Source organism: Trinickia dabaoshanensis (genome assembly GCF_002879885.1).
Lineage (GTDB): Bacteria > Pseudomonadota > Gammaproteobacteria > Burkholderiales > Burkholderiaceae > Trinickia > Trinickia dabaoshanensis.
The window spans coordinates 1-56,240 of sequence record NZ_PNYA01000038.1; the positions used below are offsets into that span (position 1 = coordinate 1).

The 56,240-nt window shown below is 63.0% G+C and carries 56 protein-coding genes and 1 pseudogene (1 of these 57 running past the window's edge); 36 read left to right on the forward strand and 21 right to left on the reverse strand.

Annotation, left to right across the window (positions count from 1 at the left end; genetic code table 11):
• On the forward strand, window positions 1-343 hold a 343-nt coding region (locus C0Z18_RS29335; protein WP_408647156.1), incomplete at its 5' end, for an elongation factor 1-alpha C-terminal domain-related protein.
• A gap of 146 nt (window positions 344-489) precedes the next feature.
• Window positions 490-1,647, forward strand: coding sequence for a porin (locus C0Z18_RS29340; protein ID WP_102649010.1), 1,158 nt, complete (start codon window positions 490-492; stop codon window positions 1,645-1,647).
• A 91-nt stretch (window positions 1,648-1,738) separates the two neighbouring features.
• Here the strand turns inward: C0Z18_RS29340 and C0Z18_RS29345 are convergent, their stop codons facing one another.
• Both C0Z18_RS29345 and C0Z18_RS29350 read right to left on the reverse strand, forming a co-directional pair.
• Window positions 1,739-1,930, reverse strand: coding sequence for a glycine zipper 2TM domain-containing protein (locus tag C0Z18_RS29345; protein ID WP_102649011.1), 192 nt, complete (start codon window positions 1,928-1,930; stop codon window positions 1,739-1,741).
• A gap of 103 nt (window positions 1,931-2,033) precedes the next feature.
• Window positions 2,034-2,843, reverse strand: coding sequence for a helix-turn-helix domain-containing protein (locus C0Z18_RS29350; protein WP_199189577.1), 810 nt, complete (start codon window positions 2,841-2,843; stop codon window positions 2,034-2,036).
• A gap of 509 nt (window positions 2,844-3,352) precedes the next feature.
• Here C0Z18_RS29350 and C0Z18_RS29355 point away from each other — a divergent pair.
• The 6 genes from C0Z18_RS29355 to C0Z18_RS29380 are packed head-to-tail and all read left to right on the forward strand — an operon-like array spanning window position 3,353 to window position 8,514.
• Entirely contained in the window at window positions 3,353-4,060 is a 708-nt protein-coding gene (locus C0Z18_RS29355) for a c-type cytochrome (RefSeq protein WP_102649013.1), read from the forward strand.
• Window positions 4,057-5,337, forward strand: a complete 1,281-nt coding sequence (locus tag C0Z18_RS29360) for a c-type cytochrome (protein ID WP_102648958.1) — start codon at window positions 4,057-4,059, stop codon at window positions 5,335-5,337. The genes C0Z18_RS29355 and C0Z18_RS29360 overlap by 4 nt, the downstream gene beginning before the upstream one ends.
• Before the next feature lie 12 nt (window positions 5,338-5,349).
• Window positions 5,350-5,532, forward strand: a complete 183-nt coding sequence (locus C0Z18_RS29365; RefSeq protein ID WP_102648959.1) for a hypothetical protein — start codon at window positions 5,350-5,352, stop codon at window positions 5,530-5,532.
• A 9-nt stretch (window positions 5,533-5,541) separates the two neighbouring features.
• Window positions 5,542-6,114: a cupredoxin domain-containing protein gene (locus tag C0Z18_RS29370; protein ID WP_102648960.1), complete on the forward strand. Its 573-nt coding sequence runs from the start codon at window positions 5,542-5,544 to the stop codon at window positions 6,112-6,114.
• Window positions 6,104-7,729, forward strand: a complete 1,626-nt coding sequence (locus tag C0Z18_RS29375; RefSeq protein WP_102648961.1) for a b(o/a)3-type cytochrome-c oxidase subunit 1 — start codon at window positions 6,104-6,106, stop codon at window positions 7,727-7,729. Before C0Z18_RS29370 ends, C0Z18_RS29375 begins: the two co-directional genes overlap by 11 nt.
• A complete protein-coding gene (locus C0Z18_RS29380; protein WP_102648962.1) occupies window positions 7,726-8,514 on the forward strand; it encodes a c-type cytochrome in 789 nt (262 codons plus the stop codon). The genes C0Z18_RS29375 and C0Z18_RS29380 overlap by 4 nt, the downstream gene beginning before the upstream one ends.
• 328 nt (window positions 8,515-8,842) lie before the next feature.
• Here C0Z18_RS29380 and C0Z18_RS29385 read toward each other — a convergent pair whose 3' ends face one another.
• Window positions 8,843-9,793 carry an alpha/beta hydrolase gene (locus tag C0Z18_RS29385; RefSeq protein WP_102648963.1) on the reverse strand — a complete coding sequence of 317 codons (951 nt, stop codon included), beginning with the start codon at window positions 9,791-9,793 and terminating at the stop codon, window positions 8,843-8,845.
• A gap of 2 nt (window positions 9,794-9,795) precedes the next feature.
• Window positions 9,796-10,026 (reverse strand): carboxymuconolactone decarboxylase family protein, encoded by a 231-nt coding sequence (locus C0Z18_RS32820; RefSeq protein ID WP_146014125.1) that lies wholly within the window; start codon window positions 10,024-10,026, stop codon window positions 9,796-9,798.
• Window positions 10,027-10,363: 337 nt separating this feature from the next.
• Between C0Z18_RS32820 and C0Z18_RS29390 the strand changes: the two genes are divergently transcribed.
• A complete protein-coding gene (locus C0Z18_RS29390) occupies window positions 10,364-11,077 on the forward strand; it encodes a TetR/AcrR family transcriptional regulator (protein ID WP_199189578.1) in 714 nt (237 codons plus the stop codon).
• Window positions 11,078-11,592: 515 nt separating this feature from the next.
• Here the strand turns inward: C0Z18_RS29390 and C0Z18_RS29395 are convergent.
• The 5 genes from C0Z18_RS29395 to C0Z18_RS29415 are packed head-to-tail and all read right to left on the reverse strand — an operon-like array spanning window position 11,593 to window position 15,227.
• Complete coding sequence (locus C0Z18_RS29395; protein ID WP_102648964.1) at window positions 11,593-12,411, reverse strand: sulfite exporter TauE/SafE family protein; 819 nt, start codon at window positions 12,409-12,411, stop codon at window positions 11,593-11,595.
• Window positions 12,412-12,427: 16 nt separating this feature from the next.
• Window positions 12,428-14,026, reverse strand: coding sequence for a bifunctional protein tyrosine phosphatase family protein/NAD(P)/FAD-dependent oxidoreductase (locus tag C0Z18_RS29400; RefSeq protein WP_102648965.1), 1,599 nt, complete (start codon window positions 14,024-14,026; stop codon window positions 12,428-12,430).
• A gap of 16 nt (window positions 14,027-14,042) precedes the next feature.
• Window positions 14,043-14,468, reverse strand: a complete 426-nt coding sequence (locus C0Z18_RS29405; RefSeq protein WP_102648966.1) for a YeeE/YedE family protein — start codon at window positions 14,466-14,468, stop codon at window positions 14,043-14,045.
• 1 nt (window position 14,469) lies between these two features.
• Complete coding sequence (locus tag C0Z18_RS29410; RefSeq protein WP_102648967.1) at window positions 14,470-14,895, reverse strand: YeeE/YedE family protein; 426 nt, start codon at window positions 14,893-14,895, stop codon at window positions 14,470-14,472.
• Window positions 14,892-15,227: an ArsR/SmtB family transcription factor gene (locus tag C0Z18_RS29415; protein ID WP_102648968.1), complete on the reverse strand. Its 336-nt coding sequence runs from the start codon at window positions 15,225-15,227 to the stop codon at window positions 14,892-14,894. Before C0Z18_RS29415 ends, C0Z18_RS29410 begins: the two co-directional genes overlap by 4 nt.
• Before the next feature lie 91 nt (window positions 15,228-15,318).
• Here C0Z18_RS29415 and C0Z18_RS29420 point away from each other — a divergent pair, with 91 nt between their 5' ends.
• On the forward strand, window positions 15,319-16,179 hold the full coding sequence (locus C0Z18_RS29420) for an MBL fold metallo-hydrolase (protein ID WP_102648969.1): 861 nt from the start codon (window positions 15,319-15,321) through the stop codon (window positions 16,177-16,179).
• A 27-nt stretch (window positions 16,180-16,206) separates the two neighbouring features.
• Here C0Z18_RS29420 and C0Z18_RS29425 read toward each other — a convergent pair whose 3' ends face one another.
• Window positions 16,207-16,677 (reverse strand): Rrf2 family transcriptional regulator, encoded by a 471-nt coding sequence (locus C0Z18_RS29425; protein WP_102648970.1) that lies wholly within the window; start codon window positions 16,675-16,677, stop codon window positions 16,207-16,209.
• Window positions 16,678-16,864: 187 nt separating this feature from the next.
• On the opposite strand from C0Z18_RS29425, the gene hemN reads away from it, so the two are divergent.
• Complete coding sequence (hemN, locus tag C0Z18_RS29430) at window positions 16,865-18,310, forward strand: oxygen-independent coproporphyrinogen III oxidase (protein ID WP_102649014.1); 1,446 nt, start codon at window positions 16,865-16,867, stop codon at window positions 18,308-18,310.
• A 15-nt stretch (window positions 18,311-18,325) separates the two neighbouring features.
• Window positions 18,326-19,033, forward strand: a complete 708-nt coding sequence (locus C0Z18_RS29435; protein ID WP_102648971.1) for a Crp/Fnr family transcriptional regulator — start codon at window positions 18,326-18,328, stop codon at window positions 19,031-19,033.
• Here C0Z18_RS29435 and C0Z18_RS29440 read toward each other — a convergent pair.
• Together C0Z18_RS29440 and C0Z18_RS29445 are read right to left on the reverse strand one after the other, a co-directional pair.
• Window positions 19,004-20,329 (reverse strand): hypothetical protein, encoded by a 1,326-nt coding sequence (locus C0Z18_RS29440; RefSeq protein ID WP_233217538.1) that lies wholly within the window; start codon window positions 20,327-20,329, stop codon window positions 19,004-19,006. The two genes, C0Z18_RS29435 and C0Z18_RS29440, sit on opposite strands and share 30 nt — an antisense overlap.
• Window positions 20,326-20,559, reverse strand: coding sequence for a DUF2249 domain-containing protein (locus C0Z18_RS29445; RefSeq protein ID WP_102648972.1), 234 nt, complete (start codon window positions 20,557-20,559; stop codon window positions 20,326-20,328). The genes C0Z18_RS29440 and C0Z18_RS29445 overlap by 4 nt, the downstream gene beginning before the upstream one ends.
• A gap of 207 nt (window positions 20,560-20,766) precedes the next feature.
• Here C0Z18_RS29445 and C0Z18_RS29450 point away from each other — a divergent pair, with 207 nt between their 5' ends.
• The 5 genes from C0Z18_RS29450 to C0Z18_RS29470 all read left to right on the forward strand — a co-directional run bounded on the left by C0Z18_RS29450 (window position 20,767) and on the right by C0Z18_RS29470 (window position 24,927).
• Complete coding sequence (locus C0Z18_RS29450; RefSeq protein WP_102648973.1) at window positions 20,767-21,975, forward strand: NAD(P)H-dependent flavin oxidoreductase; 1,209 nt, start codon at window positions 20,767-20,769, stop codon at window positions 21,973-21,975.
• Window positions 21,976-22,029: 54 nt separating this feature from the next.
• Complete coding sequence (gene ubiU / locus C0Z18_RS29455; RefSeq protein ID WP_456300769.1) at window positions 22,030-23,025, forward strand: ubiquinone anaerobic biosynthesis protein UbiU; 996 nt, start codon at window positions 22,030-22,032, stop codon at window positions 23,023-23,025.
• A 40-nt stretch (window positions 23,026-23,065) separates the two neighbouring features.
• Window positions 23,066-23,968, forward strand: coding sequence for a ubiquinone anaerobic biosynthesis protein UbiV (gene ubiV / locus C0Z18_RS29460; protein WP_102648975.1), 903 nt, complete (start codon window positions 23,066-23,068; stop codon window positions 23,966-23,968).
• 10 nt (window positions 23,969-23,978) lie between these two features.
• On the forward strand, window positions 23,979-24,449 hold the full coding sequence (ubiT, locus tag C0Z18_RS29465; RefSeq protein WP_102648976.1) for a ubiquinone anaerobic biosynthesis accessory factor UbiT: 471 nt from the start codon (window positions 23,979-23,981) through the stop codon (window positions 24,447-24,449).
• 64 nt (window positions 24,450-24,513) lie between these two features.
• Window positions 24,514-24,927 (forward strand): putative zinc-binding protein, encoded by a 414-nt coding sequence (locus C0Z18_RS29470; protein ID WP_102648977.1) that lies wholly within the window; start codon window positions 24,514-24,516, stop codon window positions 24,925-24,927.
• Window positions 24,928-24,955: 28 nt separating this feature from the next.
• Here the strand turns inward: C0Z18_RS29470 and C0Z18_RS29475 are convergent, their stop codons facing one another.
• From C0Z18_RS29475 to C0Z18_RS29510, 8 genes and pseudogenes are all read right to left on the reverse strand, one after another.
• Window positions 24,956-25,639, reverse strand: coding sequence for an anaerobic ribonucleoside-triphosphate reductase activating protein (locus C0Z18_RS29475; RefSeq protein WP_102649016.1), 684 nt, complete (start codon window positions 25,637-25,639; stop codon window positions 24,956-24,958).
• Between the two features lie 52 nt (window positions 25,640-25,691).
• Entirely contained in the window at window positions 25,692-25,874 is a 183-nt protein-coding gene (nrdD, locus tag C0Z18_RS33800; RefSeq protein ID WP_102648978.1) for an anaerobic ribonucleoside-triphosphate reductase, read from the reverse strand.
• Window positions 25,871-27,658 (reverse strand): ribonucleoside triphosphate reductase, encoded by a 1,788-nt coding sequence (locus C0Z18_RS29485; RefSeq protein WP_102648979.1) that lies wholly within the window; start codon window positions 27,656-27,658, stop codon window positions 25,871-25,873. Before C0Z18_RS29485 ends, nrdD begins: the two co-directional genes overlap by 4 nt.
• Before the next feature lie 298 nt (window positions 27,659-27,956).
• Window positions 27,957-28,199 (reverse strand): annotated as a pseudogene (locus tag C0Z18_RS29490) (DUF2249 domain-containing protein); the annotation flags it as partial.
• A 104-nt stretch (window positions 28,200-28,303) separates the two neighbouring features.
• On the reverse strand, window positions 28,304-29,428 hold the full coding sequence (locus C0Z18_RS29495; protein ID WP_408647159.1) for a hypothetical protein: 1,125 nt from the start codon (window positions 29,426-29,428) through the stop codon (window positions 28,304-28,306).
• A 26-nt stretch (window positions 29,429-29,454) separates the two neighbouring features.
• The gene (locus C0Z18_RS29500; protein WP_199189580.1) at window positions 29,455-29,793 is read right to left on the reverse strand and encodes a metal-sulfur cluster assembly factor; all 339 of its coding nucleotides are present in this window, start codon (window positions 29,791-29,793) and stop codon (window positions 29,455-29,457) included.
• A 79-nt stretch (window positions 29,794-29,872) separates the two neighbouring features.
• Entirely contained in the window at window positions 29,873-32,176 is a 2,304-nt protein-coding gene (locus tag C0Z18_RS29505) for a nitric-oxide reductase large subunit (RefSeq protein ID WP_102648982.1), read from the reverse strand.
• Between the two features lie 265 nt (window positions 32,177-32,441).
• Window positions 32,442-32,966, reverse strand: a complete 525-nt coding sequence (locus tag C0Z18_RS29510; protein WP_146014126.1) for a hemerythrin domain-containing protein — start codon at window positions 32,964-32,966, stop codon at window positions 32,442-32,444.
• Window positions 32,967-33,225: 259 nt separating this feature from the next.
• On the opposite strand from C0Z18_RS29510, the gene C0Z18_RS29515 reads away from it, so the two are divergent.
• The 16 genes from C0Z18_RS29515 (at window position 33,226) to tssF (ending at window position 54,936) form a co-directional block, all read left to right on the forward strand.
• Window positions 33,226-33,459, forward strand: a complete 234-nt coding sequence (locus tag C0Z18_RS29515) for a DUF4258 domain-containing protein (protein ID WP_269845338.1) — start codon at window positions 33,226-33,228, stop codon at window positions 33,457-33,459.
• A gap of 2 nt (window positions 33,460-33,461) precedes the next feature.
• Complete coding sequence (locus tag C0Z18_RS29520; protein ID WP_102648985.1) at window positions 33,462-33,932, forward strand: hypothetical protein; 471 nt, start codon at window positions 33,462-33,464, stop codon at window positions 33,930-33,932.
• 224 nt (window positions 33,933-34,156) lie between these two features.
• Window positions 34,157-34,885 (forward strand): winged helix-turn-helix domain-containing protein, encoded by a 729-nt coding sequence (locus C0Z18_RS29525; RefSeq protein WP_102648986.1) that lies wholly within the window; start codon window positions 34,157-34,159, stop codon window positions 34,883-34,885.
• Window positions 34,886-34,889: 4 nt separating this feature from the next.
• A complete protein-coding gene (locus tag C0Z18_RS29530) occupies window positions 34,890-37,487 on the forward strand; it encodes an ATP-binding protein (protein WP_102648987.1) in 2,598 nt (865 codons plus the stop codon).
• Between the two features lie 204 nt (window positions 37,488-37,691).
• On the forward strand, window positions 37,692-38,960 hold the full coding sequence (locus tag C0Z18_RS29535) for an ABC transporter substrate-binding protein (protein ID WP_102648988.1): 1,269 nt from the start codon (window positions 37,692-37,694) through the stop codon (window positions 38,958-38,960).
• A gap of 72 nt (window positions 38,961-39,032) precedes the next feature.
• Window positions 39,033-40,010 carry a carbohydrate ABC transporter permease gene (locus tag C0Z18_RS29540; RefSeq protein ID WP_102648989.1) on the forward strand — a complete coding sequence of 326 codons (978 nt, stop codon included), beginning with the start codon at window positions 39,033-39,035 and terminating at the stop codon, window positions 40,008-40,010.
• Between the two features lies 1 nt (window position 40,011).
• Window positions 40,012-40,842: a carbohydrate ABC transporter permease gene (locus tag C0Z18_RS29545; RefSeq protein ID WP_102648990.1), complete on the forward strand. Its 831-nt coding sequence runs from the start codon at window positions 40,012-40,014 to the stop codon at window positions 40,840-40,842.
• Window positions 40,843-40,885: 43 nt separating this feature from the next.
• Complete coding sequence (locus C0Z18_RS29550; protein WP_102648991.1) at window positions 40,886-42,022, forward strand: ABC transporter ATP-binding protein; 1,137 nt, start codon at window positions 40,886-40,888, stop codon at window positions 42,020-42,022.
• A 98-nt stretch (window positions 42,023-42,120) separates the two neighbouring features.
• Window positions 42,121-42,930, forward strand: coding sequence for a ThuA domain-containing protein (locus C0Z18_RS29555; protein WP_102648992.1), 810 nt, complete (start codon window positions 42,121-42,123; stop codon window positions 42,928-42,930).
• Window positions 42,927-44,063: a Gfo/Idh/MocA family protein gene (locus C0Z18_RS29560; protein WP_102648993.1), complete on the forward strand. Its 1,137-nt coding sequence runs from the start codon at window positions 42,927-42,929 to the stop codon at window positions 44,061-44,063. The genes C0Z18_RS29555 and C0Z18_RS29560 overlap by 4 nt, the downstream gene beginning before the upstream one ends.
• A gap of 113 nt (window positions 44,064-44,176) precedes the next feature.
• A complete protein-coding gene (locus C0Z18_RS29565; RefSeq protein WP_102648994.1) occupies window positions 44,177-45,625 on the forward strand; it encodes a maltoporin in 1,449 nt (482 codons plus the stop codon).
• A 430-nt stretch (window positions 45,626-46,055) separates the two neighbouring features.
• Window positions 46,056-48,815 carry a type VI secretion system Vgr family protein gene (locus tag C0Z18_RS29570; RefSeq protein WP_199189585.1) on the forward strand — a complete coding sequence of 920 codons (2,760 nt, stop codon included), beginning with the start codon at window positions 46,056-46,058 and terminating at the stop codon, window positions 48,813-48,815.
• Window positions 48,816-48,840: 25 nt separating this feature from the next.
• Entirely contained in the window at window positions 48,841-51,111 is a 2,271-nt protein-coding gene (locus C0Z18_RS29575) for a T6SS effector phospholipase Tle3 domain-containing protein (protein WP_233217541.1), read from the forward strand.
• The gene (locus tag C0Z18_RS29580) at window positions 51,108-52,580 is read left to right on the forward strand and encodes a virulence factor (RefSeq protein WP_199189581.1); all 1,473 of its coding nucleotides are present in this window, start codon (window positions 51,108-51,110) and stop codon (window positions 52,578-52,580) included. The genes C0Z18_RS29575 and C0Z18_RS29580 overlap by 4 nt, the downstream gene beginning before the upstream one ends.
• 16 nt (window positions 52,581-52,596) lie before the next feature.
• A complete protein-coding gene (locus C0Z18_RS29585) occupies window positions 52,597-52,860 on the forward strand; it encodes a PAAR domain-containing protein (RefSeq protein WP_102648995.1) in 264 nt (87 codons plus the stop codon).
• Window positions 52,861-53,100: 240 nt separating this feature from the next.
• Complete coding sequence (tssF, locus tag C0Z18_RS29590; RefSeq protein ID WP_102648996.1) at window positions 53,101-54,936, forward strand: type VI secretion system baseplate subunit TssF; 1,836 nt, start codon at window positions 53,101-53,103, stop codon at window positions 54,934-54,936.
• A 39-nt stretch (window positions 54,937-54,975) separates the two neighbouring features.
• On the opposite strand, the gene C0Z18_RS29595 is transcribed toward tssF, so the two are convergent.
• Complete coding sequence (locus tag C0Z18_RS29595) at window positions 54,976-55,221, reverse strand: DUF1272 domain-containing protein (protein WP_102649021.1); 246 nt, start codon at window positions 55,219-55,221, stop codon at window positions 54,976-54,978.
• Between the two features lie 239 nt (window positions 55,222-55,460).
• Between C0Z18_RS29595 and C0Z18_RS33335 the strand changes: the two genes are divergently transcribed.
• The 3 genes in view from C0Z18_RS33335 to C0Z18_RS29605 are tightly spaced (at most 21 nt apart) and all read left to right on the forward strand, a layout consistent with a single transcriptional unit that may run on beyond the window.
• The gene (locus C0Z18_RS33335) at window positions 55,461-55,607 is read left to right on the forward strand and encodes a hypothetical protein (protein WP_199189582.1); all 147 of its coding nucleotides are present in this window, start codon (window positions 55,461-55,463) and stop codon (window positions 55,605-55,607) included.
• Window positions 55,608-55,628: 21 nt separating this feature from the next.
• A complete protein-coding gene (locus C0Z18_RS29600; protein WP_102648997.1) occupies window positions 55,629-56,147 on the forward strand; it encodes a sigma-70 family RNA polymerase sigma factor in 519 nt (172 codons plus the stop codon).
• On the forward strand, window positions 56,147-56,240 hold the start of the coding sequence (locus C0Z18_RS29605) for an anti-sigma factor family protein (protein WP_102648998.1). Its footprint extends 704 nt past the window's final position; only the first 94 of its 798 coding nucleotides appear in the window; the start codon lies at window positions 56,147-56,149; the stop codon falls past the right edge of the window. The genes C0Z18_RS29600 and C0Z18_RS29605 overlap by 1 nt, the downstream gene beginning before the upstream one ends.

The window sequence follows — 56,240 nt, forward strand, 5'->3', positions numbered from 1 at the left end:
GCAAGCGGCGCCGCAGCCGTCGAAAAAGCTCGAAGCCGATCTATGCTGGTTCGACGAAGAGCCGCTTTCGACCCAACGCAAATATTTGCTGAAGCAAACCACGAACACGGTATTCGCGCGTATCGGCGCCATTCAAGAAGTTCTCGATGTCCATACTCTGTCGACTATGAGCGACATTCGTTACCTGCGGATGAACGATATCGGGCGCGTCACCGTGACGCTGCAAAAGCCGATCGTTTGCGATACCTATGATGCACAACCGGCAACCGGCGCCTTCGTCTTAATCGACGAGGCCACGCACCATACCGTGGCGGCCGGAATGATTCGCGCGGCAGAGGAATAAATGTATTGCTGAAATTGAAATAATGAGTGTGGACATTTCGCCACGTTAAACAAAAAGTTCATAAACCGGCCAGAGAAATCGGCAAAAATTCGCCCCGGCGCTATTGGGGCCGCTACCAATTCAACAAAGACCACTCAAGAGAAATGATGAACAAACGTATTCTCGTGGCTGCCGTGCTCGGCAGCATCGGTGTTGCCGCGCATGCGCAAAGCAGCGTTACGCTTTACGGTTTGATCGACGCGGGCGTGAGCTATGTCAACCATGCGGGCGCGAACTCCAAGAGCCTGTACAAGTACGACGACGGTGCCGCACAAGGCACCCGCTGGGGCATTAAGGGCAGCGAAGATCTGGGCGGCGGCCTGAAGGCGATCTTCACGTTGGAAAACGGCTTCAACAGCGGCAACGGCACGCTGGGTCAGAACAGCCGTGAATTCGGCCGCCAAGCCTTCGTCGGTATCTCGAAGAACGGCATGGGCTCGGTGACGTTGGGCCGTCAGTACTCGCTCTCGACGGACGTGCTGTCCAACTACACGACCGGCGGTAACACGGTTGCCGGCAACTACGCCTACCACATCAACGACATCGACCAACTGACGTCGAGCCGCATCGACAACTCGATCAAGTTCACGAGCGCGAACTTCGCGGGCGTGACGTTCGGTGCGTTGTATGGCTTCTCGAACCAAGCCGGCGCGTTCGCGGGCGCACCGGGCTCTGGCGCGACGAACTCGGGCGGTTCGGCTCGCACGTACAGCTTCGGCGTGAACTATGCGACGGGCCCCATCGGCGTCGGCGCGGCGTACACGGACATCCGTTTCCCGAGCCAACAAGCCGGCGTCCCGACGACGATCGCGAACGCCCCGGTGCCCGCGAGCATCAAGGAACTGCGTACGTTCGGCCTCGGCGCGCGCTACTTGATGGGCCCGGCGGCATTCTGGGCGTCGTGGACGAACACGCGCCTCGTGCAACTGCCGGGCTCGGGCCCGTCGAACCTCGTGTTCGACGCCTATGAAGCCGGTGCCAAGTACTCGTTCACGCCCGCTTTGACGGCAGGCCTGGGCTACACGTACATGCACTTGAACGACGAAGCCTCGGGTCACTTCAACCAAGTCGACCTGAGCCTCGACTACGCGTTGAGCAAGCGCACCGACGTATACGCCCTCGGCATCTACCAAAAGGCCTCGGGCAACAACGGCACGACGGCACTGCAAGCGCAGATCGGCGACTCGCCGAGCATCTTCGGCACGTCGGGCACGGGCTCGCAGTCGCAAATCGCAGCGCGCGTGGGCATTCGTCACAAGTTCTAAAGCGTGACGCGATGAGCGGCATGCGCCGCTCATCGGGTACAACGACAAAGGGGGCGCCATCGAGCGCCCCCTTTTTTTCAATGCGAATCCGTTATTTGCTCAGTTCGTAGCCCACGACGCCGCCCGCCACCGCGCCGCCCACCGTACCGAGCGTGCTGCCGTGCGTGAGCCTGTTACCCGCGACGCCCCCGACGGCCGCGCCGCCCAGCGTGCACCCGGTCAAGAGCGCGAGCGTGGCCGCGCCCGCGACGCAAAGGAATCTTAGTCGTCCTAATCGATTCATGATCGTCTCCCATCGGCTCGACATTGCGCGTCGACGCTCGATCGAGCCCCATGTAAGGTTGCGATAAGCAAACCACGATCATGCAAGCTTCATGCCGAGCGACTTACGCGCCCCGGTGCGCGACGTCGTTCAAACCCGCGAAATCGAGGATGCGCACTTCCTTGCCGTTCACTTGAATGAGTCCTTGCTTCTGAAAGCGCGACAGCGTGCGGCTGACGGTTTCGAGCTTCAGCCCGAGGAAGCTGCCGGTTTCCTCGCGCGTCATCCGTAACACGAATGCACTTGCGGAATACGAGCGTGCCTGCCAGCGGCTCGACAAATCGAGCAAGAATGCGGCAACGCGCTCGTCGGCCGTCATCGTGCCGAGCAGCATCATCGAGTTGCTCTCGCGGACGAGTTCGGCGCTGAGCATGCGAAACACGTGATGCTGAACGGCCTTGACCTCGCGGGTCAGCAACTCGAGCAGATCGAACGGCATGACGCAGACGCTGCTGTCCTCGAGCGCGACCACATCGCTCGCGTAATGGTCGTTGGCGATACCGTCGACGCCGAGCGATTCGCCCGAGACATAAAAGCCCGTCACTTGCTCGCGCCCGTCGGCGAGCAGCGTCACTTTCTTGAACGAGCCCGTGCGGACCGCGTACAGGTTGGTGAAGACGTCGCCGAATCGGTACAACGCCTCGCCTTTCTTGACATGCCGGTAGCCGAGCACCAAGTCTTCCATCTGCTGCGAACATGCGAGCTCGTCGGGATTCACGGCGCAAACGGGTCGCAGCGAGCAACTCTTGCAGGAGGACGATGGACCGCCCAGCGCCGATCGAGGACGCGCGGCAGGCTCGGTGTGTACCTCGATGGACGCGATGCCCCGGTTGGCCGCGTTGTATTTGCTGGCCCGTTCGCTGGTCCCGAACATTCGTTTTCTCCTTTTGCATCGATAAACGCGAAACACGTCGCTGCCGGCCTCGCCCGTCGTCCGCAGACGAGAGTCATGCCGGCATCTCCGCCCGAAGCCGTAGGCGAACGCCTACATAAATCGCTCGGATGTGCGACAACGGCCGATATGGCTAGCTTCTTGTGTCTCGGCCACTTTGTCACGCATCTGCGGCGTGGCCAACGGTCGCATGGTGGAACCCGCTCGGGACGAGAACGCAGAACGCATGATCCAAATCAAGCCTAGGTGCATATCCATCTGTTGTAATTGCGCGGTTTTGGCGATCGAATCGGCGATCCCGGTTTAACGGTCTCGATTCGAGTGCGTGCTCTTGCCGCATGCCGTGCTTCCGTTTTCGTCTGTATTGATTAGAATCGACGGCACAGCAACGAAAAGATGCATTGCCGTTCCAGTCCGCACGGCTGCAAGTCGAAGGCTCGAAGCCGTGGGCGCGCCGTTTATCGTTCGTGTCCCCCGGAGACGATGACGTGATGCTTAAAAGAAAAATCGCCGCTGTGATCTTCACCGCGCTCATCGGCGTGACCGCTCGGGCGCAAGATGCGCAAACCGAACGGGCGCCCGATACCATGCAAGCCCGCGTGCTGGCTTGCGCCGCTTGCCATGGCGAGAAAGGCCAAGGCACCGACAACGACTACTTCCCACGTTTGGCGGGCAAACCGGCCGGGTATCTGTACAACCAGCTCGCCGCGTTCCGCGACGGCCGGCGCCAGTACCCCCCCATGAATTACCTGCTGGCCTACTTGCCCGATGCCTACCTGCATCGGATCGCCGAGTACTTCGCCGCCCAGCGTCCGCCTTACCCGCCCGCCGTCACCGCCGCCGTCTCGGCCCCGTTGCTTGCGCGCGGCGAGCAGCTCGCGACGCAAGGCGACCCGGCCAAGCACATTCCCGCCTGCGCGGCATGTCACGGCGCCGCGCTGACGGGCATGGAACCGGCCATCCCCGGGTTGCTCGGCCTCCATGCCGATTACATCAGCGCGCAGCTCGGCGCATGGCGCTACGGCACGCGCAAATCGCTCACGCCCGATTGCATGCACGAAGTCGCTTCGCGCTTGACGAACGACGACATCACGGCCGTTGCCGCGTGGCTCGCGGCGTCGCCGGGTGCGGCCAATCCCGCGTTCGCCCCGGCGGGAAGCTTGAAGATGCCGCTGCGTTGCGGCAGCGAACCGCAATGACGGAGTCTTTCGTGCCAGCCAACTATTCTTTTTCACGCACCCTCGCGCGCGTGGGCGCGGGTCTCGTCCTTGCCGCATCGAGCGCGCTCGCGCTCGCTCAGGGCCCCACGTCGGACATCGTCAAGCAAGGCGAGTATCTCGCGCGCGCCGGCGATTGCATCGCCTGTCATACCCAGCCCACCGGCAAGCTGTTCGCCGGCGGCCGGCCGATGCCGACGCCGTTCGGCACGCTGTACTCGCCCAACATCACGCCCGACGACGAGACGGGCATCGGCGCTTGGACGGCCGACGAGTTCTACCGGATGATGCACTCGGGCCGTTCGCGCGACGGCTCGCTGCTCTACCCGGCCATGCCCTACGGCGCCTATACGAAGGTCACACGGGCCGACTCCGATGCGATCTTCGCCTACTTGCGCTCGGTGCCGCCCGTGCATCAGCCGAACCGGCCGCACGAGCTGCGCTTCCCCTACAACAACCGCGAGTTGCTGCTCGGCTGGCGCACGCTGTACTTCCGCGAAGGCGAGTATCAACCCGAGCCCACGCGTTCGGTGGAATGGAATCGCGGGGCTTACCTCGTGCAAGGCCTCGGCCATTGCTCGATGTGCCACACGGCGATCAACGCGCTCGGCGGCAGCTCGGAGTCGAAGGCGTTCGAGGGCGGCTTGATCCCGATGCAGGATTGGTACGCGCCTTCGCTGACATCGAACAAGGAAGCGGGGCTCGGCGATTGGAGCATCGCCGATATCGCCGATCTGCTGCAAAAGGGCACATCCAAGCGCGGCGCGGTCTACGGCCCGATGGCGGAGGTCGTCTACGACAGCTTGCAATATCTGTCCGACGACGACGTCAAGGCGATGGCGGTCTATCTGAAGTCGTTGCCGCAGCACGGCGGGGAAAGCACGAACGGCAAGAGCGCCGTGACGGGCGAGGAGCGCAACCTGCTCTCGCAACTCGGCTCGAAGATTTACGCCGCGCAGTGCGCAACGTGCCACGGCAAGCATGGCGAGGGCAAGCTGCCCGACTTCCCGCCGCTCGCGAACAATCAGTCGATCCAAATGACGTCGGCCGTCAATCCGATCCGAATGGTGCTCAACGGCGGCTACGCGCCGGGCACCGCCAAGAACCCCTCGCCTTACGGCATGCCGCCGTTCGCGCAGTCGCTCTCCGACGAGGAAGTGGCCGCGGTCGTCACGTTCATCCGCACGGCGTGGGGCAATCACGGCACGCCGGTGACGGCGAAGGACGCCAACGCGCTGCGCTCCGCGCCGCTCTATTGAATCGAGGACGTCATGAATCCGAACAACGAGGCGCATGAAGGCGCCAACGATCCCGAGGCGCAGCAGATCGACGAAATCGTGCGCTCGGGGCCGGCGGGCGCGATCGCCGTGGCCGGCATCGCGACCGCGATCGTCGTGGCGCTCTGGTTCGCGTTTTATTTTCTGGTCTTTTTGCCGCGCGGCGTCATCCACTGAGCGAGCGACATGTCGAATACTCCTCCTTCTTCCGGCCACGCCGGCAGCGCCGCGGTTGCGGCCCGCGTCGAGCGCAAATGGGCAGCGGTCGTCGTCGCGATCATCTTGCTGCTCGTCGCGATGGTCGTCTTCACCGGCTTGCATTGGGCCATGATGCCGCCTTCGCGCGTTGAGACGATCGATCCCACGACGTTGCATGTATCGGGCGAATTCATCGAAAGCAATCTGGGCAGCGCGGTGGAGACCGACGGCTCGGTGACCGTGCGCATCGTCGCCCAGCAATATTCGTTCACGCCGCAATGCATCGTCGTGCCGGCGAATACGCCGATCACGTTCCGCGTGACGAGCGCCGACGTCGTGCACGGTTTTCTGATCGCCGATACGAATATCAATTCCATGGTCGAGCCGGGGTACGTCTCGACCTTCAAGACGAGTTTTCCGACGAGCGGCGAACACCTGATGCCGTGCCACGAATACTGCGGCACCGGCCACGAAGGCATGTGGGCGCACGTGAAGGTGCTCGATCGCGCCGCATTCGATACGCTCGCGGCCAACGCGCGGAGGCTTAGCTGTGCTCAATAACAAACGACTCGTACTGGCCCACTTCTGGTTCGCGTTCGCCACGTTCGGCGTCGCGCTCCTGCTCGGCGCATGGCAGATGTACGTGCGCAGCCCCATGCACGCATGGTTGCAGCAGCCCGAGCTCTATTACCGCTCGGTGACGGCGCACGGCTCGGTCATGGGCTACGTGTTTCCGACCTTGATCGCGATGGGCTTCGGCTATGCCATCAGCGAGATCTCGCTCGAGCAGCCGCTCGTGGGCAAGCGCTGGGCTTGGCTCGGATGGTGGCTCGTCGCGGTGGGCTCGGTGATGGCGGTCATTCCGGTCGCGCTCGGCCGCGCCTCGGTGCTGTACACCTTCTATCCGCCGATGGTCGGCAATGCGTTCTACTACATCGGGGTCGTGCTCGTCGTGGTGGGCTCGTGGATTTGGGTGGCGCTGATGTCGATCAATCTGCGCACCTGGAAGCGGGCGAATCCGGGCAAACCGGTGCCGCTGGCGATGTTCGCCAACGTGGCCGGATCGTATTTGTGGGCGTGGACGGCCGTGGGCGCCGCGATCGAAATTCTGTTTCAGATCCTGCCGGTCGCGCTCGGGTTGAAATCGACGATCGACGCCGGTCTCGCCCGCGTCTTCTTCTCCTGGACGCTGCACGCGATCGTCTATTTCTGGCTGATGCCCGCCTATATCGCCTACTACACGCTCGTGCCGCGCGCCGTCGGCGGCCGCTTGTACAGCGATGCCATGGCGCGCATCTCGTTCATCATGTTCCTCGTGATCGCGATGCCGATCGGGATCCACCACTTGTTCGCCGATCCGCAGGTCGGCTCGGGCTTCAAGTTCCTGCAATCGGTCTTCACGGCGCTCGTCTCCGTGCCGACGCTGCTGACCGTCTTCACGATCTGCGCATCGGTGGAAATCGCGGGACGCCTGCGCGGCGGGCGCGGCCCGTTCGGCTGGCTGCGCGTGCTGCCGTGGCACGAGCCGATGATGCTGGCCGTGGCGTTCTCGTTCGTCATGCTGGGCTTCGGCGGCGCGGGCGGGCTCATCAACATGAGCTACCAACTCGATTCGACGATCCACAACACGCAGTGGATCACGGGCCACTTCCACCTGATCTTCGGCGGCGCGATCGTGATCATGTATTTCGCGATCGCCTATGAATTGTGGCCGCAGCTCACGGGCCGCGCGCTCACGAGCGTGAAGCTCATGCGCTGGCAATTGTGGCTGTGGTTCATCGGCATGATCGTGACCACGTTCCCCTGGCATTACGCCGGGATTCTCGGCATGCCGCGGCGCATGGCCTACTTCGACTACAGCAATCCGGCGATCGCACCGGAGGCGATCACGGTCGATATGTCGGTCGTCGGCGCGGTGATTCTCGTGGTATCGGCCGTCTTGTTCTTCCTCGTGCTGGCGCGCGGTCATCGCGGGGCGCCCGGTTCGCAGCCGAAGTTCACGTTCGCCGCGGCCGTGCACCCGCCCACGACGCTGCCCGTCGCGCTCAATAGCTTCGGCCTGTGGGTCGGGCTGATGATCGCGCTGACCGTCGTCAACTATGGCTACCCGATCGCGCAATTGCTCGTGCTGAATCAAACCTCGGTACCCGCGATCTATATGGGAGGCGCGCGATGAGCAACGAACGTCTGTTCTCCCTGCGCAACCGCTGGTTCAGCATCAGCGTCGGCCTGACCGCTGGTGTCGCCATCGTTTCGATTTTGATCGGTTTCATTTGGCTGCCGTCGGTGCAGACCGACGCGCAGTTCACCGGAATCTGGAACGCGATCTGTAGCGCGGCCGGCGTCCCGCAGCAGTGGTTCGTATCGACGCCCGTCACCTCGCGCGTGAAGACGAGCGATGTCGTCGTCACGCCGACGATGTTCGCGCAGGCCGACGCGCTTTCGGTCGGCCGCGGCGCGACGCTCGCGCTACGCTGCTCGATGTGCCACGGACCGCAGGGCATCAGCCAAGCGAATTCGCCTAATCTCGCGGGCCAGTACGAAACGGTGATCTACAAGCAGCTCAAGGATTTCCAGAGCGGTGCGCGGACCAACGCGGTGATGAGCCCGATGGTGGGCACCTTGTCCGATCAGGACATGCGCGATCTCGCGGCCTATTACGCGAGTCTGCCCAAGCTCGTGGGGTACCACCCGGGCAATCAGCCGGTGCCGCCGATCGTCGCCACGGGTTCACCGATGCGTAACATCGCACCGTGCGCGTCCTGTCATGGCGCGGCCGATCACAAGGTGGGCGCGCCCTGGCTCGAAGGCGAACCGGTGGTGTACATCCGCACGCAGTTGCAGGCATTCGCGGCCGGCGATCGCCACAACGATATCGGCGAGCAGATGCGTAACGTGGCCCGGCAGATGACGCCGGCCGAGATCGACGCGGCCGCGCGGTACTACTCGAGCCAGCCTTAGACCCGCGCGTATCGATCGATAAGAACGCGACGTGCCGGAGCCGGAAAGGGCTTCGGCCGTCGCGTTTTGCTTAGGTGGGTACGCTTGCTCACCGGCGCGCTCGCAAGCCGTCAACTAAGCGCCGAAGTTTTGACCATCATGGCGATGGCGATGACGGGTGCGAACACGGCGAAGCCTTGCTGAAATCCCCCGCCCACGCCCAGCGGCCCCCGACAACGGCCCCGTCACTGCGCCCAGGAACGTCAGCGTGCGGGCGTACGGCAACACGAGCGCGAATGACGGCAGCAGCGGCGAGATGCCACCGCGACGGCAAGTTGCAGTCGCATGCTCATGCTTGCGCCGTGAGAGTCAACGAACGGCCCAACGCGCGGCCTGCAAGCTCGAACAAACGATGGGCTCCGGGTGTCACGCCCAGCATGTGGATGCAGCCATGCACCATGCCGTCCAGACGATGACACTCCGTGGCGACGCCAGCCGCGCGGAGACGAAGGGCATAGGCTTCACCCTCATCACGAAGCGGGTCGTATTCGCAAACCAGGATCGTGGCGGAAGGGAGGTTTGACAGACTTACCGCTTTGAGTGGGGACGCCCACTGCGAGTCACCATCCGCCTTGTCGTTCAGATAGGCGGACCAGCAGAACTCCATCGTACTGCGGGTCAGGAAGTAGCCCGCGGCAAACTCGCGATAGGACGTTGACGACATCGCCGAATCCAGGGGCGGATACAGCAGCAGTTGGTGCGCAATGGCCGGGCCTCCCGCGTCATCCCGCGCACGCAACGTCGCAGCGGCAGCCAGGTTGGCCCCTGAGCTATCGCCACCCGCCACCAGGCGCGTGCGGTCGATCCCCAACTCGTCCGCATGACTCACGGCCCAGCACAAGGCTGTGTAGTAGTCGTCCAGGGGAACCGGAAACTTGTTTTCGGGTGCCAGTCGATAGTCAACTGACAAGACGACACAGCCCGTGGCGTGAGCCAACGCCCTGCAAGGGTTGTCGTACAGATCGAGCGAGCATCGGAACCAACCGCCGCCATGCGCGTAGACGATGGCTGGCAAGGGCACGCAATTTGACGTGACCGGCGTATAGGCGCGAATCCGGATCGGATGGCCGTCGCTGCTCGGAACGCTATATGTTCGAACGTCGGCGATGGATTCCAGCGGGCCATGCAAGCGCCGCAATTGCACTTCGCCGGCGGTACGGAGGGCGTCCAGTGAGGCAGTGGGCCCGCCCACGGACGGAAGTTTGGCGAGAAAGCCGGCGATGAGTGGATCGAGCGCCATGCTCAGGCCCCCGGTTCAGTAGAAGCCACGGAGGCAAACACATCCTTGGCTGTTTGGATTGCCAGCAAAGCCGCCGGAATCCCGGCGGTAAAGCCGACTCGAATGAAAGTCTCAACGATGGCCCCTCGGGTGAGCCCTAAGCGCAGGGCTGCTCCGACATGCAGTCGCGATGGATCAAAGCGGCTGCCAACCGGAGGTGCCGAAGGATGTTCAGAAAATAAATTTAGGGACATGCTGCGCTCCATAAGCTGCACAGTACAGTGCATATATTATTGCACTGTACTGTGCAGTGCAATCGTCGTCAATGGGCGTCGAGTTTGAAGAAGATCGTTGCTCCAACTCCCGCGCTTCGTGTGCGTTTGGATTTGTGTGTCTTCAGCTATTCCTTGTCGCGGGTGATACGTCCTCGCTGGTGATTGCGCTAGGAGTGAACCTGCTCGACTGTGGCAGTCAGGCGCGCACTTTCCACCCAGATTCCGTAGCGCGCGCCTGAAGTAGCGCCGTAGCCGGCCAGGTAGCGCAGTCGGCCACGTACAATGGGGCGTCATCTCGATTCTGGCACCTGACATTGTGAGAAAGAACACCGTTCCGACTTCCGAAAGCGAAAGTGAAAGCGCATCCTCCACGCCAGCAAGTAAGACCGCCACGTCCATCCGCCGTGCCACACGCCGGCCGCGCGGTGCAGCGTCGACTAAGCGCGACCAGATACTGGATGCCGCGACGCGTGTCTTTCTTCAGCATGGCTACGAAGGGACCAGCATGGACCGTGTTGCCGTTGAATCGGGCGCCGCACGCCGCACGCTGTACAACCAGTTCGAGAGCAAGGAAGACCTGTTCGAAGCCATGACGGCGCGCATCTGGGCGAGCTTCCCAGTGTTCGATATCACGCGCGACGAAGAGTCGCTGCGCGACCCCAGAGTCGGCTTGACCCGACTTGGACGCGCCGTCTCGGATTTTTGGATTCCATCAGAGGCGATAGCCTTTCTGCGCATGGTGATCGCGGAGGGACCACGTTTTCCGGCACTGACCAAAACGTTCTTCGAAAAAGGCAAGGCGCCAGCGATGGGCGCGGTGGCCGACTACCTCGAGGCGCTGGCCAAACGCAAGCTCATCACGGTCAAGAACCCGACCCTGGCCGCACGGCAATTTCTGGGGCTCATTGACGAACCGTTGCTTTGGGTACGTGTCGTTGGCCCAGAAGAGCGCTTCACGAAGCAGGAACGCGATCTTGTCGTGCAACAAGCCGTCGACATGTTCTTGAGCTTCTATCTTGCACGGGCTTAGACGTGTTGTTCGGCATCAGAAGGGGCGTGAATGTCCAAAACAGGACTTACCTGGTACCGCTTCTTAGCGGATCTGCGGGACAGCGCTCGGCGCCTTGTAGTCCATTGCGAGCCGACAGGCCGTCGCCGAACGAATCGAGCGCCCGCACGAACCAACGTTGCTCCTCGGGGATGCAACGGCTCAATCAAACTTCAGCCCACTGATGGCCTCGAGGTGCCGCAGGTTCGGAATCCACGCCGTGCCCTGATTCGGTAAGGTGCGAAGGCAGGCGCAAGATCGTGATCCACAAAAAGTGGAACACCGTTTGTGACACCTGTCGCATGAATCAAATGAACAGCAGATACGCAACGTGGCCTGGCAGATGACGCCGGCCGAGATCGACGCGGCCGCGCGGTACTACTCGAGCCAGCCTTAGACCCGCGCGTATCGATCGATAAGAACGCGACGTGCCGGAGCCGGACAGGGCTTCGGCCGTCGCGTTTTGCTTAGGTGGCTACGGTTGCGCTAGCAACCCGTCAAATCAGCGCCGAGGCTTTGACCATCATGGCGATGGCGATGACGCCGGCGAACACGGCGAAGCCTCGCTGAATATGGGCGCCGCTCAAGCGCCGCGCGACGAGGCGTCCGCTCAGCATGCCCGCGACGGCGCCGCCCGTGAACGGCAACGCGGCCGCCCACGCCATATGGCCGCTTACGCTCGATGCGACCACCCCCGACATCGACACGAGCGCGATCACGGCGAGCGACGTCGCGACGATGCCCTCCATCGGAATGTCGGAAATACGCCGTAGCGCCGGGACGATGACGAATCCCCCGCCCACGCCGAGCAATCCCGACAACAGCCCTGCTATCGCGCCCGAAAGCGTCAGCGCGCGGGCGCACGGCAACGTCCAGGCGAGCTTGCCGCGCACTTCGTCGATGCGACAAGCGGCGCCGGGGTTGCGATCGGGCCGGTTCGGCTGCCGATGCGCGCGATGCTGCAGGAGCATGCGCGCGGCGACGTACAGCAGCACGAGCGCGAACAGCAGCATGAGGGGCGCGTTGGGCACCCGGCGTGCGAGCCACAAGCCGAGCGGCGAGACGATCGCGCCGGCGCCCGCCATCAACGTGGCGGCCTTGTAGCGCACGCGCCCTTCCCGCAATGCGAGCAGCGCGCCCAGCGCGGCCGCGATGCCGACGGCCGCCAAGCCGATGGGCCCTGCCGTGGCGACATCGAGCTTGAGCCCGAACACGAGCAGCGGGACGGCGACGATGCCGCCGCCGGCGCCCGTCAAGGCGAGAATGACGCCGACGAGCGCCCCGAGCGCGGCGCTGATTAGAAATGGTTCGGTCATGGTCGGGAGCGAGTCGTCAAACCGTCGTGTTCGTGAGCCATTCGCGAGCTTTGAGCATGCCGTTCCAATAGAACCACGGCAGCAGCTTCGCCTTGAGCACCCAGCCGAGACTGCTGGGCCGAGTGGGATCGAGCGGGAACGTGGGCAAAAGCTTGCCGCCATAGCCGAACTCCGCGAGCACGACCTTGCCCCGCTCGACCGTCAGCGGGCAGGCGCCGTAGCCGTCATAGCGGCGCGGCATCGGCAGACCCGCGCGCATGGCGAGCAAGTTCTCCGCGACGACGACCGCTTGTTTGCGTGCGGCGGCGGCCGTCTTGGCGTTCGGCGCCGAGCAGACATCGCCGAGCGCGAACACGTTCGGGTAGCGCGGATGCTGCAACGTGGCGTGATCGACTTCGCACCAACCCGCGGCATCGGCGAGTTGACTGTCGCGAATGAAGTCGGGGGCGACCTGCGGGGGCACGACGTGAATCATCTCGAACGGCTTGGCGACGCGCGAGACGATGCCGTCGGCGTTCGTCACGTCGAAATGGGCCACCTTCCCGGGCCCGTCCACCGCGACGAGGTTCGAGCTGAACGCAAGGTTCGCCCTGTAGCGCGTGACGTATTTCATCAGCGGCGGCACGAACGCTGCAACGCCGAACAAGACGGCGCCGGCTGTGTTGAATTCGACGTTGATGCGATTGAGCACGCCTGAGCGTCGCCAGTGATCGCACGCGAGATACATCGCTTTTTGCGGCGCGCCCGCACACTTGATCGGCATGGCCGGTTGCGTGAACAACGCCGATCCGCTTTGCATGGAACGCACGAGTTCCCACGTGTACGGCGCCAGGTCGTAGCGATAATTCGACGTCACCCCATACTTGCCGAGCGCTTGCTCGAGGCCTTCGATGCGCTCCCAGGCGAGGCGCAGCCCCGGCGCGACGATGAGATCGCGATACGGCAGGGTCTGACCGTTATCGAGCCGCACTCGATTTTCGTCGGGCTCGATGCGCGTCACGGCGGAGCGAATCCACGTGACGCCCTTCGGCAGCACCTCGCTCATCGGGCGGCGCGTTCGGCGGGCATCGAACAGCCCGCCGCCGACGAGCGTCCAAGCCGGCTGGTAATCGTGCGTGTCGCGCGGATCGACGACGGCGATCTTCAAGCCGCTTTGCCGGCGCAGCAAGCTCGCGGTGACGGCGATGCCGGCCGACCCGCCGCCGATCACGACGATGTCGAACGAGCTGTCCCACGTGCACGCGGGCGCGACCGTCGGGGCGGCTTGCACCGGCTCGGCGGTATGGGCCAACCGATACAAGGCGGCCGACCGGTTGCCCGTGCGGCAATAGGCGAGGATTGGCTTGGGCAGCGTTTGCAAGAGGCGGCCGAATGCTTGCGCTTGCCCGGGGGCGATCCGGCCCGGTTCGACGGGAAGGAACGCGAACTCGATGCCGGCGGCCTTGGCGGCTTCGCGTATGGCTTCGGAGGTGGGCTGCCCGGGGCCGCCTTCCCCATCGGGTCGATTGCAGATCACGGAGCGGAAGCCCGCGGCGGCAATCGCGGCGAAGTCCTCGGTGGCGATTTGGCCGCTCGTCGAGAAGGTTGGATCGTGCCGCACGAATTGTGTCCCCATCTGCGATATCTCCCAATCAGGTGCGCGCGGCGGTGCGCCGCGTGAGAAACGAATGAAGCGCCATGCCCGCGAGCATCGCGAGCACGAAAAGCCAAGCCTTCGATTGGCCGCTCGATGCCGCGACGAGCGCGGGGCCCGGGCAGAAGCCCGCGAGCCCCCAGCCGATGCCGAACATCGCGCTGCCGACGATGAGCGGCCGATCGAGACCGGTTGCGCTCGGCCAGGACATCGGCGCGCCGAGCAGGCTCCGGCTTCGGCGGCGAGCGATCGCGAACGCGATGGCCCCGATGGCAACGGCACCACCCATCACGAAGGCGAGCGAAGGGTCCCACCGGCCGGTGAGATCGAGAAAGCCGAGTACTTTCGCGGGGTCGGCCATGTGCGAGACGATGAGCCCGAGACCGAACAGCAAACCGGCGGCGAGCGCGGATAGAGCGAGCATGTTAGAGGTGCTTGAGGATCAAAACGGTTAGGAATCCGAACGACATGAAGGTGGCCGTCGCAGCGAACGATCGCTTGGAGGTGCGGGAGATGCCGCACACACCGTGGCCGCTCGTGCAGCCGGATCCGTACCGGGTGCCGAAGCCGACCAGCAGCCCGGCCGCAATGAGCGTGGGGTTCGATGCGGCCACGGTAATTTCGGGCATGGGCTCGAGCGCTCGCCATAGCCAAGGCGCGGCCGCCAATCCGACGATGAAGGCCAGCGGCGAGGCGTGATCGACGGTGGCCCTATCGATCAGCCGCCCGAGCATGCCGCTGATGCCGGCGATGCGCCCGTTCAACAGCATATAAAGGGCCGCGGCGACGCCGATCATGAGCCCGCCCGCCAAGGCCGATGCGGGCGTGAAGTGCAACATATCGAGAGTCATGCGTTCTTGCCTTGGGCCTTGCCGCAAAAGAGTTCGGACAGCGTCTGCATGACGCGCACGACTTCATGGCTGGCCAGGCTGTAGTAGATGTACTTGCCCTCGCGCCGCGCGGCGACGAGCCCTTCCTCGCGCAGCACGCCGAGATGCTGCGACAGGCTCGGCTGACGCAGCCCGACGCGCGCTTCGAGTTCGCCGACGTTTTGTTCGCCGGCCGTCAATTGGCACAGCAGCATCAAGCGATCCTCGTGCGCCATCGCCTTGAGCAGAGCGCAACATTGCGCCGCGGATTCGCGCAACGCTTCCGAGTTTTGTGGACTAAGCTGGTCTTGCATCTATGTCGCACCCTGTCTAACAATATGTTGACCGACATTATATGAATGTATATATTGTAGTGCAACATCATATTTGAGCTGGAGCGTAACGATGCATCCCTGCGTAGAGCCCTTCTTCGATACCGCGACCTCGACCTTCACCTATGTCGTCCACGCCGGCGATGGAACGTCGGCCGCGATCATCGATTCGGTCTTGGATTACGACCCGAAGTCGGGCCGAACCTCGACGCAATCGGCCGACCGGGTGATCGCCTTCGTGCGCGAGCATGGTTTGCAGGTTCAGTGGGTGCTCGAAACGCATGCGCATGCCGATCACCTGTCCGCCGCGCAGTATTTGAAGGCTCGGGTCGGCGGCCAAATCGGCATCGGCGAGCAGATCCGCACCGTTCAGCACGCGTTCAAGGGCGTGTTCAACCTAGGCGCGGACGTGGCCGAGGACGGCGCGCAGTTCGACCATCTCTTTGCCGACGGCGAAGCGTTTCCGATCGGTGCGTTGGACGCGCGCGCGATTCACGTGCCCGGCCATACGCCGGCCGATATGGCCTATCAAGTGGGCGATGCGGTATTCGTCGGCGATACGCTGTTCATGCCCGACGTCGGCTCGGCGCGCTGCGATTTTCCGGGTGGCGATGCGCATCAGCTGTACCGCTCGGTGCAAAAGCTGTTATCGCTGCCCGCGGATACGCGCTTGTTCATGTGCCACGACTATCCGCCCGCATCGCGCGAGCCGCGATGCCAAACCACGGTGGAAGAAGAGCGCCGCGAAAACGTTCATCTGCACGAAGGAATATCGGAGAACGAGTTCGTCGACATGCGCCTCGCGCGCGACCGCACGCTCTCGATGCCCGTGCTCATCTTGCCCGCCGTGCAGGTGAATATCCGCGCCGGCGACATGCCGCCGCCCGAAGCGAACGGCGTGCGCTATCTGAAGATTCCGCTGAACGCGCTTTGATGCGTGCCGCGTCCGGTCCGTGCCGCGCTATTTGCGGGCGAGGCGCACGAGCGGTTGTTCGTTGACGCTAAGGCCGATCAGCCGCGACAGCTTGCCCTGCTCCGCGGCGATATCGGCCAACGTGAATTTGTCGAGCACTTCGAAATAGGCGCGCAGCGCACTGCCGAGCACGCCTCGCAAGCCGCATGCGGCCGTAATCACACAAGCGTTGCCCTCCGTATCGAAGCACTCGACCATCCGGAAATCGGGCTCCATCGTGCGCACGACGTCGCCCACCGTGATGCGCGAGGCCGGCCGGCCAAGCTTCAATCCCCCCGTCCTGCCGCGCGTCGTGCTCAAGTAGCCCGCGCGGCCCAGCGCGTGAACGATCTTGACGAGATGCCCGCGCGCGATACCGAGCGCTTCGGAAATTTCGCCGATCGTGACGAGTTCGTCCGAACGAACGGCCGCGTACATCAGCACGCGCAAACTGTAATCGGTGAAGTCCGTGAGTCGCATAGGGCACCTATAAAGTCGATCGATTGTATATCTTTTAGGCGGGTCGGTGACCGGCTCACACTGTCCCAGTGGGGCCCTGCGTACGAATCTGTTCGAAACATAGCTGACATACATCAAGTTTCCGATAAGCGGCGGCTCGATAATGATCGAGGGCCGGCGCGCAGCCGGCGCGTCCACGAGAACGAACATGTCAGCTTATACGCAGCCTAGCTGCGAGAACCCGGAAGGCGGCGCGCCCGCCGACATCGCGCGCTTGGCCGATATCGAACTGTCGGAGGCGCTGATCCGCCGCTTCGACAACGCCGGGCCGCGCTACACGTCTTACCCCACGGCCGATCGCTTCTCGCCCGAATTCGACGAAGCCGCGTACCGCGCCCACCTCGCCGAACGCGCGCAGGCGGACGCAAAGCCACCGCTCTCGGTCTACTTGCACCTGCCCTTTTGCGAGTCGCTCTGCTACTTCTGCGCGTGCAACAAGATCATCACGCGCGACCATAGCCGCTCGGCTGAATATCTCGGCTATCTATTGCGTGAAATCGCGATGGTCGCGCCCGAGATGGGCGGCGCCCGGCGCGTGTCGCAACTGCATCTCGGCGGCGGTACGCCGACCTTCTTCTCGATCGAGGAACTCGCCCGCCTGACCGACACGCTGCGCCACCATTTCGATTTCGATGCGAACGTCGAACAGGGCGTGGAGATCGATCCGCGCACGGTCACGGCCGATACGTTGTCGCGATTGGGCGCGCTCGGTTTCAATCGGACCAGCTTCGGCGTGCAGGATTTCGACCCGGCCGTGCAACAGGCCGTCAATCGGATCCAGCCGCTCGCGATGGTCGAACGCGCGCTTGCCGCGAGCCGCGATGCCGGCTTCGAATCGATCAACGTCGATCTGATCTACGGCTTGCCGCGGCAAACGGTCGCCAGCTTCGATCGCACGCTCGACGAAGTCGTGCGGCTCGCGCCCGATCGCATCGCGCTCTACAACTATGCCCATCTGCCGAGCCGCTTCAAGGCGCAGCGGCTCATCGACGCCAACGAGTTGCCGCTCGCCGAGGACCGTCTACGCATCTTCATGCGCGCGACGCATCGTCTGCTCGATGCGGGCTACGTCTATATCGGCCTCGATCATTTCGCGAAGCCCGGCGACGAATTGAGCCGCGCGCTGCGCGCAGGCAGCCTGCACCGCAACTTCCAGGGTTATACGACCAAAGCCGAATGCGATCTGGTCGGCTTCGGCGTGTCGGCCATCGGCAAGATCGGCCGCAGCTACTGTCAATCGACGCGGTCGGTGAAGACCTACTACGAGCGTCTGGACGAGGGCAAGCTACCGGTGGAGCGCGGCCTCACGCTATCGAGCGACGACATGCTTCGGCGCGACGTGGTGATGACGTTGATGTGCAGCGTGCCTTTGGACTTCCGCGCGATCGAGGCGCGGCACGGCATCGATTTTGGCCGTTACTTCGCGGCCGAGCTCCAGGCGCTCGCGCCCCTCGCCGAAGCCGGGCTCGTGCAATCGAGCGACGACGGGATTCGGATCTTGCCGAAGGGCCGCCTGTTCGTCCGTGCCGTTGCCATGACGTTCGACAAATACCTCGGGCTGCCGAGCACGGCATCGTATTCGAAACTGATCTAGACCGACGGAGTGCAGATGCAAAAGGCGAAGATTCGCGTCCAGGACTTTCTCGCCCGGATGCCGCTTTTCAACGAGCTGTCCGCGGTGGAGCTCGATCGCATCGCGCAGGGGACGACGCAGCAGCCGGTCGCGCGCAAGGAGACCGTATTCAATTGCGGCGATCCGTGCACGGGGCTGCACGCGATCGTCTACGGACAGATCAAACTCAGCGTGATTTCGCCGCTCGGCGAGGAGAAGGTCGTGCGCCTCGTCGGACCCGGCGACAGTTTCGGCGAAGCGCTGATGTTTCTCGGCAAACCCTATTTCGTCTCGGCGCAAGCCCTGGCCGATTCCCTGCTGCTGCACGTGAGCAAAGCGGCGATCCTCGACGAGTTGCGCGGTCAGCCCGATTTCGCCTGCAAGATGCTGGCGGGCATGAGCGAGCGCCTGCATGCGCTCATGCGCGACGTCGAAGCCTATTCGCTGCGCTCGGGCACGCATCGCGTCATCAGCTATCTGCTCGCGCAGCCCGGAGAGGCTCAAGCCCAAACCGATGCCGAGCAGCCGGGGATGCGCGTCCAATTGGAAGCCGGCAAGAAGATGGTGGCATCCCGCCTCAATCTGACGCCCGAACACTTTTCGCGCATCCTGCACGAACTCGGCACGCGTGGTCTCGTCGCCATCAACGGCCGTGAAATCGTCATTCCGGACCCTTCAAAGCTGCGCGCCGCTTGCGCGTACTGATACGAGTTCGCGTTTTACGCTGAGGTAAAGCCGCAGCGCCCGCGCCATGTTGACGCCGAGCCAAGCGTTCGACACGCCGAGCGCCAGCGCGGCCGGACGGGCCAGCGCATCGGGCAGCGCGCATGCGGCAAGCAATAACGCCAGCGCGCATAGATGCGCCCAGTACTGTGCCCTCGCGCGCGTATCGGGCAAGATGGCCTTGACCTTCGGCACGAGCGGCGAGCGCATATCGAGCGCAGCTTGCAGGTGATACCAAAGCAGGAACGGGACGATCTTGTAAAGCATGCCGCTGATGGCCGATTGTATGGCGCCGGCGAGCAGCATCACGCCGAGCGCGACATCGAGCGAGGGCGAGTCGATCGTTCGGCCCGCCGCCCACAACATCGCACCGCCGATGACGCTTGCCATCGACGTGCGCCAATAGAGCGTCGTCGCGTCGGCGGACTCACGTTTGCGCCCGTGCAGGAGGACGAGCGTGACGACGGCGAAGACGATGTAAGCGAAAAACGGCAGTCCGGCAAGCGAGCGTGCGATCAGCGGGCGCAGCAGGCTCGACCCTGCGATTGCCGGCGAGCCGGCTACGATTGCCGCGAACAGGATCGGTGCGAATAGGCGCGCGAGCGGGCGAGGATACGGCTCGGTAACTTGAAACATCGGAATGACCTGGTAGGCCACGCCAGCCGTTAGGAGTCCGATCCAACCTGCGAGCCCCCACGTCAAGTGCATATCGGTCAACGCCACGGCCGGCAACGCGATCGGATGAGCGAGCGAAACGGCGAGCACGGCACCGAGCGCGACGGTGCCGGTCAGCGCGGCCAGCGCTAGCCGAATCGCGCTAACGATGTCGAGGACGCCGCGGGCCCCACGCGCACCGGTACCGTTCAGACCGAGAAGGCAGGCCGCTACGAACCAAAGAACGGCCGCGCCGCAGGCCAGTGCGGCGACCGAGAATAGTTCGGGCTCCGAAGCAATGAAAGCGCTGGCGAGCGCAACAGTGCCGGCCGTGAGCAGCGCATGGATGCCCGTCGCGCTCGTTCGCGCCGAGGCGAGCCGCACGCCCGCCACGACGGGCAGTATCTGAATGAGCGCCCCCATCATGACGCTGGCGAAGACGCCGAGGGTCAACAGATGCGTGGCGGCAAGGGTGAAGGGCGACCATCTCGATTCGAACGCGGACGGCCCCGCATAGCACAGTAACGCAGCGGCCAGCAGCCCGAAGGCGGGTGCGTTCAGGAAAAAGCGCAGCGGGGCGGCGAGGGTGGGGGATGCGTCCAGCGCAAGATCGCGTCGCATCATCCGTGGCGCCAAATGTCGATTTCGTATCGGCCGCTTGCGGGCCCCCGAACTTCATACTCGAAGCCGCCGCGCGATAGCAGCGCGAAGAGCGGAACCGGCTCCCGATCGATGACCATGCGCAGATAGGCGTCGTGTGCCAGGGTACGCAAAGCCGCCAGCACACGCTCCATCGGCTCGGGCGGTTCGAGCCCGCATAATGCGAGCGTCGTTTCACAGGCCAGCGGCTTCATACGTGGTGTTTCGTCGCACCGTCAGCGGTGGCGGAAAAGAAATGGGACACGCCGGCCACGATAGCAAAGGGCAGGGCGCATGCGGGCAATGACCTCGTCGACGGTAAGCATACGACGCGCGCGAAGCGCCTTCTTGACCCAGGTTAAGGTCCGCTCGTGCGGCTCGCTCCACACTGTCGTGTACTTCGATCGTCGTGAGGTTGTCCTGTGTCAGTGCCGAAGGCTGGATTCGAACCCCTGCATATCAAGGGCAAAACGCTGTTGCCCATCGTGCAGGGCGGAATGGGGGTGGGCGTATCCGCGCATCGCTTGGCGGGCACCGTCGCCTCGCTCGGCGCGCTCGGAACGATTTCGAGCGTGGATCTGCGCCGGCATCATCCCGATCTCATGGCCAAAACGGCGCACTCGCGCGACCGCGCGCTCATCGATGCCATCAATCTCGAAGCGCTCGAGCGCGAAGTGCACGCCGCGCTCGCGCTATCGAACGGCAAAGGCGCGGTCGCTGTCAACGTCATGCGAGCCGTGTCCGCCTATGCCGACTACGTGCGTTGCGCATGCGAGGCGGGGGCCCATGCGGTTGTCGTAGGCGCCGGGTTGCCGCTCGACTTGCCGGAACTCACGAGCGAGCATCCTAACGTCGCGTTGATTCCGATTCTCTCGGATGCGCGCGGTACCGGCCTCGTCATCAAGAAATGGATGCGCAAGCACCGGCTGCCCGATGCCGTCGTCATCGAAAATCCGCGTTATGCGGCGGGGCACCTGGGCGCGCCGACGCTCGACGGTATTTCCAATCCGCACTTTGCTTTTCCCGAAGTGATCGAGGGCACGCTGGCGTTGTTCAAGGAACTCGGTCTCGAGCGCGAGAAGATTCCCATCATCGCCGCGGGGGGCATTCACACCCATGAGCAAGTTCGCGAACTGATCGGCCTCGGTGCGACGGCCGTGCAATTGGGCACGCCGTTCGCGGTGACCGAGGAGGGCGACGCGCACCCGAACTTCAAGAAGGTGCTCGTCGAGGCATGCCCCGACGATATCGTCACCTTCATGAGCGTGGCCGGTTTGCCCGCGCGTGCCGTGCGTACGCCCTGGCTGGCCGACTACCTGGACAAGGAAGCGAAGTTGCAACGCGTCGCCAAGGCGCGCAAATGCACGGTGGGGTTCGATTGCTTGCAGCAATGCGGCCTGCGCGACGGGATCGCCAAGCAAGGACAGTTCTGCATCGATCAGCGGCTCGCGTACGCGCTGGCCGGCGACGTCAAACGCGGGCTCTTCTTCCGTGGATCGGAAGCCTTGCCTTTCGGCAAGGCGATTCGCCCCGCGCGCGAGTTGATCGAGTACATGCTGACTGGAACGGTCGGCGCGCAAGGCACGGACGGCGCGAGCGATGCCACCGCGCGTTTTGATGAGGCGGCCTGAACCGGCCGCCGCGATGTCGACGATATTCGAATAATGAACGACCGCATGTCACCGATGGAACTCGTATGCCCGGCCGGCAGCTTGCCGGCGCTGAAGAGCGCCGTCGATCACGGCGCCGATTGCGTCTATCTAGGGTTTCGCGATGCAACCAACGCGCGCAATTTCGCGGGCCTGAATTTCGACGAGGCCTCGATCGCGAGCGGAATCGAGTATGCGCATGCGCGCGGCCGCAAGGTGTTTCTCGCGCTCAATACCTACCCGCAGCCGGCCGCGTGGCCGGTATGGCGCGCGGCCGTCGATCGCGCGGCCACGGCCGGCATCGACGCCGTCATCATGGCGGACCCGGGACTCATGCGTTACGCCCGCGACCGTCACCCCGATTTGCGGCTGCATTTGTCGGTGCAAGGCTCGGCGACGAACTACGAGGCGATCAACTTCTACCATGCACGCTTCGGCATTTCGCGCGCGGTGCTGCCGCGCGTGCTCTCGCTGTCGCAGGTCGAGCACGTGACCGAGCACACCCAGGTCGAACTCGAGGTATTCGGCTTCGGCAGTTTGTGCGTGATGGTGGAAGGGCGCTGCGCGTTGTCCTCGTATGTGACGGGCGAATCGCCGAATACCCATGGCGTGTGCTCGCCGGCCAAGCACGTCCGTTGGCAAAAGACGCCGCAAGGCTTGGAGTCGCGGTTGAACGGCGTGCTGATCGACCGCTACGCCGACGATGAAAACGCCGGCTATCCGACGTTGTGCAAGGGGCGTTTCGACGTCGCCGACGAAAGCTACTACGCGATCGAAGAGCCCACGAGCCTCAATACGCTCGAATTGCTGCCGCGTCTCATGGCGATGGGCGTGCGCGCGATCAAGATCGAGGGGCGGCAGCGCAGCCCGGCCTACGTCGCGCAAGTGACGCGCGTCTGGCGCGAGGCCATCGACCAGTGCCGGGCCAATGCCCAGCGCTACAGCGTGAAGCCGGCTTGGATGAGCGAGCTGGACAAAGTGGCCGAAGGGCAACAGCACACGCTCGGTGCCTATCATCGCCCATGGAAATGACGCGGCGCGGCCGCTCGAGCCGCCCGCCGGAGTGCACTCAGTGAAGATCGCATTAGGTCCGATTCATTACTACTGGTCGCGTGTCGCGACGCTGCAATTTTACGAGGCGATGAGCGCGACGAGCGCCGATATCGTTTATCTGGGCGAGACCGTTTGCGCGCGCCGCCACGAGCTGAAGCCGTCCGATTGGATGGATATCGCCGAGATGCTGACCGAGGCGGGCAAGCAAGTCGTGCTCTCGACGCAGATCCTGCTCGAATCGGGCAAAGACGTCGCAACGATGAAAGCGGTCGCCGGCAACGGCCATTATTGGGTCGAGGCGAACGACATGGGCGCGGTACATTGCACGAACGGCGGCGCCTTCGTGGCGGGGCCTTGGCTCAACGTCTACAACGAACCGACGCTGCGGGTGCTGGCCGAGGCGGGCGCAAAACGCTGGGTGATACCGCTCGAGATGGGCGCGGACGCGCTCGCGAGGATGCAAGCCGGCCGCCCGGCGGAGATGGAGACCGAGGTCTTCGCTTACGGGCGCATGCCGCTCGCGTTTTCGGCGCGATGCTTCACGGCCCGGAATCGAAATCTGCCGCGGGAAAATTGCCAATACGTCTGTCTCGATCACCCCGACGGGTTGACGCTGCGCACGCGAGAGGGCGAGCCGTTTCTCGTGCTCAACGGCGTCTCGATTCAATCGGCGCGCGTCTACAACCTCGTCGACTCGGTCGATACGCTCAAAGGATTGGGCGTGGACGTGCTGCGTTTGAGCCCGCAATCGAGCGGGATGAGCGAGATCGTCGAGATCTTCCGGGACGTCATCGACGAGCGGGCCACCGGGACGCAAGCGCTCGAGCGCATGGAGCGGCTCATGCCCGAGTCGCGGTGCGATGGCTATTGGTACGGTATGCCGGGGCTCGCGCAGCATGAGCAGACGTGGGTGGAACGATAAGGACTAATGCATGAGCCAGACTGCCTATCAAGTGCCTTCGTTGATACGGGGTGTGCTGTCGAAACTGCCCGCCTATCCGGGGTCGATATTGTTTTCGGGCGGGTTGAATCTTGCCCTCAAGCCGCACTTGCAGGCCGACACGCTGCGGCACCTGGAAAGCCGCTCTCTGCGTATCGAAGTGCGAGATGCCGGTGTCGCATTCGATTTCGTCTGCAAGGATGGCTCGTTTCGCGCGGCGAAGCACGATGGAGAGGTTGCGCTCACGATCGGCGCGAGTGCATACGATTTCGTCCAATTGGCGCGCCGCGCGCAAGATCCGGACACGCTTTTCTTCAGCCGCCGCCTCACGATGGAAGGCGATACCGAACTCGGTCTGCTCGTGAAAAATTCGCTCGACGCGATCGATTTGCCGACGCTGCTGAGCGGGCGGTTCGCGCCGCTCGCGGCCTTGCGTCGCATGCGACCGCGGCAGCAGTCGTAATTAGGGCGTCTTCGTGGCGCCGGCCCCTCGCATCGCGCGGGGCATCGATGATGGAGGTTCGATCATGAACAACGAACGTCGCGCGCTACCGCTCGTCTACTCGTGCTCGGGGTGCTCGAGCGCGGCGCAGATGGCCAACTACGTCGCCGTACGACTCGATCGGCGCGGCGCGGCCGAAATGTCGTGCATCGCCGGAGTGGGCGGCGACGTGCCCGCGCTACTGAAGCTCGCGCAATCGGGCCGCCCGATCATTGCGATCGACGGCTGTCCGCTTGCTTGCGTGAAGCACTCGCTGGGGCGGCACGAGATCGAGCCCGACGAGTACGTCCAGCTTGCGGAACATGGCGTGAAAAAGCGCTTTCATGCCGATTTCGATGTGGAGCAAGCGCAGGCGGTCGTCGGTGAGGTCGAGCAATTGGCGCACGAACTCAATGAAGCGCGGTTGAACGATGCGCAGGACGCGAGCGTCGACGCCTGACGCCGCGTAGGGACGGTCAACGGACCGGCTAACCGCGCCGTATGTCGAACGATGGAAACAATGCGCGAATCCGGTCGATGGTCGCATCGCCCGGATATCCGGCTGTGCCGACCGCATTGAGCGCCGCGTCGCGCGATCCCTGCTTCCGGAAGATTTGAAGCACGTACTTCTCGACGCCCATCGACGATAGCGTCGAAGCGAGCGATAACAGGTCTTGCTCAGGCAGCAAGCTTGGATGCGCGGTCGTCCTGCACTCGTAATCGATGCCGCTCGCGATCAACGCCTCGAGGCTGCGGCGAGCCGGCTCGCCGCTGTCGCGCACGCGCGTCACGCGCTCGTATTCATCGAACGGCGCCTTGACGTCGAACCCCACCCAATCGAGCAGCGGCAACACGCGTTCGAAGCGGCGCCGATGCGTGCCCGCGCTATGCATGCCCACTTTGAAGCCGAGCTTGCGCACGTCGCGGATCGCATCGTCGAGACCCGGATCGGATGTCGGCTCGCCGCCGCTGAAGACGATGCCGTCGATCAGCCCGACGCGACGCGAGATGAGACGCATCACGTCGGACCAAGCCACGGCACCGTTCTTCGTGCGCGGCTGCAAGTGCGTGTTGTGGCAATAGCCGCAACGCCACGGGCATCCTTGCACGAATACGACGGCCGCGAGCAGACCCGGGAAATCGGTTGCCGTAAACGGCGTCACCCCGCCGATTTTGAGGAGGCGGGGCGGTGCGACGCGTCGCTCGCCGCGCAGGCGGGCCGCTTCAGGCTGCAAGCGAGGCCTCCTCGGTAAAGTACCGGCGCTCGTGGAACTCGCCCTTTTTACCGGTATTGAACGACGAGACGGGGCGGTGATAGCCCATCACGCGCGTCCAGATCTCGCAGGGTTGGCGCTCTTCGTCGTTGAGTTCGATTGCCGTATCGAGGGGCCGGTTCATTGCATTCATGTGTGGGACTCCGTGGTGTGAAGTTGAGCGGATTTGCGCAGAAGCAGTGCCTCGTCGCATTTGGGACAAAACTCGTGGCGCCCGGGCAGATAGCCGTGCGTGGGGCAAATCGAAAACGTCGGCGTGATCGTGATATAGGGCAGCGAGAAGCGGCTCAGCGTGCGCCTGACCAGCTCGCGACACGCATGCGCGGACGAAATCGGCTCGGTCATATACAAATGGAGCACCGTGCCGCCCGTGTACTTGCGCTGCAAGTCGTCTTGATGCTCGAGCGCTTCGAACGGATCGTCGGTGAAGCCCACCGGCAATTGCGAGGAATTCGTGTAGTAAGGCATCTCGGCCGTGCCGGCCTGCAAGATACCGGAATAGCGCTTGCGGTCTTCCTTGGCGAAGCGATACGTCGTGCCCTCGGCCGGCGTTGCTTCGAGGTTGTACATATGCCCCGTTTGCTCCTGGAACGCGAGCATCCTCGCGCGAATGCGATCGAGCAGCCGAGCGGCGAACGCATGCCCCCATTCGGTCGTGAGATCGTGCTCGTCGCCCGTGAAGTTACGGATCATCTCGTTGATGCCGTTCACGCCGAGCGTCGAGAAGTGATTGCGCAGCGTGCCGAGGTAGCGCTTCGTGTAGGGGAACAGCCCGTTGTCGATGTGGTGCTGGATCACGCGGCGCTTGATCTCGAGGCTCTCCTTGCCGAGTTCGAGCAACGCGTCGACGCGCGCCATCAGTGCCGCTTCGTCGCCCGCGTGGAGGTAGCCGAGCCGCGCGCAGTTGATCGTCACGACGCCGATCGAGCCCGTTTGCTCGGCCGAGCCGAACAGGCCGTTGCCGCGTTTGAGCAATTCGCGCAGATCGAGCTGCAACCGGCAGCACATCGAGCGAATCATGTTCGGCTTCAGTTCGGAATTGATGAAGTTCTGAAAATACGGCAGCCCGTAACGCGCCGTCATTTCGAAGAGCCGAGTCGCATTGGGGCTATCCCAATCGAAATCGGGCGTGATGTTGTAGGTGGGAATCGGAAACGTGAAGGCGCGGCCTTTCGCATCGCCGGCCTGCATCACCTCGATGTAGGCCTGGTTGATCATGTCCATCTCGGCTTGCAGATCGCCGTAGCAAAAGTCCATCTCGCGGCCGCCGATGATCGGCACCTGTTCGCGCAGATCCTCGGGACAAACCCAATCGAACGTCAAATTGGTGAACGGCGTTTGCGTGCCCCAACGCGAGGGCACGTTCAGGTTGTAGATCAGTTCCTGAATGTATTGGCGCACCTCGTCGTACTCGAGCGCGTCGATGCGCACGAACGGCGCCATATATGTATCGAACGAGCTGAATGCCTGCGCCCCGGCCCACTCGTTTTGCAGCGTGCCGAGGAAGTTGACGATCTGCCCGACCGCGCTCGACATATGCTTCGGCGGCGCGGCTTCGACCTTGCCGGGCACGCCGTTCAGCCCTTGCGTCAATAGCGTGCGCAGCGACCAGCCCGCGCAGTAACCCGAGAGCATGTCCAAGTCGTGGATATGCAGATCGGCGTCGCGGTGTGCCTGGCCGATCGCGGGCGGGTAGACGTGGCTGAGCCAGTAGTTGGCGACCAGCTTGCCCGAAATGTTCAGGATGAGACCGCCGAGCGAATAGCCTTGATTGGCATTTGCATTGACGCGCCAATCGCGTCGCTCTAGGTATTCGTCGATGGCGGAAGCGACTTCGACGTGCGGGTTGACGCGCGTGGCCGGCTGCGTGTGACGGTCGGCATGACGAAGCGGGGAGCAGGACGGTCGGCCGTTCATGCGATTCCTTGGTTGGCACAAGATGTTGTGGTGATGTGAATCGTATGCACCACCTATCGTGTGGTCAACGCTGGCGACCGCTAATGTTGCATGTGCTTGATCTGCGTTAAGTTCGGCTCGGTGGGTGGGCGCCGCGGACGCGACCGATTGTCCTCGCGCCCGCGGCGCCTCAGCGCCTTGACTCGTTCAAACCGCTTTCGCTCTGTTAGCCGCTGCAACCGCAGCCGCCGCCCGAGCCGCTGCCGCAGCCAGCGGCTTGTGAGGCCTGACCCGAGGCCGCGTGTTCATCGGTCGTGAGTTGGATGCCGAAATCGATCACGACGCGCTCGGGTTGGCGTTCGACGTACTGAATCCGGACCTGGTCGCCGTAGCGGCGCTCGATCTGATGCAGCAGGGGTATCGGGTCGTGGTCGTTGACGAAGCGCATCGTCTCGCCGTGATCGAGCGTTTCGATCGCGGCGAAGATCGCCGCATGGCGGAAGCGCTTGGCGATGCCGCGCGCGTCGAGGACGTAGGTCGTATCGGGATTGCTGAGGGTCATGCGGTACTCCGTTCGATGAGGGGAAAGCGCGGTGCCGGCGGGGACCGGCCCGACGGAAATCGATTGCCGAGGTGAAGGACGATTTGAATAGCGAACGATGCGCATCACCTCCTGTTCGATACGGTGAGGCGGTCGCGCCTAGCGATCGCGGCTGACGCGACCATCGCGGCGATGAACGTCAGCAGCGCGGCCGCATTGGCGAGCGCGCCGGTGCGGCGTAGCGCGAACGTTTCGAAAAGCGACCCGCTCACGCGAACCGCAAGCGCGGCGTGAAGGGCGACGAGCGGCACATAGAGGAACGGACGGTAAGCCACGCGCACGCGCGTGAGCGCGGGCAACACGATCGGCGCATGGCCGAGCGCCATCGACATCACGAACCCGAGCGTCAGCGCGTGCAGCGCGGCGTCGTGCCACGGGTGAGCGGCGCTCCACGCACCGGCGAGTCCCAGCGCGCCGCTCGAGGCCAGCCACCCGTACCCGGAGAGCAAGCACGCGGCGATGAATCGGGGCAGGCCGCGCTGGCGCACGGTGACGCGCGCGATGTCGTAGCGCGCGAGCCAAGCCGCGAGCGCGACGAGGCACGCCGAGAACACACGTAACGCAAGGTCGGGCGAGCGCGGCGACGCAGCCACGGCGGCGAGCATGAAGGCGATGACGGCGACGAAGCCGACCCGCGCCCGCCGAGGCGTGGGGCGCATTCTCGTCAGTTCGAGCCGCTCGGCGGCGATCGTCAAGACGAGAAACGCGACCCAGCTCGGTACGGCTTGCAGCGCCGAGCCCGTGAGGAGCCAGAGCAGATCGCCGAACCACCAAGCGAATACGCCGAGCGCGAGTACGCAAAGATGCAGGGCGAATTGACGCCGCAACAGCGTGAACGCGCTAGCGCAGGCGAGCGTCGCGGCGCCGAGTAAAAGGGCTTGCGTGAGCGCGGGCGGTGCGCCGGCCAGCAAGAGCGCACCGCCCATTGCCGCCCCTATGGGGGCGAGCAGATGCTGGCCGCCGCCCAGTGCGACGGCGCGTTCGAGGCTCACCACCGCGCCGAAGAACACCGGCAGCATCAGTACGCCATGCCAAGCTGCTTTCGAGAGTGCGTGGTTCGGAACGGCAAAACCGAAACGCGCGAGACCGGCGAAGACACCACAAACAAACGTCCCCATGATCGCCGCGGCAAAAACGAGCCGGACGATCGCAAGGACTCGACGGCGCCTAGGCGAAGCCGCGCCGGGCACCGCCGATGCCGCGTGCCGCGAATCGTTCAATCGTCGCTCCATCCCAGCGCCTCCCGGGCGGCGTCGCTCATCATGGCGGGCTCCCAAGGCGGCTCCCAGACGAGATCGATGTCCACGCTCGTGCCGATCGCGAGCGAGGCGTCGATGACGGCGTGCACGTCGTCGAGAATCGACTGGCCCATCGGGCACGCCGGCGAAGTCATCGTCAGCGCGATGCGCCAGCCATCGCTTTTCGATTCGACGTCGTAGACGAGACCGAGATCGACGATATTGACGCCGATCTCGGGATCGATGACTTGCAGCAGTGCCGTGCGGATCTGCTCCTGCGTCATCGCTGCATTTGAAGCGGTCGATAAGGCTGGCATGACGTTCCTCCATGAAGGTGCGGTACGAATGCGGCGGTCCGGCCAATCCGCGCGGCCGCCGCTTGGATCTCCTGCGAAGTCAGACTCGGCGAGCGGCGATCTGCTGCGTGGCGGGTTGGGCCGCCACCTCGGCCGGACGCGCGGGCTCCACGCGGCGCAACAAGCGCAGCGCGAACCAGCCCAGGTAAAGCACGCCTACCGCGAAGATCAAATCGCCGGGCACGCGTACCCATACGAGGGCATGCATGATCGGGGCATGGATCACTTCGGGCGAGCGCGCATACCAAAGTCCCTTGCTCACGCTGGCCCACGCTTCATAGATGCCGGAGGGCAGGATCGAGAGGAAGACCATCATGAACAGCCCGACGTTGAGCATCCAGAACGCGGGCTTGAGCAGTTCGTCGTCCCATGCCGCGCGCGGCGAGAGACCGCGCAGGCAGAACAGCATGAGCCCGATGCCGAGCATGCCGTACACGCCGAACAGCGCCGCGTGGCCGTGGGCGGGCGTCATGTTGAGCCCTTGCACGTAGTACAGCGAAATCGGGGGATTGATCGAGAACCCGAGCAGACCGGCGCCGACGGTGTTCCACACGCCCACGGCGACGAAGCACAGGATCGCCCACTTATAGGTTTGCACCCACGGCGCGGCTTTCGTCTTTTGATACGTTTGCCATCCTTCGAGCCCGATCAGCGCGAGCGGCACGACTTCGAACGCGGAGAACACGGCACCCACCGCGATCACGGCCGTCGAAGCGCCGGTGAAGTACAAGTGATGCAGCGTGCCCAGGATGCCGCCGAACAAGAACACGATCGTTTCCAGCACGATGGCGCGGTTGGCGGTTTCGATGCGGATCAGACCGAGGCGCGAGAAGATCAGTGCGATCACGGCGGTAGCGAACACTTCGAAGAAGCCTTCGACCCATAGGTGCACGAGCCACCATCGCCAGTACTCGATCATCGAGTAGTGCGTGTGTTGACCCCAGGCAAGCGACGTCGAATAAAAAGCCCCGATGCAGGCAGCCGAGAGGAACACCATGCCGATGAGGCCACGGCCGTTCGTCTTGGGATCCTTGAGTGCCGGCATCAGTCCACGGCCCATCAATACCAGCCAGAACAGCAAGCCGATGAACAGCAGGATTTGCCAGACACGGCCCATGCTCGTATAAGCGAGGCCTTGATTGCCGATCCAGAAAGCGAAGTTGGTGCCGCGATGCTGGAGCGTGCCGAGCCAACCGCAGACGGTCGAGCCCACGACGATGAACAGCAGCGCGTAAAAGAGCACGTCCACGCCGAGCTTTTGGAACTTCGGCTCACGGCCGGAGAGCAAGGGCGAAATGTAGAGTCCCGTCGCTAGCCAAGCCGTGGCGATCCAGAGCACGCCCAGTTGTGTATGAATCGTGCGGCTCACTACCCACGGCAGGATTTCGGCAAGCGGCAGCCCGAAGAAGCTGTGACCCTCCACCGCGTAGTGCGCGGTGATCGCGCCCATGCCGACTTGCGTCAGCAAGAGACCGATGACGACGTAGAAGTACTTCTTCGTCGCCCGCATCGACGGCGTCGGCTTTACATTGAACAGCGGATCTTCAGCGGGGGCGGCGACATGATGCCCGCCGTCGTCGTGCACGCTGTGGTACCAAATCATGCCGGCGATACCGCCGAGCAAGAGGATCACGCTTACGATCGACCACATGCCGTTGGCGACCGTCGGCTCGTTGTCGACGAGCGGCTCGTGCGGCCAGTTGTTCGTGTAGGTGATGCCGGTTTGGCCGGGGCGATCGGTCGTGGCCGACCAAGCCGACCAGAAGAAGAACGAGGCCAGCGCGACGCGATCGTCGGCGCTCTTGACCGAGCCGGAGTTCATCGCGTATTGATCGCGTAGATGATCGAGCGCGTGATCGCTGCCGAACAGGGCTTCATAGTGCGAGGCGATGTCGCGCGCGGCGTTGGCTCGCGCATCGGTCAGCGTAATGCGGCCGCTCGCGGCGTCGTATCGATTGGCCCGCATCTCGCGCTTCAGGCGTGCATCGAGCATGCCTTGTTGATCGGGCGTGAGCGCCGCATAAGGTTTGCTAAATTGCTGATTCGCCCAGTTTTCGCGCAGTTGCAGCGCTTCGCGATGGAGCCAGTCGGCCGACCAATCGGGGGCGACGTAGCTCCCGTGTCCCCATACCGTTCCGAGTTGCTGGCCGCCGGCCGCCAGCCAGACTTGTTGTCCGCGCTTGATCTGATCGCCCGTGAACAGCGTCTGTCCGCTCTCGTCGACGACCGCGCTCGGAATGGGCGGAGCGGCCAGATAGATTTCCTTGCCGAGCCACAGCAAGGCGGCGAACGATAGCAGGCAGACCAGCCCCAGCCATCTCCATAAGCGTCGTGTCGATTGCATATCCTCTCTCCTAGAGGGGTGAATTGCGGCGGCCTTCATGGTTCTCGGTGAACCGCCCGTGTCTGCTAAAACATACATTTAAGATGCATGTTAACGGCGATGATATGTTTCGGTATTGATCTATGTAAAGGTGAGGATGTTCGGGACGTTCCGTTTCGGCTTCTTTAAACATCGATTGGAGATCGATGTTTAAAGGCGCATCCGGGTGCTTCGCGCCATTTCGCCGCAGGGGCTTGAAGCGGGTCTTAGCCAGTGGCGCCGGACGTTAGCCGGCTGCTTGAATGGCGCGGCGTCCGCGCATCCCTTCGGCAAGCGAAATGATCCGGGTAGCCGGCAGCCGCAGGATCGAACAGTAAACCTCGCGCTCTTCCCAATCCGCGTAGGCGGGGTAGCGCACGGCGAACGCCCCGAGCGTATTGGGGCGTTTGGGCGCGCGGCGCGCTTGGATCGACTCGAGCCATGGGCGCACGGTTCTCCACATGCGGGTCAGCGCGTCGTGCTCGGCATCGAGCGCGTCGAGCGATCGCGTGATTTGGGGATCGCGCAGGCGCCGCAACGCGGGGAACAAGTCGCCTCGCTCATCGGCGTGGTGCAGCGGCACTTCGTGCTCGAAGTAGTCGAGGATGCCGTGCGCGGTGGTTCGTGCCGACTCGTCCAATCCGTAATGAATGAGGTGAATGTCGAGGCGCAACATGCGCTCCGATAAACGGCGGATGTCGGCGTGGCATCCGAGCAAGCGTTGCATTGCTTCGGCGAGGCCGGGATGGTCGGAAAGGCTGGGCAGTTGCATGCGCGGTACCCGCAGGAGGAATGCTCCAGCATTTTGGCAGTCGCGCGGGCGCTTTCCGCTGATGTAAATCAAGGGATTTAAAAGGCGTCGAATCGGTGTACGGCCGTCTCCGTTGCACGGCCTAATAGACGCCACCCCATGATCGAGGTACACTCTAGCCTATCAAAATGATAGGTGAGTGTGAATCATTCATCCTTCCAAGCGTCAACTCGAAAAGCATGTCCGCTCTTGCGCGCAGGTCACCTCGAATATCGTCTTCGTGCACCACGCCCGCGAGCGAATGCGGCAGCGCAAAATCAACGACCCTATGGTGCTCGAAACGCTGCGCAAGGGCGTGCTCGACCGAGAACCGGAGCCGGACATGAGGGCCGACGGCCTGCGTTGCGTGATGGAGCGTTATGTTGCCGGCGTTCACGTCGGAGTGGTCGTGTTGGTCGAACATCCCGCGCCGGAATTGACCGTGATCACCGTTATCGACATCAAGAAAGGGTGAACATGTACCACTACACAGACGGCGGTCTCAAAAACGTGTGGTTGGTCAACGGCTACAGAATCCACAAGACTCCCTATGGCGAGGGCGTGTCGATCGAGGACCTAGACGGCCTTTGCGCAGCAATTTGTCTTGCACTGGCGAAGAAGTGTTCGCCGTTGAGCGGCGCGGAGTTTCGTTATATTCGCAGCGCCGGCATGAAGCAATCGCAAGCGGGCTTGGCAAAGTTGCTTGGCAACAATGAGCAGGCCGTAGCCCGGTGGGAAAAATCCGGAAAGGTCCCTCGCTGGGCGGACAAGCTCGTTCGCCTTCTTTATCTCGCTCATGCGGACGGCGACGCACCCATAGCCTCGGCCATCGAGCGGATCAACGCGATCGAGCGCGCGGCGAGAACGAAAATAGTGTTGCGCTCCGCCAAGTCGGGCTGGGCCTCGAAGCTCGAATGCGAGGATGTGCGCGAGCGCTCGCTCACCTGACTAGCTGTCAGTTCCCACCCACCCTCGGTACAAACCCTGGGAAGCCGCGGCTCGCGCCCTTCCGTGCGGGCGTTGGCGTGGATCGGCCGGCCGCGGCGCGTCATCGGCCTATTGCCTCGATGCGGCGAGCGCATTAATAATCGCGCTCGCACGAGCGACGCCCGGTCGCGGCGGTCGGAATCGCCGCCGCGCGGCAGCGGCGCTCGGCATCGAGGAGGCGAGGCATGACAGACAAGCACCGAATCTTGGTTTTGGACGACGATCCGCAAGTGCGCGAATGGCTGCACAAAGTGCTGGAGGAAGCCGGGTTCGACGTATCGACGGCCGATACCGCCGCATGCATGCGCAGTTGCCTGGCGGCGGCGCCGCACGCGCTCGTGATCCTCGACCTGAAGCTGCGCGGGGAGGACGGCCTGACCATCGCGCGCGATTTACGCCGCCAATCGAGCGTGCCGATCATCATGATGAGCGGTCTCGGCGATGAGACCGACCGCGTACTCGGGCTCGAGACGGCCGCCGACGACTTCGTGACGAAACCGTTTTCGGGGCGTGAGTTGCTCGCGCGCGTGCGCGCGCAATTGCGGCGTACGACCGAACTGTCGATGCCGCGCCCGGCGAACGGCGCGGCGGGCGGCGGCCCGCGCTTCGGCTTCGATGGCTGGCTGCTCGATATGTCCTCGCGCACGCTCACCCATCACGGCGAACCATGCGCCCTCACGCAAGGCGAATTCGCCTTGCTGGCCGCGATGGTCCAACAGCCGTCGCGCGTCTGGTCGCGCGACCAACTGCTCGAACATACGCGCGGCTTCGATATCGATGTGTACGATCGCACGATCGACGTCCTGATTCTGCGGCTGCGGCGCAAGATCGAGCCGAACCCCGCGCAACCTCAGTACATCCGCACACAGCGCGGCGCCGGCTATATGTTCGCCGCGCAAGTCGTGCGGGCCTGACGCCATGCGCCCGCCCTTGGCTCGGCTCGCGCCGCCGAGCGTGCGCGCCAAGCTGGTCGCGACGTTCTTGCTCCTGTTCGCGATCACGCTTGCCGTGGTCGTCGTCGGCGTGCGCGGCATGCAGGCCAATCAAAAAGCGCTCGACGAATACGAAGCCAACGTCGTTCCCGAAATCGCGCGCGCGCTCGAATTGTCCGATAAGGTCGCACAGCTCGCGGCGGTGGCCCCCAGCACGACGATGACGGCATCGCCCGACCTCTTGCATAGCGATACGGATCTGCTGCGCGGGCTCTTGGCCGATATCCGGCGCTTGGCGCCGGACCCGCGCGGCAAATCCGGTGCCGACCTCGAAGTGCTCGATGACCTCGACGCGATCGACGAAGACTTGCCCCGGCTGCTCGCCGTGTCGGGCCGCCAACGCCAACTCGCCGACGAACTCACGAAGTTGCGCGCCACCGCGGACCGCATCGGCGACAGCATCGCGCGGCGCAAACAGATCGTGGCGCAAGGCGCGCCGACCTTGATCGAGGTGTGGGCGCGCACGACCGGCGCGCTGCAGGCAGCCGATTCCGCCGAGCTCGGCAGCGCCGAAAGCGACAACGAAGCGCTGTGGCTGCAGGTGCGCGCGCGCGGCGAAGACAAGCGCGAGCCGGAACTGGCCGCGGCACTGGAGCGGATCGACGGCGGCGAGCGCAGCGTGTTCGACGTGCGCCGCGAGTTCTTGGCCAGCGAAGCGCAGACGAATTACCTCGTTACGCTATTGCGCGGCCACGCGGATCACCTGAGCGGAAAATCGGCGCGCTACGTCGAGCGCTTACGGCAATTCGCGCACGAGCGCAGCGAAAAAGTGCGGCGCGTCGCCGTATCGAGCCAATCGGGGCTGCTGTTGCTGGCGGTCGCCGGCGTCGCCGTGGCGTTGGCAGGCGTGGCCTACGTCAACCGGATCTTGCGCAAATTGCAAGCGATGACGCGCGTGATGGCGCGGCTCGCCGCCGGGGATGCGTCGGGGCAAATACCGTCGACGCATCGTCCCGATGAAATCGGCGAACTCGCGCGCGCATTCGAGGTGTTTCGCACGAACTTGCACGAGAACGAGCGATTGACGCAAGGGCTCGAGGCGCAGCGGCGCTTGCAGGCGTCGGTGTTTAACACGATGAACGACGGCGTCTCGGTTCACGATGCGCGCGGCTGCTTGATTGCATGGAATCCCACCTTCGCCAAGCTGCTCGGGTTCGCGCACGATGCGCCGAGGAAAGGAATGACGCTCGCCGAGTTGCGCCACGCGATCGCCGCGCCGGCGCGCTGGCGGCAAGTCTCGCGGCAAACGGCAACCCACAGCGCCGACGGCGTGCGCATCGCCGCTTCGGCCGAGCTGCATATCCGAGGGCGCTTGATGCTCGAGTTTCACTGCCAGCCCTTGCCCGACGGCGGCTGGGTAGCGGTGTGCCGCGATTTGACGAGCCGCCGCGCCGTCGAAGCCGAGCTCATGCACGCACAAAAAATGGACGTCCTCGGCCAACTGACGGGCGGCGTCGCGCATGACTTCAACAACTTCCTCGTGGCCATACTCGGCAATCTCGAGTTGCTGCTGCCGCGCTTGAACGATAGCGGGGCCGAGCACGTGATGGCCGACCGGGCGCGGCGAGCGGCCGAGCGCGCGTCCCGCCTCACACGCCGGCTGCTGGCGTTCGCGCGGCGCCAGCCGTTGCAGGCGGAGCGGATCGCGGTCGATACCATGCTCGCCGAGATGCTCGATCTCATCGAGTACTCGGCGGGGCTGCGCACCGAAGTGGCGCTCGCCCAATCGGAAGCGGCGAGTTGGGTCGAAGTCGATCGCGGCCAACTCGAAAACGCGATCCTGAACTTGACCTTGAACAGCGTCGCGGCGATGCCCGAAGGCGGCAGGCTGACGCTATCTGTGCGCCGCGACGACGCGCTGCCGACGATGAACGCCCAGCACTCCGTCGTGTTGAGCGTCGCCGATACGGGATGCGGTATCGCGCCGATGTTGCTCGATAAAGTCGTCGAGCCGTTCTTTACGACGAAAGCCGCCGGCGAGGGCAGCGGCCTCGGCTTGAGCAGCGTCTACGGCTTCGTGCGTCAAAGCGGCGGCGACTTGCGCATCCAAAGCGTGGTGGGCCGCGGCACGACGGTCGAGCTATGGCTGCCGGCCAGCGAGGGCCCGCCGGCGAAGGCCGCGCGTGCCGACGCCACGCGGCGCGCAAGCGGCTGTCACGACGCGGCCCGTCAAGGTATGCGCGTGCTCGTCGTCGAAGACGATCCCGAAGTGCGCGATACGACGCTGACCCAATTCCAGGCCCTCGGCGCCGAGGCGCAGGCGGTCGCGACGGTGGACGAAGCGCTGTCGTGGCTCGATCTGCACGGCATCGTGACGCTCGTGCTGTCCGACATCTCGCTCGGCGCGAGCGGAAGCGGTATCGATCTCGCCGCCCGCATCGCCGCGCGCTGGCCTGCCCAACGTATCGCACTGACCTCGGGTTTGCCGCCGGAGGTCCATCAAAGCCATCCCGACTGGCGGCCCGATCTGCCGTTCGTTCCCAAGCCCTTCGATCTCGCGGCGCTCGCCGCGCTGCTGCCCTGAGCGGGGGCGATGCCGCCATCGTTGCGCAATTGTTTCGATTGTTAATGGCGCGCATGGTTTTCGCAATTTTCGATTAACGCGGCTCGTGTCTCATACGCATGACGGCGAAGCGGCAATGCGAAGATGCGGCGCCCGGCAGCCGGCGGCGCGGCCCTGTCAACGCGCCGCAGCCTATACCCATTCGAAAAATACAGGAGACACTCGATGTTCAAGTTCAGGGCAGGCGCGGTGGCCATCGCCGCGGCGCTCGCGGCCGGCAGCGCCGGTGCGGCAACGTTGCGGCTCGTGTGCGGTTCGAGCGGGATCGATCAAAATAGCTGCGAAAGCGCCGCCAAGGCATGGGCGCAAAAGACCGGCAATCAGGTCGAATTCGTCAGCGTGCCCAACAATTCGAGCGAAGCGCTCGCGCTGTACGAACAATTGCTCAGCAGCGGCTCCGATAAGCTGGACGTCTTGCAGATCGATACGGTGTGGCCGGGAATCTTGGCCAACCAGCTCGTCGATCTGAAGCCCTACCTCAAGGACCGCGTTGCCGATTATTTCCCCAGCGCGATCGCCAACGATACGGTGGGCGGCAAGCTCGTCGCCGTGCCTTGGTACATCGACACGGGGATGCTGTACTACCGCAAGGATCTGCTCGAGAAGTACCACATGAAGGTCCCGGCCACGTGGGAGGAACTGGCCGCGACGGCCCGCAAGATCCAAGACGCCGAACGCGCGGCGGGCGACGAAAAAATGTGGGGCTACGTATGGCAAGGCCGAGCCTACGAGGGGCTGACCTGCGATGCGCTCGAATGGGTGAGCAGCTACAACGGCGGCGGCATCATCGACGCCCAAGGCCACGTGACCATCGATAATCCGGGCGCGGCCAAGGCGTTGGAGACGGCCTCGAAGTGGGTGGGCACGATCACGCCCAAGGCCGTGCTGAACTACGGCGAAGAAGAAGCGCGCGGCGTGTTCCAGTCGGGCGATGCCGTGTTCATGCGCAATTGGCCGTATGTCTGGTCGATCGCGAACAAGGACGGCAGCCCTGTCAAAGGCAAGATCGGGGTCGCGCCGCTGCCCAAGGGCGGCACCGACGGCCAGCAGGCGGCCGCGCTAGGTGGTTGGCACCTGGCGGTCTCGCGCTATTCGCCCAATCCCAAACTCGCTGCCGATCTCGTGCTGTATCTGTCGAGCGCGGAAGTCGAGAAGCAGCGCGCGGTCGATGCGTCGTTCAATCCGACGATTCCGGCGCTCTACAAGGACAAGGACGTCCTCAAGGCGAACCCGTTCATGGCCGACATGCTGCCCACCTTCAGCACGGCCGTCGCGCGCCCGTCCACGATTGCCGGGACCAAGTACAACCAGGTCAGCAATCAGTTTTGGAATGCCGCGCACGACGTGCTTTCGGGCTCGGCGAGCGCCTCGGGCGCCCTTGCCCGGCTGGCTGCTTCGCTGCAACGGCTCGCGCCGGCCGGCGATTGGCATTGAACGCCGGCCCGCGAGTCGGCGGGCCGAATCGAGACACGCAGGGCTCAGGACGCGAGAACGTGAGCAGCATCGATGGAGACGATCGACGTGAGAAGCGGAACGCTGACGCTTAGGACTCCTACCTACTCGAAAGAGAAGGCAAGCGCGGGTACGCGCGAAAGTGCGCTGACCCGCGCGCGCCGCCGCCAAGCATGGCTCATGATGCTGCCGGCGCTCGCGGCCTTGACAGCGGTGGCCGGCTGGCCGTTGGCGCGTACCGCCTGGTTCAGCTTGACCGACGCGCAATTGTCCGACCTCGCGCATTGGCATTTCGTCGGGCTTGCGAACTACATCGGCCCGGCGGGCGTGCTGCGCGATCCCGATTGGTGGCATGCCTGCGCGACGACGGTCATGTTCGCGCTCATGTCGGTGTCGCTGGAGACCCTGGCCGGACTGGCGGTGGCCTTGTTGCTCGATACGCCCTCGCGAATCCGCACCGTGCTGCGCGCCGCCGTGCTCGTGCCGTGGGCGATTCCGACGGTGGTATCCGCGAAGATCTGGAGCTGGATGCTCAACGACCAGTTCGGCATCGTCAACGCGATGCTTCAGTCGGCCGGCTTTATCCACGCGCCGCTTGCGTTCACCGCCGACGCCCGGCTCGTGTTTCCGACGATCGTGCTCGTCGATGTGTGGAAAACCACGCCGTTCATGGCGCTGCTGATGCTCGCCGCGCTGCAAACCGTGCCGCGCGATTGCTACGAAGCCGCGCGTATCGACGGCGTGCCGCGCGCGCGCGTCTTCGCCCGTGTGACGCTGCCGCTGATCTGGCCCGGCGTGCTCGTTGCGATGGTGTTTCGTTCGCTCGATGCGCTGCGCGTGTTCGATCTCATTTACGTGATGACCTCGAACAGCCGCGCGACCAAGAGCATGTCGGTGTACGTGCGTGAACAGTTGATCGATTTTCAGCAGGTGGGTTTCGGGTCCGCGGCGGCCGTGCTGCTGTTCCTCGCCATCGTCCTGTTCACGGTCGGCTACATGGCGCTGAACCGCAACCGCATGCAAGGCAACTGACATGAAAAAGCATCCGCTTGAGCGTGCGTCGTACGCGGTCCTCTCGGCGCTCGTACTCATCGTCGCGCTGTTTCCGTTCGTCTACATGATCAGCACGTCGCTCAAGCATGGCGATGCGCTTTACGACACGTCGCTGCTCGTGGCGCATCCCGCGCTCGACAACTACCGTCAATTGTTTCGGGACCAGCCGTTCGGCGCCTATCTGCTGAATTCGGCCGTCGTCGCGGGGGGCACCGTCGCGCTTTCGATCCTGGTGTCGGTGCCGGCGGCCTATGCGCTCGGGCGTGTGTCGTTCAAGGGGCGCGGGGTATTGCTGATGTGCATCCTCGGCGTATCGATGTTTCCGCAAGTGGCGATCCTCTCGGGCCTGTTCGAACTCGTTCGCGCGATGGGGCTATACGACCACCTGGCCGCGCTTGCGCTGTCCGATCTCGTCTTTACGCTGCCGTTCACGATTTGGGTGCTCGTGACGTTCATGCGCGAATTGCCGCGCGAGCTCGAGGAAGCAGCGCTCGTCGACGGCGTAGGTGTCATGACGATGATCTTCCGCGTGTTCATGCCGCTGCTGCGGCCGGCGCTGGCCGCCACCGCGCTGCTGGCGTTCGTCGCAGCGTGGAACGAGTTTCTGTTCGCGCTGACGTTCACGATTTCATCGAGCGAACGCACCGTGCCCGTGGCAATCACGATGGTGAGCGGCGCCAGCAGCTTCGAATTGCCGTGGGGCGCCATCATGGCCGCCTCCGTCATCGTGACCGTGCCGCTCGTGGCGCTCGTGCTCGTATTTCAACGTCATATCGTGTCCGGGCTGACCGCCGGTGCGATCAAGGGATGAGCGCGAGCCCATCGACGATAGAACCGATAGCTGGAGAGAACGAATGAGCCGTATCGAACTAACGGGTTTGCGCAAGAACTTCGGTACGACGCCGGTGCTGGCCGACGTCGATTTGGATATCGCCCCGGGGGAGTTTTGTGTGTTCATCGGGCCGTCCGGCTGCGGCAAATCCACCTTGCTCAGGCTCGTCGCCGGATTGGAAGAGCCGAGCGCGGGCGACATCCTGATCGAAGGCCGGCGCGTGAACGAACTGGCGCCGGCGCAGCGCGATATCGCGATGGTGTTCCAAAGTTATGCGCTGTATCCGCACATGACCGTCTACGAAAACATGGCGTTCGGCTTGCGCCACCTGCGTCTGCCGAAAGGCGAGGTCGATCGGCGGGTGCAAGTCGCATCGTCATCGCTGCGCCTAACGGAGTTGCTCGAGCGCAAGCCCGCGGCGCTTTCGGGCGGCCAGCGGCAACGCGTCGCCATCGGCCGGGCGATCGTGCGCAAGCCCAAAGTGTTCCTGTTCGACGAGCCGCTTTCGAATCTCGATGCCTCGCTGCGCGTCAAAACGCGCGTCGAAATCGCGCGCCTGCATCGCGAACTCGGGCAGGTCAGCATGATCTACGTGACCCACGATCAGGTCGAAGCGATGACGCTGGCCGACAAGATCGTGCTGTTGCGCCCGCTCGAAGGCCGTACCGGTGTCGCGAGCATCGCGCAAGTGGGAACGCCGCTCGAGCTGTACCACCGGCCCGCCAACTCGTTCGTGGCCGGGTTCATCGGCTCGCCGTCGATGAACTTCGTGAGCGCGGCGGCGGCCGGGACCGCCGCGGGCGAGGTGCGGGCGGTCGCCGGCGAGACGGTGCTGCGCGCGGCCGTATCGGGAGAGGGATTGATCGCGGGGACGCCCGTGACCCTCGGCATTCGGCCCGAGCACGTGCGTGTCGGCAGCGGCCCGATGACGGGCCAGGTCACGCACGTCGAGCGCATGGGCGAGCACACCTATGTCTACCTCGATACGTCGCTCGGCGCGCAACCGATCGTCGCCAAGACGGCGCCGTCCGTCGTCGGCATCGGCGAGCGTCTTCGTTTCGATCTTCCGGCCGATGCGCTGCACCTGTTCCATGCGGACGGACACGCGGCGCAGCGCATCGCGCTCGAACCCGACGAACGGTGGCTCGCGACGGCTTAGGCTGAACGATCAAAGACACGGCGACACCCATTTCACGCGGCCTCGGGCGCATGGCCGCACCCTCTTTTAGCGCCTCAATTGTCCATGAAAGGTTAGGAATGCTAAACAACAAACTTTCGGTGATCGTTTGGAACGAGTTCGAGCACGAACGCGAGAATCCGGGCGTCCGGGCGATTTATCCCGACGGGCTGCATACCGTCATCGCCAGCGCGTTGGCCGAGACCCCGGCCCTAGTGCACGGCGCGCTGCCGCTCGAAATCGGCACGGCAACGCTCGACCAGCCCGAGCACGGCCTGTCCGAAGAACGCTTGGCGTCGTGCGACGTGCTGATTTGGTGGGGACATAGGGCCCATCAGAAAGTGTCGGACGAGGTCGTCGAGCGCGTACAGCGGCGCGTGCTCGAAGGGATGGGGCTGATCGTCTTGCATTCGGGACACTTCTCCAAGATATTCCGCCGCTTGCTCGGGACGAACTGCTCGCTCAAGTGGCGCGAGGCCGCCGAGAAAGAACGGCTGTGGGTGGTCGAGCCGTCGCATCCGATCGCGGCCGGCCTAGGCGAGTACTTCGAATTGCAGCACGAAGAGATGTACGGGGAGCGCTTCGATATTCCGCAGCCCGACAGCACCGTTTTCATCTCCTGGTTCGAGGGCGGCGAGGTATTCCGCTCCGGTTGCTGCTGGGAGCGCGGACATGGCCGCATCTTCTACTTCCGTCCGGGACACGAGGCTTACCCGACATATCACGACCGCAACGTGCAACGCGTGATCGCCAATGCCGTGCAGTGGGCCGCCCCGCGCGTGAACATCGTCGACCGCTGCCCTGAATCGGCGCCCCTCGAGAAGTTGAGCGAGCGCAGCAAGACCTTCGCGAGAGTCGGCATCGCGCAACGCAATGGAGAGAACGTATGAACGACGACTACAAAGTCGAGCTCCCTCAACTCGACGCCGTGCTCAGAGGCCGCCGCTTGCGCGTCGGCGTGATCGGCCTCGGGATTGGCCGCAAGCATATCGAGGGTTGGCGCGAGCACCCGGACGTGGACGTCGTGGCCATGGCCGATCCCGATACGAAACGTCTGGCCGAGCGTGGCGAGGCGTTCGGCATCGCCGCGCGATACACGAGCGCGCAAGAGATGTTGGCGGCGGAAAAGCTCGACGTGGTGAGCGTCTGCACGCCGAACAAATTTCATCGCGACTTGACGATCGCGGCATTCGAAGCCGGTTGCCACGTGTTGTGCGAAAAGCCCATGGCCATGAACGCCGAGGAAGGGCGCGAGATGTTGCGCGCGGCCGATCGCGCCGGCAAGCGCCTGATGATCAATTTCTCGTATCGCTTCAGCGCGCAGTCGCGCGCATTGAAGGCGCAGGTCGATGCGGGCCTATTCGGCGACTTCTATTTCGGACGCACCGTTTGGCATAGAAGGCGCGGTCTTCCCGGATTCGGCGGGTGGTTTGGAACCAAAGCGCTGGCGGGTGGCGGACCGCTCATCGATCTCGGCGTACACCGGCTCGATTTGGCGCTTTGGTTGATGGGTTATCCGAAGCCCGTTTGGGTGTTGGGCAGTACCTACGATCCGATCGGACGCGAGTTGGCGGCGCGCACGGGTAAGACGTTCGACGTCGAAGATTTGGCGGCCACGCTGATCAAGTTCGACAACGGCGCAACGCTCGTGCTCGAAGCTTCGTGGGCAACGAACATCCAAGAGGCCGAACTGATGGAAACGCGTTTGCTCGGCACACGCGCGGGTCTTTTGCAGAAGAACTTGAACGAAGGCTACACGTTCGACGCGCAGGTCTTCATGGAACAGAACGGTGCGCAATTCGACATGCGTGTGAGTCCGGCATCGACGGCGCATTCGGCGATGTACGACTACGCCGAGGCGATTCTGACCGATCGGCCTCATCCGGCACCCGGTGAAGAGGGGCTCATCGTCATGGAGATTTTGGACGCCATTTACGCCAGCGCGGCGGCCGGCGAGCCGATCCGTCTCGATGGGCAGAAGAAGGCGGCAGTGCCGGTGGCGGATCTCGACATGGCGGGCTGAGGAGCGCCGGCAGGGGCGGCGTGCGGCGCGCCGTCCCTCGATATCACCTATACGCCGCGAGAAAAACGCGCTGCGCGGGCACGCAGCTCGATAACGATATTTGGAGACATTCGATGACCGAACGAAAGGGCGGCGCGCGCCATGTTGCCGCGCACCGATTGACTCGCCTGGCGCTCGCGGCGATCTGCGCGACTTCGTCCTCGGCGCTGTACGCGGCAACCGAGGACACCGCCGTGCAATCGGCGCAAGCCGTGACGGTTGCGGCGGACGGCACCGCGGTGGCAGCCGCGGGCAATGGCCCGGTGGGGATCAGCAAGGCGACCGGCGTGGTGCCGGCCGATACCAGCGCGGCGAATGCGGCGCCATCGACGCCATCGACCGCTTGGAATCAACTGACGCCGTGGACGCAATTTCACGGTTATCTGCGCGCAGGCGTAGGCACGAGCGAAGGCCACAATCAAGCGTGCTTCCAATTGCCGGGCGCGCAGAGCAAGTATCGTCTCGGCAACGAATGTCAGATCTATAGCGAACTCGAGATAGACCAAAAGCTGTATCAGTTTTCGAACGGCATGCAGCTTTCGGCCGTGGGTATGGCGAGTCTCGTGAACGACGTGGGCTATACGCCGACCTTCCACGGCGACCACGGCGCCATCCGTCTACCGGAATCGTACGTGCAACTGACGAACTTGCCGGGGCTCGGCGATATGCGTGTGTGGATGGGGCGCATCTACTATCGACGCAACGACGTTCATATCAACGATTTCTTCTATTGGAACCCGAGCGGACTCGGTGCGGGCGTGGAGAACATTCCGATCGGCCATGGCCTCAAGCTGAGCTACGCGCTGTTCCGCGAGGACTACATCGATCAACCGAACTACGCGACGCGGCACGACTTGCAGTTGTCGGGCGTGCATCCGAACCCGGGTGGCGAGCTGCAATTCGGTTTGTCGTACATCCCTTCGCGCGGCCCGATCTATGGCAGCAATGGCCAAGACACGCATAGCGGCTGGTCGTTCACGGTGCAGCATATTCAAACGAACCTGCTGGGCGGGAAGAACAAGCTCGCGTTCCAATACGGTCAGGGACCGGGGACGGGTTTGAGCTACACGGGCACGCTGACGAACGATAACCAATACAAGAGCTTTCGAGTGCTCGATGCATTCGATTGGCAAGCGACACGCGATTTCGGCGGGCAGGTGCTGGGATTGTACGAACGCGACATCGCGCCGGCGGGTGGATCTTTGACTTGGGTGTCGATGGGTATTCGTCCCGTCTATGCGATCACGCAGCACATCAAGATTCAAGGCGACTTGGGTCACGACCGCGTGACACCCGACAACGGACCCACGCGGACGCTGCTCAAGGCTAGTGTCGCGCTGACCCTGGCGATGGACCGTTCGTTCTGGTCGCGGCCGGAACTGCGGGTGTTCTATACCTATGCACACTGGAACCAAGCCGCTCAAAACGCGGCGGCGCCGGGCGATCCTCTGTCGAACACCGGGATCTTCGGCTCGTCGCGCACGGGGTCGACGGTGGGGGCGCAGGTGGAGTGGTGGTGGTGAGGTGATTTCGATTTGATTCGAGGTGTGGTGCCCGGCTCGAAGGGATGGAGCCGGGTTTTTGCCGTTTTTATGCCGAATGTTGGATCGAGTGAATTAAAAAATTTCGAGATAATCGCGATGCATAGACGGATCAATATAGATAATTTAAAGATCCGATGTTGTAGTGACCGAGTGTTGTAGGGCTTGAGGCTTTCGATGGGATCCAATAAAGACGGTGCCTGCAATACCGCTCGGGAGATATTGCTGATGCTAATCGGCTTATAGGAATATTTCCCGATTCCGTATTATTTGACACATTCTTTCGCTACTGCTAGTTTCCGCTTTCCGAATTGAAAGGCCGACTCTGGTGCTCGGTGTACGTTCCGACGTACGTGTGCGTGGGCTGCCGGTCAAAGCGCGTGGTGACGCGCCTTCAGCGAGAGAACGAGTGGTGAACTATCCGAGCTTGGCGCGCGCGTCGGCGGGGCCGTTGCCGTCGCAAAGGAACCGTGCCGTCCGTCTTAAGTGGAGTGTTCAGCAGCAAGAACTGGAGCACTTGCTTCTACCGCAGCGCGTCGACGTTCGCGAGGCGTTGTGCGGCGGAGTGGAGGGCACCATTTCATGCGTTTCCACCAATGCCGGTATTCCGTTGAATACGTTTATTGGATTGCCGGTCCAGGTTCAGCTCGTCACCGATCGCGGCGGTTTGCATCCCATTTGCGGCATCATCGTCGATGCTCGGGAGGGGGAGTCGGATAGCTCGCTGGCAACCTATCAGTTGTTTATTCGCGACGCGCTTTCCATATTGGAGCGGCGCTTCAATACCCGAATCTTTCGTCAACAGAGCGTGTTGGACGTCATCCAGACACTCATGTGGGAATGGCGCGGCAACAGTACCGTTCTCGGCGGTGCCTTCTATTTGGACGTATCGAGTGTCGATCCGGCGAGGCTTCCCATTCGGGAGCAAACCGTTCAGTTCGACGAATCCGATGCCGCTTTCATTCGACGGCTATGTCGACGGGAAGGGATTGGATGGTTCGTGCGCGCGGGCAAGCCAGGCCAGGCCGACGCTGGTAAGGCCGGCGATCCGGCCCATACGTTGGTGTTCTACGACAACGCGATCAAACTGAAGCAGTCGGCTATCGGCTCGATTGCTTATCGGCCGGACGCGACGATTGGAGAGCGCGATGCCGTGACCCTGTTATGCGCGGCTAGGCAACTGGTGCCCGGTTCCGTGCGGCGCTTTAGCTGGGATCATAAACCGGGGCGAACGGATCGCATCCAAGGGCAGACGCGGGTCGATCAGGGCAGCGCGGGGAACGATTTGGGCCGCTTGCTGATGGACTCGCGCATCGATGCGCCGCATATCGCGGACTCATGGGCGCACTACGATCGGATTGGACTTGCTCGCGTCAAGTCGCATGGAGCGCGTGCCGCGCACGTGGACGGCGCGAGTGGCGTGCGCGATTTGGCGGTCGGCGAATGGGTGGAAATTTCCGGGCATGCCGACTTGGATCGGCTATCGAAGAACGATCGACGCATCACGATCACGAGCCTGCATCATCGCGCCGAAAACAACTTGCCGAAGGATTTACACGAGCGCGCCCAGGCTTTGTTCACGGCAAGTCGCTGGGCATCCGAAGCGCCTCCGGTCTCGGTCAATACGCCCTCGAGGCCTAGCGTATTCGGCGATTCGGCGCCAAGCCGATACGAAAACACCTTCAGTGGCGTGCCGCGCGGGATGCCGCTTACGCCGACCTACGATCCGCACGTCGATCTGCCTCGCGTGCATCCGATCGTCGGCGTCGTGGTAACGCCCGAGGGCGAAGAGGTGCACTGCGACCAATACGGGCGAATCAAGGTGCAACTGCAAGGGCTCGATCCTGCCGATCACGAGCACGCCAATGGCATGGGGACGAGCGGCACGCAAAGCGACAGCGCATGGGTGCGCGTAATGACGGGGCTTGCCGGGGACAACTTCGGCGAGAACTGGTTGCCGCGCAAGGGCATGGAAGTGTTGCTGGATTTTCTTTCGGGCGACCCCGACAAGATGTATGTGGCCGGGGTCTTTCACAACGGTCCGAACATGCCGGCGGCGTTTAGCGATACAGGCTCGCTGCCGGGCAATCGCTACGTGTCGGGCAACAAGACGAGGGAAGTGAAGGGCCAGCGGTATAACCAGCTTCGGTTCGACGACACACCCTCGCAGATCAGCGTTCAACTCGCGAGCCAGCATCAAGCGAGCGAAATCAATCTCGGGTTTTTGACGCATCCGCGAAACGATGGGGTAGGCGAGGCCCGCGGCGAGGGCGCGGAGGTGCGGACGGATGCCGCAGCGGCGCTGCGTGCGGCGCAGGGCATTTTGCTGACGACGTATGCGCGTGCGCAGGCTAGCGGCAATCACCTCGATCGCGACGAACTCATTCAGTTGCTTGGCGAATGCACGGAGCTATTTAAGTCGCTCGGGGATTATGCGGGGCAGCATGGTGGGCAGGCGATGGACGCGTCGGGCCAAAGTGCTGCCGCGAGCGCGCTCAAGGCTTGGCAGGCGCCGGGCGGCGAGCCGTTGATGGCGTTCGGTGCAAAGGCCGGTTCTGTGACCGTGACGCCGAAGACGCATGTGACCTACGCGGGCGCGAACATCGACCAGGTCGCACAGCAGCACGTTCAGGTGACTAGCGGGCGGCGGATCAATCTGCAGGCCGGGCATGGCGTGACGATGTTCGCGCAGGCCGAGGATGTGACGGCAATCGCCAATCAAGGCAAGGTGAAATTGCAGAGCCAGGCCGGCGATACACAGATCGACTCGGCGAAAAACATTCAGATGACGGCGGCGGGCGGAAAACTTGCCGGCATGGCGAGCGATCAAGTCGTGTTCGTCACCTCGGGCGGGGCTTATCTGAAGCTCCAAGGCGGCGACATCGAATTGGGATGCCCGGGCAACTTCACCGTTAAATCGGCTGGGCATACGTGGAGCGGGCCGGCCAGTATGAGTACCGATATGCCGAAGTTCGATCACGCGCCGTTAGGACGGGTGCCCAAGCTTGTGCGGGCGACGGATGGGCAGGCGGCCCCGGGATTCGATGCCGAAGTCATGAAGGTCTCCGGCGATCTACTGAACCAAAAGACGGACAGCGCGGGCAAGCTCGAGCCGATCAAAAGCGATCAATTCGAATCGTTGGCCGTGCAGTTCATCAAGAAAAAGATTTGAGTATTCCGCGAGAACCTATTCCAATATGAGTGACTCATTTCTGAATCCAACGACCTTCGATGTCGATTCGCCGAGTGCGGCTACGCAAAGCGCGCCCCCGCGCATCGTCGTCGGGGGCGGCCAAGGTTCAACCCTCTTCGACTCGGCCAGCGAGTTGATCTGCGTGAAACAGCAGCCGTTGCCCGGCCTCATCATCTTCGTGCATGGCGTGAACACGGAAGGCGAATGGTTCGAAGCCGCGGAGCAAGGGCTGTGCAATGGGTTGAACCGGCGGCTGGCGCGGCTCGACGATCAGATGACACGTAGAGGCGTTATCGGCGGGCAGCTTACGCCTGCGCAGTACACCGGGGGTTTGACGCCCGATGGGTTTTTGAATCCTAAGTTGTGGGCGGGGTCCTATATCCGGCCTGACCCGTCGTTCTCTCCCGTCATTCACTTTCGGTGGGGATACAAAGCCAACAAAGAGGAATTGAAGGAGTACGGCGACAAGATCTTTCTGAACGAGCAGAACTATTGGGGAGGGGGACCGTTCGCGAATGGTACTTCCAGCTTGCCTGACCTGTGGCACGAGGGCTTGGACGACCGTATATTCGGGTTCATTTCAGTGCAGTCGGTCAACCCGACACAGCGGCCGCTATTCCGAACTCCACCTCGCGCCTACTGTGTGCTGGCCGCTTTGCGCCTCGCCAAGCTGGTGGAGTCGATCAGGCGCAAGCAGGCCAACGTGCCGATCACGATCGTCTGCCATAGCCAGGGCAACATGGTGGGCCTCGCCGCGGCGTTTTTCGGCGATGCATTGGCGCCCGTGACAGACCCATGGCAGAACACCGGACGCTGCGTGGCCGACGCGTATGTATTGGCCAATCCGCCATACAGCTTGGCGAACACCAGTACCGGAATGGAGAATTGGTCGCAACGAAAGGCTCGCGACGATAAAAACCGCGGTGGCCGTGAGACCTATGCAGCACGTACAAAGACGTTTCGAGCGTTTCTAGATATTATTCGCGACCGCGCGGCGTTTGAAATGCCAGCCGACAAAATCGATCAAGAGATGGGCAATACGCGTCCTTCGGCAAGCGGCGGCAAACCGTATGCGGCAGGAGAAGACCGAACCGCGCATGGCCTGAACGGCCAGACATACGGACGCGTGACGCTCTATTGCTGCCCGCACGATCAGGTGATTTCAGCGGCTACCGTTCAAGGCATGGGCTGGCGCGGGCTGGGTTATGTCGGCGGTGAGCCGTCGCGGGAGCTAAACGACGTCGGTGCGCAGGGCGTGCTCACACAGCGTGTATTTGCGAGCGGCATCAAGGTAGGCGTGTGCCGCGAATATCGGTATTGGGAGGACGACTGGCGCTATGAGAAGGGCAAGACGTCCGGCTTCTGGTATCCCCCTTCACCTCCCGCCAAGTACGGATTGACCCGCGCATGGAGTGGCAATGAAAACCCCATGGCTAAACTGTTTTCGACAGCCGCGTCGCCTGTGCTGTACATCGTGACGCTTGCGACCTCCGCGTTCAAGATGTTCCGCGTCAACGCCGATCCGCCGAAGGGATGGACTGTGAAAGTCGATGCTCCGCCGCTTGACGAGCCGTTCGAGCCCGAGGCGTCGCTTTATGGTCATCGCATTAGCGTTAGCGATGGTCCTCACGCTACGAGCGTTTTCAACGAGGGGAATGATCCGCCCGCTGCCGCGCGAGATGGGGAAAAGCAGGACAAGAACGCTGCCGATCCCTACGACAACTACAAGATCAAGGAAGAGGACCAGAAGGCGATCGGCAATGTGGACAGCGAAGCGTCACAACGCTACGAGGACCATGCCGTTCTGCGTATGCGGGCGCGCAGGGACGGCAAGTCTTCGTGGGTGGATAGCGATGGCAACGTGATTGGCGAGGACGGGAAGAGCGCCGCGCCGGAGGGCTACGAGAAGTGGCACAACAAGCAGATCACGGAGATACTGGACGCTGGCCGGACGAACAACCCGACCAATCACTCGACGATCATGACGAATGCTATGCATGCGGAGAAGGCACTCGCTTACGATGTTGCGATCGGATTGTGCTATCTGACGCCCGAGCAACTTGCCGATTTGCGGATTGAGGCCGACTGGAGGTTCGGAAAGGGAATGAGTGACGGCAATCCTAATAAAAAATACCGGGATTACTTCGACCAAGGCGTCATGGGGGGACATTCGCTGTCGCGATGGGCTAAAGACGACAGCGAGGCACGTCGTCCTGAGAAGATCGCCGATGAACGCGAGGGCGAAATCTTTCTGAAAGTCGGGGGAATGGTATGAGAATACTGATCTCAACGTGGCCCCGGAGAGCGGGAGTCGCTTTGCTGGCGATGGTGTTGGTCATGCTTATCATGCTCACGTTAAGTGCACGCGAACCTGCGAGTGAGTTAGATATGGGAGATTGGATGAAACGACTGGCTATTCTGCCGGGCATCCTGGGCGCCGTAACGTTTCTCGTCGCCACTGTCGTGATGCAAGCGTCCGGTTACGCTGCGACACCTCTATCGGGCTCGGGCACCTCGTCTGCGGGCGGCGAATCGGCGAAGCCTTTCATGGCACAAGTCGTTGGTCTCGAATGGCTGAACCCGTTGCAGCGCCGCGACTACCCCACCGAATGGCAGGTGTTGTGGACGATGGGGTTGGCTCAACCGAATAAGCATGACGACATGGTGCGGACCGACCCGAAGTCATTCACTACGCTTCAGGCGGTGGCTGGCGTCGCCTACGGCAACCGCGGTACAGAGACTTTCAAGGGCTACTATCACAAGTATGTTGATGAACTGCTCGGAATATTCGGTGACCGCTATGTGATGAATGCGAAGTACTTTTATACGGTCAAGTCCGCGCACAAGAAGGACTGGCGAGAGCTTGCGGGCATCCATGTGGAATTCGCAATTCCCGATCGACTGGATTCGCCGGAAGCGCAGTCTTATCTAAGCAAACGCATCATCAGCGAATTCAATATAGGTAACGATGAGTTCACCGACCTGTGGAGCCGGGATACGCCGCCCGACATCCACCTAACCCCAGGCGGCGCCAACGCCGGCTTTACCTCGTTGAACGCGGCGCTCGACTATCTACAAGCGAATCCAGACAAAAGCGTTTGGGTAATGAACTGGGACGCACCGAGCTTTCCGCCCAAGGACGGTCAGATCAACGAAAACATGGTGCTGCTGTTCCTGGTTGGACCGGACTTTAAGACCGAACGCGCACCGCTAGCCTGGATTGGAAAGGCAGCAACGGCTAACGTTCACGACTTCGAGGCGAAGGCAGGGACCACACGTGCTGTCGAAGCATGGAAGACCGTGATCGCGGCGGCTACCCGCAACGCCAACATTCAAGCAACCGCCATCAACTATGTGATCCACGATGCAGGAAAGGGTAGTGACGAGGCGTCGTCTCGTATCGGCACACTCGGTCGCACCTTGACTGAAACGCTGCCAGAGTTCGATTTCCAGAAGCAGACGTTCAACACACCGGGGTTACTCGGCGAGATGGGCGCCGGCACGGCATTAACCGATGTCGTACTCGCTATCGGCCGCGCGAACCATCTCGGCGAAACGGTGATGGTCGCCGGAACGACTAACGCGGATCAACCCGTTGCAGTCGTAATCGCCCCCCCGGCACAGCCGGTCCCGATCGACTCGAACGCCGACTGGTTCCGTGCACGCGGCGAGAACAATGCCTATCTGCCATGGTGGGGCCGCCGCAACGACACGCAATACGGTCAGCAAGGATGGTCTTGGTAAGAAGGGAACGAGGCCCATGAGAGGAATCATTCGAGTCGGCGATGCAACGAGCCACGGTGGCCAAGTGATCACCGGCAGCGGGGTGAGCAACGTGATGGATCGCCCCGTTGCGCGGCAAGGGGATCAATGCATCTGCCCGATGCAGGGTCATCAAAACTGTGTGATCGCGGAAGGCGATCCTACGTTCATCGTCGACGGTAAGCCGGCGGCTTTCGACGGTCACGAAACTTCCTGCGGTGCGACGCTGATATCAAGCGTACCGTCCTCGGGGCGGGACTGACGATCTCCGCTTAGGGCAAGATAAGGCCGCGGTCTGACGGCGGATCGCCGCCAAGCGCGAATGAGCCTTGGTCCGAATCCTTCCATATATGGTGCTCTGTAATGGGCCGGGCAATACAATGCGCGCGGTAAGTTCAAGGGACCGCCGGTTGCCAGCGCCCAACGCCAAAAAAACCGACCCAGCCGCCACCGGTATCGCCACGGATAAAGGCGTCACTCACCCGGAAGAAAAACCAACCCGATGGACGACCTGCTTCCCGAATACGAGCGCCAACTCGCACTACTGCGGCAATCCCTCGGCGAATTCGCCGAACGTTACCCCAAAGCGGCCGCCCGTTTGGCCATCTCCGGCGAGCATTCCGAAGACCCCCACGTCGAGCGACTGATTCAATCCGCGGCGTTGTTGAACGCGCGGGCAAGCACGCGCATCGACGACGATTTGCCCGAACTGCCCGAAGCCATGCTCGAGATACTCTATCCCGAGTATCTACGTCCGTTTCCCTCATGCTCGATCGCGCACTTCGAAGGCTCGGGCGCGGTCGCGAAACTGACCAAGCCACTCACGATCGAACGCGGAGTCGAACTGAAGACGCGCACAGGCGAATACTTCTTTCGTACCGTCTACGACGTGGTATTCGCTCCGATACGGATCGCTCACGCGCGTTATTCGCCCGCTACCGTCGCGCCGGCGAAGGTTCGATTGCACGAACACACCACGGCGATCGTTTCGATAACATTTACCGCCCACGCTGCGAATGCGCCGATCGCTGACGCGATACCGAAACGCGCGCGCGTGTTCGTCGACGGCACCCGCCGCATGGTTGCCGCCACGATCGACACACTGTTACTTCGCACCTCGAATGCGTTCGTCGAAGCCGACGGCTGCGGAACTTGGATTGCGTTAGACGCCGTGCCGATATCGGCGTGCGGCTTCGCGCTCGATGAGTCGTTGATCGAACGCCGCGACGGCAATCAATCTCAGTTTCGATTGCTGCTCGAATACTTCGCTTTCCCGGAAAAGTTCGACTTTCTCGACGTCGACTTATCTGCGTTGATGCAAGCCGCTGGCCGTTGCCATAGCGTGACGCTGCATCTCCCGATCAAAGACCTCTCGCACGATAGCGCGACGGCTCACCTCCTACAAACGCTAGGTGCGACGAACTTCAAACTGTTTTGCACGCCGGTCGTCAACTTGTTCGACTCGCCCTCCGAGCCGATCCCAATAGAAAACATCGAGTTCCCGATCTTCCCCGTTGTGCCGGGCACATTGAACTGCGCCGATGCTTCACCGTATTGGGTCGAGGCCGTGCGTGTGATCGAGGAAAACGCCACAGGCGTGAAGACGCACGAAATCGAGCCGTACCATTCGCTGTCACACCACGGAGCGCAGAGCGGACTCGGCACCTTTTGGCTCGCGCAGCGCGACGGCCGGCTTGCCGAGTTGCTGCCCGGTCATGACATGGTGCTGTCGCTCGTCGATTCGAGCGGTCAGCTGAGCGAAGCGACCGGCAAACAGATCGAGATGGATTTGGCTTGCACGAATGGCAGCCTGCCGTCGCAGTTGAGAGTCGCGGACGTAGATGGCGATTTAATTCATACGGATGAATCCATGACCGGCCGTGTCATGATGCTGCGCGTACCGACGGAGAGCGCAGCCAAACCGAACGCGCAGCGCCAGTTGTGGGACATCGTCGGAACGATGTCGGCGGGAGATCTGAGCTTGAACCAGGCGGGTTTGCCGGCGCTCAAAAAGCTGATGACAGCTCACGTATCATCGCGCTCATCCAACGCGTTACGCCATATCGACAGCATCATGCATCTCGCGCGAGAATCCGCGCTCGAATGGGTGACGATGGAGCCGCAACCGATGCTGGTGCGCGGAATACGCGTTCGTCTGGCTGTCGACGATACGCAGCTTGGCGATTGTGTGATCAGCGCCTATGCCCGTGCGCTAGAGTCCATTTTTAAGCACTTCGCGCCGGTCAATAGCTTTGTGCAACTCATACTCATATCGGGTCGAAACGGCGCGCAATTGATTGAAGGACGCCCCTTGCCGGGAGCCTTGGAACTCATTTGAAGGGGGCGCCCGCGGTTCATTCGAACGCCGAAGCCCGCTTCAGTGTTGCTCCGCGCACGCGGGATTGAATATGCGCTTGGTCGAGGCCGGGTTGTTCGCCAATTTGTTCGCGGGACGCCGAGGCCGGCTGACGAGGTCGCCGCCGCAATTCGGGCACTTTCCCTTCAGTACGTCGGTCGCGCAATGCGTACAGAACGTGCATTCGAACGAGCAAATCAGCGCATCGGCCGAATCGGGCGGCAGATCTTTGTCGCAGCATTCGCAGCCGGGTCTGAGTTCGAGCATCGGTTTCTCCGTAACGGGCCACGCGGTCGCAACACGCCGAATGGCAATCGCAACCACGAGCGCGATGATTCTACCTGTGCCGTGCTGCGCGGCCACCGGCCAGGACCGTCAATTCAGGACAATTAGCGGCCGCTGAGTGCCGCGCTCCGCGACCGGTTTCGTTCGATATTTCGACGCGCAGGGAATAAAGTACCTGCTCGAGTCGTTTATTTCCTATCCCTCACCGTCAGGAGGCGGAAATGAAATCGATACGGATGCTCTCAGTCTTGATCGCGGCGCTTTCGCTGGTGCTATCGGCGGGCTGCATGTCGTCGGGCGGCTCCGATTCGTCTTGGCATTCGACGAATGGCAGCAGCGGTAGCGGGTCGGGTAGTGGCGGTTATTGAACTCGGCGCCATCCCGAGCACATGAGCTTCGAAGCCGACGTCGTCGCGTGGCTGCCGCAGTTGCGGCGGTACGCGCGCGCGCTGACGGGCGATCCGGCCTGGGCCGACGACCTCGTGCAGGACACGGCCGAGCGGGCCCTGACACGCGTGCATGCTTTCCGGCCCGACACCAATCTGCGCGCCTGGCTGTTGACCATCCTGCGCCATCTCTATGTCGATCAACTGCGCGCACGCAGGGAACTCGCCGTCGATGACGACGATGCGCCTTGGCATGGCCTCGAAGTCCCGTCCGGCCAAGTCGACTCGCTCGCCCTGCGAGACGTGCAACGCATGCTCTATCGTCTGCCGTTCGAACAGCGAGAAGTGCTTTTGCTCGTTTGCGTCGAAGAGTTGAGTTATCGGGAGGTGTCGGCGGTGCTCGACGTGCCGGTCGGAACGGTGATGTCGCGGCTTTCGCGTGCCAGAGAGCACATGCGATCGCTGCTTGCCGACGGTGCGCAGCGACGCCCCACCGCGCTAAAAGCCGTGAGGAATTCATGATGACCGGCGATCCGAACCTCGCGCCCGGGGATGGCCTCAGCCAAAGCGAGCTAGACGCGCTGTCGGCCTTCGTCGACGGCGAGTTGCCGGAAG

Excerpts from the sequence above, each read along its gene's own strand:
- C0Z18_RS29520 (WP_102648985.1), top strand. The coding sequence starts at position 33,462 with ATGTACCACTACACAGACGGCGGTCTCAAAAACGTGTGGTTGGTCAAC.
- C0Z18_RS29370 (WP_102648960.1), top strand. The coding sequence starts at position 5,542 with ATGTCGAATACTCCTCCTTCTTCCGGCCACGCCGGCAGCGCCGCGGTT.
- C0Z18_RS29500 (WP_199189580.1), bottom strand. The coding sequence starts at position 29,793 with ATGCCAGCCTTATCGACCGCTTCAAATGCAGCGATGACGCAGGAGCAG.
- C0Z18_RS29405 (WP_102648966.1), bottom strand. The coding sequence starts at position 14,468 with ATGCTCGCTCTATCCGCGCTCGCCGCCGGTTTGCTGTTCGGTCTCGGG.
- C0Z18_RS29540 (WP_102648989.1), top strand. The coding sequence starts at position 39,033 with ATGGAGACGATCGACGTGAGAAGCGGAACGCTGACGCTTAGGACTCCT.
- nrdD (WP_102648978.1), bottom strand. The coding sequence starts at position 25,874 with ATGAATGCAATGAACCGGCCCCTCGATACGGCAATCGAACTCAACGAC.
- C0Z18_RS29535 (WP_102648988.1), top strand. The coding sequence starts at position 37,692 with ATGTTCAAGTTCAGGGCAGGCGCGGTGGCCATCGCCGCGGCGCTCGCG.
- ubiT (WP_102648976.1), top strand. The coding sequence starts at position 23,979 with ATGAGCCAGACTGCCTATCAAGTGCCTTCGTTGATACGGGGTGTGCTG.
- C0Z18_RS29435 (WP_102648971.1), top strand. The coding sequence starts at position 18,326 with ATGCAAAAGGCGAAGATTCGCGTCCAGGACTTTCTCGCCCGGATGCCG.
- C0Z18_RS29510 (WP_146014126.1), bottom strand. The coding sequence starts at position 32,966 with ATGCAACTGCCCAGCCTTTCCGACCATCCCGGCCTCGCCGAAGCAATG.
- C0Z18_RS29600 (WP_102648997.1), top strand. The coding sequence starts at position 55,629 with ATGAGCTTCGAAGCCGACGTCGTCGCGTGGCTGCCGCAGTTGCGGCGG.
- C0Z18_RS29420 (WP_102648969.1), top strand. The coding sequence starts at position 15,319 with ATGCATCCCTGCGTAGAGCCCTTCTTCGATACCGCGACCTCGACCTTC.
- C0Z18_RS29595 (WP_102649021.1), bottom strand. The coding sequence starts at position 55,221 with ATGCTCGAACTCAGACCCGGCTGCGAATGCTGCGACAAAGATCTGCCG.
- C0Z18_RS29360 (WP_102648958.1), top strand. The coding sequence starts at position 4,057 with ATGACGGAGTCTTTCGTGCCAGCCAACTATTCTTTTTCACGCACCCTC.
- C0Z18_RS29355 (WP_102649013.1), top strand. The coding sequence starts at position 3,353 with ATGCTTAAAAGAAAAATCGCCGCTGTGATCTTCACCGCGCTCATCGGC.
- C0Z18_RS29525 (WP_102648986.1), top strand. The coding sequence starts at position 34,157 with ATGACAGACAAGCACCGAATCTTGGTTTTGGACGACGATCCGCAAGTG.
- C0Z18_RS29350 (WP_199189577.1), bottom strand. The coding sequence starts at position 2,843 with ATGTTCGGGACCAGCGAACGGGCCAGCAAATACAACGCGGCCAACCGG.
- C0Z18_RS29340 (WP_102649010.1), top strand. The coding sequence starts at position 490 with ATGAACAAACGTATTCTCGTGGCTGCCGTGCTCGGCAGCATCGGTGTT.
- C0Z18_RS29505 (WP_102648982.1), bottom strand. The coding sequence starts at position 32,176 with ATGCAATCGACACGACGCTTATGGAGATGGCTGGGGCTGGTCTGCCTG.
- ubiU (WP_456300769.1), top strand. The coding sequence starts at position 22,030 with ATGGAACTCGTATGCCCGGCCGGCAGCTTGCCGGCGCTGAAGAGCGCC.
- C0Z18_RS29440 (WP_233217538.1), bottom strand. The coding sequence starts at position 20,329 with ATGATGCGACGCGATCTTGCGCTGGACGCATCCCCCACCCTCGCCGCC.
- C0Z18_RS29380 (WP_102648962.1), top strand. The coding sequence starts at position 7,726 with ATGAGCAACGAACGTCTGTTCTCCCTGCGCAACCGCTGGTTCAGCATC.
- C0Z18_RS29545 (WP_102648990.1), top strand. The coding sequence starts at position 40,012 with ATGAAAAAGCATCCGCTTGAGCGTGCGTCGTACGCGGTCCTCTCGGCG.
- C0Z18_RS29555 (WP_102648992.1), top strand. The coding sequence starts at position 42,121 with ATGCTAAACAACAAACTTTCGGTGATCGTTTGGAACGAGTTCGAGCAC.
- C0Z18_RS29385 (WP_102648963.1), bottom strand. The coding sequence starts at position 9,793 with ATGGCGCTCGATCCACTCATCGCCGGCTTTCTCGCCAAACTTCCGTCC.
- hemN (WP_102649014.1), top strand. The coding sequence starts at position 16,865 with ATGTCAGCTTATACGCAGCCTAGCTGCGAGAACCCGGAAGGCGGCGCG.
- C0Z18_RS29425 (WP_102648970.1), bottom strand. The coding sequence starts at position 16,677 with ATGCGACTCACGGACTTCACCGATTACAGTTTGCGCGTGCTGATGTAC.
- C0Z18_RS29365 (WP_102648959.1), top strand. The coding sequence starts at position 5,350 with ATGAATCCGAACAACGAGGCGCATGAAGGCGCCAACGATCCCGAGGCG.
- C0Z18_RS29580 (WP_199189581.1), top strand. The coding sequence starts at position 51,108 with ATGAGAATACTGATCTCAACGTGGCCCCGGAGAGCGGGAGTCGCTTTG.
- C0Z18_RS33335 (WP_199189582.1), top strand. The coding sequence starts at position 55,461 with ATGAAATCGATACGGATGCTCTCAGTCTTGATCGCGGCGCTTTCGCTG.
- C0Z18_RS29345 (WP_102649011.1), bottom strand. The coding sequence starts at position 1,930 with ATGAATCGATTAGGACGACTAAGATTCCTTTGCGTCGCGGGCGCGGCC.
- C0Z18_RS29395 (WP_102648964.1), bottom strand. The coding sequence starts at position 12,411 with ATGACCGAACCATTTCTAATCAGCGCCGCGCTCGGGGCGCTCGTCGGC.
- C0Z18_RS29585 (WP_102648995.1), top strand. The coding sequence starts at position 52,597 with ATGAGAGGAATCATTCGAGTCGGCGATGCAACGAGCCACGGTGGCCAA.
- C0Z18_RS29565 (WP_102648994.1), top strand. The coding sequence starts at position 44,177 with ATGACCGAACGAAAGGGCGGCGCGCGCCATGTTGCCGCGCACCGATTG.
- C0Z18_RS29530 (WP_102648987.1), top strand. The coding sequence starts at position 34,890 with ATGCGCCCGCCCTTGGCTCGGCTCGCGCCGCCGAGCGTGCGCGCCAAG.
- C0Z18_RS29485 (WP_102648979.1), bottom strand. The coding sequence starts at position 27,658 with ATGAACGGCCGACCGTCCTGCTCCCCGCTTCGTCATGCCGACCGTCAC.
- C0Z18_RS29575 (WP_233217541.1), top strand. The coding sequence starts at position 48,841 with ATGAGTGACTCATTTCTGAATCCAACGACCTTCGATGTCGATTCGCCG.
- C0Z18_RS32820 (WP_146014125.1), bottom strand. The coding sequence starts at position 10,026 with ATGTCCCTAAATTTATTTTCTGAACATCCTTCGGCACCTCCGGTTGGC.
- C0Z18_RS29560 (WP_102648993.1), top strand. The coding sequence starts at position 42,927 with ATGAACGACGACTACAAAGTCGAGCTCCCTCAACTCGACGCCGTGCTC.
- C0Z18_RS29470 (WP_102648977.1), top strand. The coding sequence starts at position 24,514 with ATGAACAACGAACGTCGCGCGCTACCGCTCGTCTACTCGTGCTCGGGG.
- tssF (WP_102648996.1), top strand. The coding sequence starts at position 53,101 with ATGGACGACCTGCTTCCCGAATACGAGCGCCAACTCGCACTACTGCGG.
- C0Z18_RS29415 (WP_102648968.1), bottom strand. The coding sequence starts at position 15,227 with ATGCAAGACCAGCTTAGTCCACAAAACTCGGAAGCGTTGCGCGAATCC.
- C0Z18_RS29410 (WP_102648967.1), bottom strand. The coding sequence starts at position 14,895 with ATGACTCTCGATATGTTGCACTTCACGCCCGCATCGGCCTTGGCGGGC.
- C0Z18_RS29550 (WP_102648991.1), top strand. The coding sequence starts at position 40,886 with ATGAGCCGTATCGAACTAACGGGTTTGCGCAAGAACTTCGGTACGACG.
- C0Z18_RS29445 (WP_102648972.1), bottom strand. The coding sequence starts at position 20,559 with ATGAAGCCGCTGGCCTGTGAAACGACGCTCGCATTATGCGGGCTCGAA.
- C0Z18_RS29400 (WP_102648965.1), bottom strand. The coding sequence starts at position 14,026 with ATGGGGACACAATTCGTGCGGCACGATCCAACCTTCTCGACGAGCGGC.